General features: G+C 72.9%; 46 protein-coding genes (2 of these 46 running past the window's edge). 28 read left to right on the top strand and 18 right to left on the bottom strand.

The genetic code is table 11. The features are described 5' to 3' along the window. Positions 1-642 carry the beginning of an ATP-binding protein gene (locus tag ACFTZC_RS03695; protein ID WP_382886486.1) on the bottom strand. Its footprint begins 1,176 nt before the window's first position, so 642 of the gene's 1,818 nt are visible here — the first part of the coding sequence; its start codon is at positions 640-642; its stop codon lies off the left edge, out of view. A gap of 316 nt (positions 643-958) precedes the next feature. Here ACFTZC_RS03695 and ACFTZC_RS03690 point away from each other — a divergent pair, with 316 nt between their 5' ends. The 3 genes from ACFTZC_RS03690 to ACFTZC_RS03680 all read left to right on the top strand — a co-directional run bounded on the left by ACFTZC_RS03690 (position 959) and on the right by ACFTZC_RS03680 (position 5,606). Then, complete coding sequence (locus ACFTZC_RS03690) at positions 959-3,964, top strand: FAD-binding and (Fe-S)-binding domain-containing protein (protein WP_382886484.1); 3,006 nt, start codon at positions 959-961, stop codon at positions 3,962-3,964. Between the two features lie 132 nt (positions 3,965-4,096). Continuing rightward, positions 4,097-4,756, top strand: a complete 660-nt coding sequence (locus tag ACFTZC_RS03685; protein ID WP_382886482.1) for a hypothetical protein — start codon at positions 4,097-4,099, stop codon at positions 4,754-4,756. A gap of 226 nt (positions 4,757-4,982) precedes the next feature. Further along, the gene (locus ACFTZC_RS03680) at positions 4,983-5,606 is read left to right on the top strand and encodes a hypothetical protein (protein ID WP_382886480.1); all 624 of its coding nucleotides are present in this window, start codon (positions 4,983-4,985) and stop codon (positions 5,604-5,606) included. Between the two features lie 65 nt (positions 5,607-5,671). Here ACFTZC_RS03680 and ACFTZC_RS03675 read toward each other — a convergent pair whose 3' ends face one another. Further along, on the bottom strand, positions 5,672-6,289 hold the full coding sequence (locus ACFTZC_RS03675; protein ID WP_382886478.1) for a helix-turn-helix domain-containing protein: 618 nt from the start codon (positions 6,287-6,289) through the stop codon (positions 5,672-5,674). 112 nt (positions 6,290-6,401) lie between these two features. Here ACFTZC_RS03675 and ACFTZC_RS03670 point away from each other — a divergent pair, with 112 nt between their 5' ends. From ACFTZC_RS03670 to ACFTZC_RS03655, 4 genes are all read left to right on the top strand, one after another. Then, positions 6,402-7,010, top strand: a complete 609-nt coding sequence (locus ACFTZC_RS03670) for a class I SAM-dependent methyltransferase (RefSeq protein WP_382886476.1) — start codon at positions 6,402-6,404, stop codon at positions 7,008-7,010. A 158-nt stretch (positions 7,011-7,168) separates the two neighbouring features. Then, entirely contained in the window at positions 7,169-8,155 is a 987-nt protein-coding gene (locus ACFTZC_RS03665) for an NAD-dependent epimerase/dehydratase family protein (RefSeq protein WP_382886474.1), read from the top strand. Between the two features lie 10 nt (positions 8,156-8,165). Further along, positions 8,166-8,480, top strand: coding sequence for a hypothetical protein (locus ACFTZC_RS03660; protein WP_382886472.1), 315 nt, complete (start codon positions 8,166-8,168; stop codon positions 8,478-8,480). 210 nt (positions 8,481-8,690) lie between these two features. Next, complete coding sequence (locus ACFTZC_RS03655) at positions 8,691-9,560, top strand: endonuclease/exonuclease/phosphatase family protein (RefSeq protein WP_382886735.1); 870 nt, start codon at positions 8,691-8,693, stop codon at positions 9,558-9,560. Between the two features lie 113 nt (positions 9,561-9,673). On the opposite strand, the gene ACFTZC_RS03650 is transcribed toward ACFTZC_RS03655, so the two are convergent. After that, positions 9,674-11,551 carry a sulfatase gene (locus tag ACFTZC_RS03650; protein ID WP_382886471.1) on the bottom strand — a complete coding sequence of 626 codons (1,878 nt, stop codon included), beginning with the start codon at positions 11,549-11,551 and terminating at the stop codon, positions 9,674-9,676. 146 nt (positions 11,552-11,697) lie between these two features. Continuing rightward, positions 11,698-12,567, bottom strand: a complete 870-nt coding sequence (locus ACFTZC_RS03645) for a LysR family transcriptional regulator (protein WP_382886469.1) — start codon at positions 12,565-12,567, stop codon at positions 11,698-11,700. 199 nt (positions 12,568-12,766) lie between these two features. Between ACFTZC_RS03645 and ACFTZC_RS03640 the strand changes: the two genes are divergently transcribed. The 7 genes from ACFTZC_RS03640 (at position 12,767) to ACFTZC_RS03610 (ending at position 23,277) form a co-directional block, all read left to right on the top strand. Continuing rightward, positions 12,767-13,888, top strand: a complete 1,122-nt coding sequence (locus ACFTZC_RS03640; protein ID WP_382886467.1) for a DMT family transporter — start codon at positions 12,767-12,769, stop codon at positions 13,886-13,888. A 165-nt stretch (positions 13,889-14,053) separates the two neighbouring features. After that, the gene (locus ACFTZC_RS03635; protein WP_382886733.1) at positions 14,054-14,845 is read left to right on the top strand and encodes a TIGR03084 family metal-binding protein; all 792 of its coding nucleotides are present in this window, start codon (positions 14,054-14,056) and stop codon (positions 14,843-14,845) included. Beyond that, positions 14,842-16,725 carry an acyclic terpene utilization AtuA family protein gene (locus ACFTZC_RS03630; RefSeq protein WP_382886465.1) on the top strand — a complete coding sequence of 628 codons (1,884 nt, stop codon included), beginning with the start codon at positions 14,842-14,844 and terminating at the stop codon, positions 16,723-16,725. The genes ACFTZC_RS03635 and ACFTZC_RS03630 overlap by 4 nt, the downstream gene beginning before the upstream one ends. Further along, the gene (locus ACFTZC_RS03625; protein WP_382886463.1) at positions 16,722-18,326 is read left to right on the top strand and encodes an acyl-CoA carboxylase subunit beta; all 1,605 of its coding nucleotides are present in this window, start codon (positions 16,722-16,724) and stop codon (positions 18,324-18,326) included. Before ACFTZC_RS03630 ends, ACFTZC_RS03625 begins: the two co-directional genes overlap by 4 nt. A gap of 55 nt (positions 18,327-18,381) precedes the next feature. Beyond that, positions 18,382-20,403, top strand: coding sequence for a biotin carboxylase N-terminal domain-containing protein (locus ACFTZC_RS03620; protein WP_382886461.1), 2,022 nt, complete (start codon positions 18,382-18,384; stop codon positions 20,401-20,403). Then, positions 20,400-21,623 (top strand): acyl-CoA dehydrogenase family protein, encoded by a 1,224-nt coding sequence (locus tag ACFTZC_RS03615; RefSeq protein WP_382886459.1) that lies wholly within the window; start codon positions 20,400-20,402, stop codon positions 21,621-21,623. The genes ACFTZC_RS03620 and ACFTZC_RS03615 overlap by 4 nt, the downstream gene beginning before the upstream one ends. Before the next feature lie 22 nt (positions 21,624-21,645). Beyond that, positions 21,646-23,277 carry a 4-coumarate--CoA ligase family protein gene (locus ACFTZC_RS03610; protein WP_382886457.1) on the top strand — a complete coding sequence of 544 codons (1,632 nt, stop codon included), beginning with the start codon at positions 21,646-21,648 and terminating at the stop codon, positions 23,275-23,277. Between the two features lie 57 nt (positions 23,278-23,334). Here the strand turns inward: ACFTZC_RS03610 and ACFTZC_RS03605 are convergent, their stop codons facing one another. After that, entirely contained in the window at positions 23,335-24,453 is a 1,119-nt protein-coding gene (locus tag ACFTZC_RS03605) for a citrate synthase 2 (RefSeq protein WP_382886455.1), read from the bottom strand. Between the two features lie 474 nt (positions 24,454-24,927). On the opposite strand from ACFTZC_RS03605, the gene pdxH reads away from it, so the two are divergent. Next, positions 24,928-25,566: a pyridoxamine 5'-phosphate oxidase gene (pdxH, locus tag ACFTZC_RS03600; protein ID WP_382886732.1), complete on the top strand. Its 639-nt coding sequence runs from the start codon at positions 24,928-24,930 to the stop codon at positions 25,564-25,566. Positions 25,567-25,967: 401 nt separating this feature from the next. Beyond that, the gene (locus ACFTZC_RS03595) at positions 25,968-27,548 is read left to right on the top strand and encodes a PAS domain-containing protein (protein WP_382886454.1); all 1,581 of its coding nucleotides are present in this window, start codon (positions 25,968-25,970) and stop codon (positions 27,546-27,548) included. A gap of 93 nt (positions 27,549-27,641) precedes the next feature. Here the strand turns inward: ACFTZC_RS03595 and ACFTZC_RS03590 are convergent, their stop codons facing one another. From ACFTZC_RS03590 to ACFTZC_RS03580, 3 genes are all read right to left on the bottom strand, one after another. Continuing rightward, positions 27,642-29,132 carry a SulP family inorganic anion transporter gene (locus ACFTZC_RS03590; protein WP_382886452.1) on the bottom strand — a complete coding sequence of 497 codons (1,491 nt, stop codon included), beginning with the start codon at positions 29,130-29,132 and terminating at the stop codon, positions 27,642-27,644. A gap of 105 nt (positions 29,133-29,237) precedes the next feature. Next, positions 29,238-29,822 (bottom strand): carbonic anhydrase, encoded by a 585-nt coding sequence (locus tag ACFTZC_RS03585; RefSeq protein ID WP_382886450.1) that lies wholly within the window; start codon positions 29,820-29,822, stop codon positions 29,238-29,240. A gap of 526 nt (positions 29,823-30,348) precedes the next feature. Then, on the bottom strand, positions 30,349-31,104 hold the full coding sequence (locus ACFTZC_RS03580; RefSeq protein WP_382886448.1) for an SIS domain-containing protein: 756 nt from the start codon (positions 31,102-31,104) through the stop codon (positions 30,349-30,351). Between the two features lie 242 nt (positions 31,105-31,346). Here ACFTZC_RS03580 and ACFTZC_RS03575 point away from each other — a divergent pair, with 242 nt between their 5' ends. After that, positions 31,347-32,039, top strand: coding sequence for a metal-dependent transcriptional regulator (locus tag ACFTZC_RS03575; RefSeq protein WP_382886446.1), 693 nt, complete (start codon positions 31,347-31,349; stop codon positions 32,037-32,039). A 768-nt stretch (positions 32,040-32,807) separates the two neighbouring features. Next, positions 32,808-33,680, top strand: a complete 873-nt coding sequence (locus ACFTZC_RS03570) for an alpha/beta fold hydrolase (RefSeq protein WP_382886730.1) — start codon at positions 32,808-32,810, stop codon at positions 33,678-33,680. Positions 33,681-33,773: 93 nt separating this feature from the next. Here the strand turns inward: ACFTZC_RS03570 and ACFTZC_RS03565 are convergent, their stop codons facing one another. The 3 genes from ACFTZC_RS03565 to ACFTZC_RS03555 all read right to left on the bottom strand — a co-directional run bounded on the left by ACFTZC_RS03565 (position 33,774) and on the right by ACFTZC_RS03555 (position 37,230). Then, positions 33,774-35,447 carry a transporter gene (locus tag ACFTZC_RS03565; RefSeq protein ID WP_382886445.1) on the bottom strand — a complete coding sequence of 558 codons (1,674 nt, stop codon included), beginning with the start codon at positions 35,445-35,447 and terminating at the stop codon, positions 33,774-33,776. Further along, entirely contained in the window at positions 35,444-36,370 is a 927-nt protein-coding gene (locus ACFTZC_RS03560) for an ABC transporter ATP-binding protein (RefSeq protein ID WP_382886443.1), read from the bottom strand. Before ACFTZC_RS03560 ends, ACFTZC_RS03565 begins: the two co-directional genes overlap by 4 nt. A gap of 170 nt (positions 36,371-36,540) precedes the next feature. Beyond that, complete coding sequence (locus tag ACFTZC_RS03555; RefSeq protein ID WP_382886728.1) at positions 36,541-37,230, bottom strand: bifunctional DNA primase/polymerase; 690 nt, start codon at positions 37,228-37,230, stop codon at positions 36,541-36,543. Positions 37,231-37,538: 308 nt separating this feature from the next. Here ACFTZC_RS03555 and ACFTZC_RS03550 point away from each other — a divergent pair, with 308 nt between their 5' ends. Both ACFTZC_RS03550 and ACFTZC_RS03545 read left to right on the top strand, forming a co-directional pair. After that, positions 37,539-38,921, top strand: a complete 1,383-nt coding sequence (locus ACFTZC_RS03550) for a transcriptional regulator (RefSeq protein WP_382886441.1) — start codon at positions 37,539-37,541, stop codon at positions 38,919-38,921. 303 nt (positions 38,922-39,224) lie between these two features. Then, positions 39,225-41,123 carry a hypothetical protein gene (locus ACFTZC_RS03545; protein ID WP_382886439.1) on the top strand — a complete coding sequence of 633 codons (1,899 nt, stop codon included), beginning with the start codon at positions 39,225-39,227 and terminating at the stop codon, positions 41,121-41,123. 74 nt (positions 41,124-41,197) lie between these two features. Here ACFTZC_RS03545 and ACFTZC_RS03540 read toward each other — a convergent pair whose 3' ends face one another. Next, positions 41,198-42,529, bottom strand: a complete 1,332-nt coding sequence (locus ACFTZC_RS03540) for an ABC transporter substrate-binding protein (RefSeq protein ID WP_382886437.1) — start codon at positions 42,527-42,529, stop codon at positions 41,198-41,200. Positions 42,530-42,711: 182 nt separating this feature from the next. On the opposite strand from ACFTZC_RS03540, the gene ACFTZC_RS03535 reads away from it, so the two are divergent. Beyond that, positions 42,712-43,149, top strand: a complete 438-nt coding sequence (locus ACFTZC_RS03535) for a hypothetical protein (protein ID WP_382886435.1) — start codon at positions 42,712-42,714, stop codon at positions 43,147-43,149. 46 nt (positions 43,150-43,195) lie between these two features. Further along, positions 43,196-44,128, top strand: coding sequence for a formyltetrahydrofolate deformylase (gene purU, locus ACFTZC_RS03530; protein ID WP_382886433.1), 933 nt, complete (start codon positions 43,196-43,198; stop codon positions 44,126-44,128). 30 nt (positions 44,129-44,158) lie between these two features. Here the strand turns inward: purU and ACFTZC_RS03525 are convergent, their stop codons facing one another. Both ACFTZC_RS03525 and ACFTZC_RS03520 read right to left on the bottom strand, forming a co-directional pair. Then, positions 44,159-45,436: a maleylpyruvate isomerase N-terminal domain-containing protein gene (locus ACFTZC_RS03525; protein ID WP_382886431.1), complete on the bottom strand. Its 1,278-nt coding sequence runs from the start codon at positions 45,434-45,436 to the stop codon at positions 44,159-44,161. Next, the gene (locus ACFTZC_RS03520) at positions 45,433-46,014 is read right to left on the bottom strand and encodes an RNA polymerase sigma factor (protein ID WP_382886429.1); all 582 of its coding nucleotides are present in this window, start codon (positions 46,012-46,014) and stop codon (positions 45,433-45,435) included. The genes ACFTZC_RS03525 and ACFTZC_RS03520 overlap by 4 nt, the downstream gene beginning before the upstream one ends. A 291-nt stretch (positions 46,015-46,305) precedes the next feature. On the opposite strand from ACFTZC_RS03520, the gene ACFTZC_RS03515 reads away from it, so the two are divergent. The 3 genes from ACFTZC_RS03515 (at position 46,306) to ACFTZC_RS03505 (ending at position 48,363) form a co-directional block, all read left to right on the top strand. Further along, positions 46,306-46,680, top strand: coding sequence for an STAS domain-containing protein (locus tag ACFTZC_RS03515; RefSeq protein ID WP_382886726.1), 375 nt, complete (start codon positions 46,306-46,308; stop codon positions 46,678-46,680). Positions 46,681-46,802: 122 nt separating this feature from the next. Beyond that, positions 46,803-47,333 (top strand): EF-hand domain-containing protein, encoded by a 531-nt coding sequence (locus ACFTZC_RS03510; RefSeq protein ID WP_382886427.1) that lies wholly within the window; start codon positions 46,803-46,805, stop codon positions 47,331-47,333. Positions 47,334-47,802: 469 nt separating this feature from the next. Further along, a complete protein-coding gene (locus tag ACFTZC_RS03505; protein ID WP_382886426.1) occupies positions 47,803-48,363 on the top strand; it encodes an ATP-binding protein in 561 nt (186 codons plus the stop codon). Between the two features lie 37 nt (positions 48,364-48,400). On the opposite strand, the gene ACFTZC_RS03500 is transcribed toward ACFTZC_RS03505, so the two are convergent. After that, a complete protein-coding gene (locus tag ACFTZC_RS03500; RefSeq protein WP_382886424.1) occupies positions 48,401-49,504 on the bottom strand; it encodes a GlxA family transcriptional regulator in 1,104 nt (367 codons plus the stop codon). 71 nt (positions 49,505-49,575) lie between these two features. Between ACFTZC_RS03500 and ACFTZC_RS03495 the strand changes: the two genes are divergently transcribed. Next, entirely contained in the window at positions 49,576-50,931 is a 1,356-nt protein-coding gene (locus ACFTZC_RS03495) for an MFS transporter (protein WP_382886422.1), read from the top strand. On the opposite strand, the gene ACFTZC_RS03490 is transcribed toward ACFTZC_RS03495, so the two are convergent. The 3 genes from ACFTZC_RS03490 to ACFTZC_RS03480 all read right to left on the bottom strand — a co-directional run bounded on the left by ACFTZC_RS03490 (position 50,903) and on the right by ACFTZC_RS03480 (position 53,646). After that, the gene (locus ACFTZC_RS03490; protein WP_382886421.1) at positions 50,903-52,117 is read right to left on the bottom strand and encodes a flavin-containing monooxygenase; all 1,215 of its coding nucleotides are present in this window, start codon (positions 52,115-52,117) and stop codon (positions 50,903-50,905) included. The genes ACFTZC_RS03495 and ACFTZC_RS03490 overlap by 29 nt on opposite strands. Before the next feature lie 126 nt (positions 52,118-52,243). Continuing rightward, positions 52,244-52,969: a pyridoxal 5'-phosphate synthase gene (locus tag ACFTZC_RS03485; protein WP_382886419.1), complete on the bottom strand. Its 726-nt coding sequence runs from the start codon at positions 52,967-52,969 to the stop codon at positions 52,244-52,246. Between the two features lie 29 nt (positions 52,970-52,998). After that, on the bottom strand, positions 52,999-53,646 hold the full coding sequence (locus ACFTZC_RS03480; RefSeq protein WP_365810017.1) for a TetR family transcriptional regulator: 648 nt from the start codon (positions 53,644-53,646) through the stop codon (positions 52,999-53,001). A gap of 293 nt (positions 53,647-53,939) precedes the next feature. Between ACFTZC_RS03480 and ACFTZC_RS03475 the strand changes: the two genes are divergently transcribed. Further along, positions 53,940-54,950, top strand: a complete 1,011-nt coding sequence (locus tag ACFTZC_RS03475; protein ID WP_382886417.1) for a VOC family protein — start codon at positions 53,940-53,942, stop codon at positions 54,948-54,950. Positions 54,951-55,191: 241 nt separating this feature from the next. Continuing rightward, on the top strand, positions 55,192-57,398 hold the 5' portion of the coding sequence (locus ACFTZC_RS03470) for a PQQ-binding-like beta-propeller repeat protein (RefSeq protein ID WP_382886415.1). Its footprint extends 286 nt past the window's final position; the window shows 2,207 of its 2,493 coding nt (coding positions 1-2,207); it begins with the start codon at positions 55,192-55,194; the stop codon falls past the right edge of the window.

The following is a 57,398-nucleotide window of genomic DNA, read 5'->3' as shown; positions in this document are numbered from 1 at the left end:
GGCGATCGCGACCTGGCTCGTCGAGTGCAGTCGCACCCGCTGGTAGCCGCTGATCCGGCCCATCGCGCCGCGCAGGATGGACTCCATCACGATCGGCTTCGCCCAACGCCGCCCGGAGCGGGCGCCGGTGAGCACGGCGAGGGAGTCCGCGAGCCGGCCCGCCTGTGCGGTGCGGTGGTCGAGATGGAGCAGATCGCCGAGAACGTCCTCGTCGGTGTGGTGGTGCTCCATCTCGCGCAGGTCCGCGAGCATGCTCGTCGCGAGCGCCTGCATCCGCCCGGCGGCGTTGGCGCAGGCGGAGATGGCGGCGGCGCGGTTGGACTCGCTGCGGGAGGCGGCTTCGGCGCTGCGCCGGGCGTCGGCGACGGCGTGCCGGACGTCCTCGGCGGCCCGCTCGAAGTCGGCGTCGAGCTGTTCGATGCGCGTGTTGAGCAGGGCGTTCCGTTCACGGAGCTGCTCACGGGCCGCCGTGAGGTGTGCGACGGCGGTGACGGCGGCGACGAGCGCCGCGGCGGCGCCCCAGGCGAGGGGGGTTCTGACGGCGTCGGGGGCGTCGGGGGATACGGCCCAGTAGCAGAGGAGGCCGCTGACGGCAGCCGATATCAGCAGGGCCGGGGCGGTGAACCGGAGTGAGCGGCGCAAATTCGGCTACCTCGGAGACGGTGCGGTGGGGGTGGGGGAGGAGTACGGATTGTGGCTGGTTTAGGCGTGTTCCGACAGGTTTTGCGCGGTTCTTGCCTTCATCGTGCTCTCCCCTTGAGCTGACTTCCCCGTGCGGCGCCACCCATGGGGGCGTCCAGGGAACTATCCAGGGCACTACTTAACGTGTTCAAACGGTGGCCACTATATGAGAATTGACGATCAGAATGGGAGCCTCCTGTCTGCTTTCTTCTCTTCAACGGGTGTGGCGGAGAGGGAAACCCCTGATCCGCGACCGTCGCGGGGGCATCCTGGAGGTATGGCCGACCAGGTTGAGCAGCGGGAATCGACAGCAGCGGCGATCCGGACGTCCACCGTCCTCGCGCGGGAGCTGAAATCAGCCATGCGCGGTGAGGTCGACTTCGGGGCCGCCACGCGGGCCCTCATGACCATGGACGCGTCCAACTACCGCCGGGTACCGGTCGGGGTGGTCGCGCCGCGCGACGCGGCGGACGTGGCGGCGGCCCTCGCGGTCTGCCGCGAGCACGGCGTACCGGTGGTGCCACGCGGCGCGGGTACGTCGATCGCCGGGCAGGCCACGGGGGTCGGGGTGGTCCTCGACCTCACCCGCCATCTGCGCTCCGTCGTGTCGGTGGACGCGGCCGCCCGTACGGCGGTCGTCCAGCCCGGCGCCGTCCTGGACGAACTGCGCGCCGCGGCCCGCCCGTACGGCCTGACCTTCGGCCCCGATCCTTCCACGCACAGCCGGTGCACGCTCGGCGGGATGATCGGGAACAACTCCTGCGGATCGCACTCGGTGGCCTGGGGCACCACCGCCGACAACGTCCACGGCCTGTCGGTCCTGACGTACGGGGGCGAGCCGCTGCGCCTGGAGCGAGGCTGGGGCCCCGACAGCCCGGGCGCGGGTCCCACCGGCTTGGGTGCGGGTCCCACCGTCCCCGGCCCCGGCGCGCCCGCCGGGCTGCGCGCGCTGGTGGAGCGGAACCTGGCGCTCCTGCGCACCGGTTTCCCCGCCGCGATGCCCCGCCGCATCTCCGGCTACGCGCTCGACGCGCTGCTCCCGGAGAACGGCACCGACCTCGCCCGCGCCTTCTGCGGCAGCGAGGGATCGCTCGGCGTCGTCACCGAAGCGACCGTACGGCTCGTCGAGGCGCCCGCCGCCCGCGCCCTCGCCGTGCTCGGCTACCCGGACGAGAGCGCCGCGGCGGAGGCCGCCGCCGGGCTCCTCCCGTACGGACCGCTCACCGTCGAGGGCATGGCCGAGGACCTGGTGCGCGGCGGCCACGACCTGCCGCGCGGCGGCGCCTGGCTCTTCGTGGAGACCGGCGGCGCGGCGCCCGCGGAGGCGCGCGCCCGCGCCGAGGAGATCGTGCGCGCGGCCGACGCGCTCGACGCCGCCGTCGTGACCGACCCGGCCGGGCAGCGGGCGCTGTGGCGCGTACGGGAGGACGCCGCCGGCACCGCGACGCGTATGCCGGACGGCAGTGAGGCGTGGCCCGGCTGGGAGGACTGCGCGGTCCCGCCCGCCCGACTCGGGCCGTATCTGCGGGAGTTCAGGGCGCTGCTGACCGAACACGGGCTGCGCGGCACGCCGTACGGGCACTTCGGCGACGGCTGCATCCATGTCCGCATCGACTTCGACCTGTTGGGCGAGGAGGGCGTACGGCGCTTCCGCCGCTTCTCGGAGGAGACCGCGGAACTCGTCGTCGCCCACGGCGGCTCGCTCTCCGGCGAACACGGCGACGGGCTGGCACGCGCGGAGCTGCTGCCGAAGATGTACGGGTCCGAACTGGTCGGTCTTTTCACCGAGTTCAAGGACATCTGGGACCCGGACGGCGGCATGAACCCGGGCGTGCTGGCCCGGCCGGCCCGTCTCGACGCGAACCTGCGCTTCGCCGTGCTGCCCCGCGAACCCGTCGACGTCGCGTTCGGCTATCCGCACGACGGCCCCGACGGCGGGGACTTCTCGGCGGCCGTACGGCGCTGTGTGGGCGTGGCCAAGTGCCGGGTGGCCGGACCGAGTTCGGGCGAGAGCGTGATGTGCCCGTCCTTCCGCGCCACGGGCGAGGAGCAGCACTCGACGCGCGGGCGCGCCCGGCTGCTCCACGAGATGCTCGCGGGCGAGGTGGTGACGGACGGCTGGCGTTCGACGGAGGTACGGGACGCCCTCGATCTCTGCCTGTCCTGCAAAGGCTGCCGCAGCGACTGCCCGGTCGGCGTGGACATGGCCACGTACAAGGCGGAGTTCCTGCACCACCACTACGCGGGCCGGCGCCGCCCCGCGGCCCACTACGCGATGGGGTGGCTGCCGCTGTGGCTCCGGGCGGCGGCACCCTTCGCGCGCGTACTGAACGCGGCGGCGCGGGTACCGGCCCTGGCGGCGCCCGCGAAACGGCTCGGCGGGATCGCCCCCGAGCGGGGGATCCCGGCGCTGGCACCGGAGACCTTCGGCCGCCGGCTGCGCCGCGGGCGGCGGACGGTGTCCCCGGACGCGCCGGGGGGTGGGCCGAAGGCCGTCCTGTGGCCGGACACCTTCACGGAGTATCTGTCGCCGTCGGTCGGCCGGGCGGCGGTACGGGTGCTGGAGGCGGCGGGCGTCGACCTCGTGACACCGGGAGCCGGCTCGCGCGGCAGGCCCTCGCGCGGCAAGGGCTCGCGCGGCAGGGTCTGCTGCGGGCTCACGTACATCTCCACCGGCCAGCTCGACCGGGCCCGTACGGTCCTGCGCCGCACCCTCGGCACGATGGAGCCGCTGCTCGACGCGGGCCTCCCGGTGGTCGTCCTGGAGCCGAGCTGCGCCGCCGCGCTCACCACGGACCTCCCGGAACTCCTCGGCGACGACCCCCGCGCGGCCCGCCTCGCCGGGTCCGTCCGTACCTTCGCCCAGGCGCTGGAGGAGTGCGCCCCGCAGTGGCGTCCACCGCGCCTGGACCGCGCGGTCGCCGGCCAGACCCACTGCCACCAGCACGCGGTCCTGGGCGACGCGGCGGAACGCCGGCTGCGCGAACGCGCGGGCCTGACCGGCGAATTGAGCGGCGGCTGCTGCGGACTCGCGGGCAACTTCGGCTTCGAACGCGGCCACTACGACGTGTCGGTGGCCTGCGCCGAGGACCAACTGCTGCCCGCCGTAAGGGCGGCCGCGGACGGTACGGAGATCCTGGCGGACGGCTTCTCCTGCCGTACGCAGCTGGAACAGCTGAACGGCACCCGGGCGAGGCACCTGGCGGAGGTCCTGGCGGAGGCGCTGGAGGAGGGGCCGGAGCAAGCGCCGGAGCAAGCGTCGGAGGAGGGGCCGGAGGAGTGACCTCGGCGCGGGCCGGGCGCGGCGCCGACGGTTAACGTTGTACGTCAGCGGTTAACGTTGTAAACGAATGATTACGGCGCCGGTCGGGGGCCTGGCGCCGCCTCCTCCTCGACATGCCCTGGAGACCGTCAGGTGAACGCCCCCCGCGAGGTAACCGCAGCCGGGATCGCCCAGCTCCTCCGCGATGTCGACGCGGCCGCCCGGCGGCTGGGGTACGAGGGCCGCGGTGACGTCCTGGACGTCCCCGACATCGCGCGGCAGACCGGCATCGGGCCCGGCCGCGTACGTGAACTCCTCGACGGCGCCGAGCCCGAGCGGCCTCCCCGCGAGAACAAGGCGCGCGAGGCCTTCTACCGCCGGCTGATGAGCCGGCGGCTGGACATGCTCCGCCGGCGTAACCCGGACTTCCCGGACGGTGAGAGCTACCGCGAGATCGGTGACGACGTCGACCTCTCGCACTCACTCATCGGGCACCTGGTCAACGGCAAGCGCAGTTCCCGCCCGGAGTACAGCTCCCCCCTGGAGGCGCGTTACGGCGTGACGCACGGCTTCCTCACCCGGCCGGAGGGCGACGCGCTCACCGGGCACCTGGTCAAGGTCAAGGAGGGTCTGCACGCGGGCGCGGTCCTCGAAGGGCTGCGCGTACTCGGCGGCGAGCAGGCCTCGCCGCGCCGTACCGATGAAGGCGCCCCGTCGCTGGAGGGCCTGGTGGCGGTCGTCGACGCCCTCGTGGCGCGCAAGCGCATTCTGGACCGCAGGGAGCCGAAGGGGCCCGGTGGGGCGCGGATTTAAAGTGCGGGTTCAGTGCGGTATCGCCCCATCTGTGGCTCTGTTCCCGTCTTCCTCTGTAGTCATTTGTTGACAGAGAGACGGATGGTCCATAAGGATCTGGCCACGTCAGCGATTGCCACCGGCACCCCACGGCCAGGCGCGCCATGCTCGCGGCCCGTTCCATACCGGCCGTACGCATTCCGTGAACGCCCCCCGGCGGCCCCCCCATCTACCGCAGGAGCTCGTCTTGCCGTACCACAAGCCCGCGCGCCTCTCCATGGCCGTGTCCGCCGTCCTCCTCGCTGTCACGCTCAGCGCGTGCCAGGGCGACGACGACGGCGCCGGGACCACCGGGCAGCCCGCCCCCTCCTCGAAGGACGCCTCCCCGGCGGCCACCGCGTCGCAGGCCGAGGCCGGCTCCGGCGGTGATGTCGCCACCGGTGAGAGCGTCACCGGGAAGGTCGCGGAGGAAGAAGGCCCGGTCACCTACGAGATCACCGCCGAGAAGGTGGACCTCGGTACGGAGGCCGAGGCCGCCGCGCTGGTCCAGGACAAGGCCGACGCCAAGGGCAAGGTGCTGGCCATCGCCCATGTGAAGTTCACGCACACGTCCGGTCCTGCCATCAGCAGCAGCTCCGACGTGAACGACGGGACGACCATCTGGGCCGACGGGCAGCGCGGCGCGATACTCATCGGCGCGCCCGACGACGCGGCCGGCTGCGAGGACGTCTACGACATCGACAGCTGGAAGGCGGGCGAGAGCCACACCGTGTGCACCTCGTACCTGGTTCCCGCGGCGGCCAAGAACGTAGAGGTCCACTGGTCGGAAGAGGACGGCGAGCCCTACATCTGGACCTTCCCCAACGGCTGACACCTCCCGGTCCGGCGGGGTGCCGCACAGGGGACGGCACCCCGCCCCCCACCTAGGGTCGACAATCAGCCCACGGGCCGGTAGCGGGCCGTGATGTGCACGCGTTCCCCCTGGGGGCCGAGGATGCTGAGGAACTCCACCGGCCGGGCGTCGGCGTTGCCGAACCAGTGCGGGAGATGGGTGTCGAACTCGGCGACCTCACCGCTGCCGAGGACGAGATCCCGATCGCCGAGTACGAGGCGCAGCCGCCCGTCGAGGACGTACAGCCAGTGGTACCCCTCGTGCGAGCGCGGATCCGCTTCGAGACCGGTGGGGCCGGCGGGGAGGATGTGCTTGTACGCCTGGAGCCCGCCGGGTTTGCGGCTCAGCGGGACGACGGTCATGCCGTTACGGGTGAACGGCCGCGGGAGCACCCGGGGGTCGGGGCCGGCCGGGGTGCCGACGAGTTCGTCGAGCGGTACCTGATAGGCTTTGGCCAGCGGTAACAGCAGTTCCAGCCCCGGCCTGCGCTGCCCCGACTCCAGCCGGGACAGGGTGCTGACCGTGATGCCGGTGGTCTCCGACAGGGCGGCCAGGGTGGCTCCGCGGCTGCGCCGCAACGCACGGAGCCGCGGTCCGACCGCGGCCAGCACGGCACCCACGTCGTCCGCATCATCGTCCACGGCACCGCAGTCGTCGCTCATGCGTTCACTGTGCCCGCGCTTTGCGTTTTCCGCGAAAAACTTTGCCGTTTTTCCCGGGGCAGGGGCAGGTTGGTGGCCCGCCACCCATCACGGAGAAGAGGGCGCGAAGGCTATGGACACCGAGTCCTGGGACAAGATGTACCGCGGCCGCGACCGGGTTTTCAGCGGGGCGCCCAACGGGGTGCTGGTCGCCGAGGTCACCGGCATGCCGCCGGGGCAGGCGCTCGACGTGGGCTGCGGCGAGGGCGCCGACGCGCTCTGGCTGGCCCGGCAGGGCTGGCAGGTCACCGCGGTCGACCTCTCCAGGACCGCCCTGGAACGCGCCGCCGCTGAGGCCACGGACGTCGTTGGCCGCGTGGCCTGGGCACGTGCCGACCTCACCGCCACGCCACCCCCGGCCGACGCGTTCGACCTGGTGTCCGCCCAGTACTTCCCGCTCCTGCGCGAACCGGGCCACGCGGCACTACGCGGCCTGCTGGACGCGGTCGCACCCGGCGGCACCCTGCTCTTCGCCACCCACGACCTCGCCGATCTCTCCCCGCACCCGGACCAGGGCTTCGACCCCGGCGCCTATTACCGGCCCGACGACATCGCGGGGCTCCTCGGCCACGACTGGACCGTCCTCATCAACGAATCCCGCCCCCGCACGACTCCGGCCCCCAAGGGCACCGGCCACCGCCGCGACACGGTCCTGCGAGCGCAACGCCCGCGATCCCGCTGAGCCGCGCCTGCGGGGCGGCAGGGGTCAGGGGTAACGGGGGCGGGCCCGGCCAACCACCCGACGCCGGGAGGAACAACCGTGCCGCTGCGTGTCGTTCCGGCTCTGCCGACAGCTAATCCTTCTGGGCGTCCGCCGCTCGCGGTGCTTGGCTGTGGGGCATGGAGATCTTGATTCTGGGTGGAACAGCCTGGGTGGGCCGGGAGTTGTCGCGGGAGGCGCTGCGGCGCGGCCATCGGGTGACGTGCCTCGCGCGCGGCGAGGCCGGCGAAGTCGCGGACGGGGCACGGCTGGTGGCCGCCGACCGGGGTGACCCCTCGGCGTACGAACCGCTGCTGGACCGCGAGTGGGACGCGGTCGTGGAGGTGTCCTGGGAGCCCGGCTTCGTTCGCGGGGCGCTCGACGCGCTGGGGGACAGGGCCGGGCACTGGACGTACGTCTCCTCCGTCAGCGCCTACGCGTCCCACGCCGTGCCGGACGCGGACGAGTCCACGGCCCTGCTCCCTCCGACCGGCCTGAGCGAGGTCGGCAAGGCCACCTACGGTGAGGCGAAGGTGGCCTGCGAGGAGGCGTCGGCGGCTGCTGTGGGCGACCGTCTGCTGATCGCGCGCGCCGGTCTCATCGGTGGTCCCGGCGACCACAGCGGACGCACCGGCTACTGGGTGGCCCGCGCCGCGCGTGATCCGCACGGGCCGATGCTGGTGCCCGGCACGCCGGACATGCCGACGCAGGCGATCGACGTGCGGGACCTCACCGCCTGGCTGCTCGACAGCGCCGAGTCGGGCGGCACGGGCACCTATGACGCCGTCGGCCCGGTCGTCCCCTTCGGGGAGTGGATCGAGCTGTCACGGCAGATCGGCGGGCACACCGGCCCGGTGGTCACCGCCGACTCGGACTGGCTGCTCGCGAACGACGTCGACGAGTACGCGGGAATCGATTCGCTGCCGCTGTGGCTGGTCGAGCCCGGCTGGGAGGGGTGGCAGGCCCGGAGCGGGGCGGCGGCGCGCGCGGCGGGGCTCCGCAATCGGCCCCCGGCGGAGCTGCTGGCCGACACGTTGCGCTGGGAGCGCGCGGAGGGACTCGACCGGGAGCGGCGGGCCGGGCTGAGTGCCCGGCGTGAGCGGGAACTGCTCGACGCTCTCGGCTGACGGTTCGCCCGTGGCCGCTCGCGGCGTGGTGTGCGCCAAGAACGACCGCCGGACGAGGGTGCTCCGGACCTTCTGCCAGATCTACTGGCTGGAGCTGCTGCGCCACGCGGGCGTGGAGGAGGACCGGCTCACGCAAGAGCAGTTCGTCACGGCCGACCGCCTCACCGACGGGGACGGCGTGATCTCACGGCAGGAGTTCGTCCGCGCGGTGCGTGAGCACTTCCTCTCGAACGACCCGGAGGCGCCCGGCAGCCTTCTCCGGTGTCACCGAGTGGGTCCGTCGCTCGCCGCGGTCGAAACTGATCGGCCCGGCCGCTCGTCTTGAGTGACGAGGCCAAGTGGACGGGACGTCATGGTGGAGCAGGTACGGGCAGACATGCGGGCAGACAGCGGTGCGCGGGCGCCGGAGACGGTGTCGCCGGTGAAGGCGGTGTTCCGGCGTGTGGCGGGGCGTGGGGAGGGTGGCGGCGAGGAGCGGTCCGCCTGGGCGCGGGGGCGGGTGGTCGCCGGGTTGGCGGTGGTGACGGCCGGGCTGATGGTGTTCCACCGGGCGGTGCCCAACTCCGTGGGCCGGCTGGGGAGTCTGCTGGAGGCGTTCCTGCCGTGGCTCGGCCTGGTGGTCCCGGTCCTGCTCGGCCTCGCGCTGCTGCGCCGTTCCGCTCTCGCGCTGGTGGCGCTGCTGCTGCCGGTGGCGGCCTGGACGTACCTCTTCGGCGGGTTGCTGCTGCCCGCCCCCGGGCCGGGGCCGCGCGACCTGGTCGTGGTGCAGCACAACGTCAGCGACGAGAACGCCGATCCGGAGGGCACGGCCCGTGCGCTGGCCGCGGCCGGGCCCGATCTGATCGCGCTGGAGGAGCTGGTGCCCCCGGCGCTGGAGGTCTACGAGAGGACGCTCGCCGCGGAGTACCCCCACCACGCGGTCCAGGGCACCGTCGGGCTCTGGTCGAAGCATCCGCTGACCGAGGCGGGGCTGCTGGACATCAGCCCCCAGGGGATCGGGGAGGGGTGGCGGCGGGGGCTGCGGGCCGTGGTCCGTACGCCGCACGGCGAGGTCGCGGCGTACGTCGCCCACCTGCCCTCGATACGTATCCGGGCGACCGGCCTCGCGTCCGCCTGGCGCGACGAGAGCGCGGGTCTGCTGGGGAAGGAGATCGCCGGGGAGAAGGTGGCGGCGGTGATCCTGCTGGGTGATCTCAACAGCACGGTCGACGACCGTGGGCTGGCCCCGGTGACCTCCCGGATGAACGTGGCCGAACGGGGCATGGCCTTCAGCTTCCCCACGGCCTTCCCGCTGGCCCGGATCGACCAGGTCATGGTCCGCGGCGGAACGGTCGGCCATATACGTACCCTGCCGGCGACCGGCAGCGACCACTTGCCGGTCGCCGCCCGGGTCACCCTGGACTGACGGGGGCAGGGGGTCACGGGGGCAGGGGTCAGGGTCAGGGGGCAGGGGGTCAAGGTGTCAGGGGGTACAGGGGGTACAGGGGGTGCTGACGGGGGCTCAGGGGGACGGGGGCGTCATTCCTTTGTGCGCCCGTCGGCCTCGGCTGTACGGCCACCCGCCTCGGCGCTGCCCGCCTGGGGACCGTACGCCGTCAGGAAGCGGTCCCTGAAGGTGTCCATCCGCCAGACCGGGGCGTCCGGGCCCGGCTTCAGGCCGTCCTGCCAGCCCCAGTCGGAGACCCGGTCCAGGACCTTCGGGTCGCGGGCGACGATCGAGATCGGGACGTCGCGGCCCGCGCCGGGGCCCGTGACGGTCGCGTTGGGCTGGTGGTCGCCGAGGAAGACCAGGACGGTGTCGTCGGTGCCGTACTTCTCCACGTACGAGATGAGGCTGCTCAGCGAGTACTCGATCGCCCGGCGGTACTCGTTGCGCAGCTTCTCGGGGTCGGCCAGCACCTCCGTGGGGTTCGTGCCCTCCTTCTTGATGCCGTGGTAGACGGAGCCGTCCCCAATCTCGTCCCAGCCGACCATCTTCGGGATGGGCGACCAGGGGTTGTGGCTGGAGGCGAGGACGATCTCCGTCATCAGCGGCTCGCGGTCCTTCTTGCCGTGCTCCAGGCGCTCGTACGCGTCCAGGCTGTACTGGTCGGGTACGGGCGACCAGCTGAACTTCGGGCCCTTGTAGCCGATGTCCCGCGAGTCGTAGATGTTGTCGAGGCCGAAGTACTTCCCCTCCGGCCAGGAGCGGGTGACGCCCGGCATGATGCCCACCGTCCGCCAGTCTCCCGTGCGTCCGAAGGCGCCGGTGAGGGTGAGGCGGTCGCTCGACGTGGCGCTGCGGTAGCGCTGCTGGTTCTTGATCCACATGCCGGACATGAAGGTGGAGTGCGCGAGCCAGCTCCCGGCGCCCGCCACCGGCGAGGTGAGCCAGCCGCTCTCGGAGGCGAACCCGGCCGCCTTGAGCCGTTCCGTACCGTCGTCGAGCACCTCGCCGACCTGCGGTGCCATCGCCGGGTCCTCGATCGCGCTGCGGCCGTAGCTCTCGATGAACGTGAAGATGACGTCCTTGCCGCGCAGCGCCGTCAGCAACTGGTCGGGCGGGGTGTCGCGGAAGTGGTCGACGGCGGCCTCCTTGGCGAACTGCTTGCCGTCCTTCAGGCCGGCGCTCACCAGGTCGGCGTGGGTCCGTACGAGATCGGCCGCGCTCCTGGACGTGACGGGCACCCCGGCGACCTGGACGCCGAGCGCCGTGCAGGTCACCCACACCGTCCCGAACAGCAGCGTGGTACGGGTCGTTTGGCCGCTGTGGCGGACCATGAGGCCGGCCAGCCGTACGACCGCCAGCGTGATCAGGACGACCACGGCGAAGGTGAGGATCACGATCCCGATCACGGCGGCGATCGCGCCGGCGCGGCCGAGCGTGTCCCGGAGGAAGGACTCGGCGTCGTCGAACAGGATCCAGTCGAGCACCAGGTCGAACGGCCGGTCCAGGACCGTGTAGAAGCCCAGGTCGAGGAATTTGAGAAGGGTCAGCAGGCCGAGGCCCGCGCCCGCGACGGCTGCCGCCACCCGGCCCGCCCTGGGCGGCAGGACGAGCAGCACGGCGGCGCCGATGATCACCTCCCCCGGCAGGTGCGCGAAGGCTTCGGGGGTGATGAGGGAGGCTTCGTTCGGGAGGAGGAGGGCGACGAAGACCAGCACGGCGGCCAGCCCGGTGAGCGTCCAGGACCCGGCTCTGACCAGGGACGGGTGCCGGTCCCGCAGGCCGACCGGTGTCGGGGGCGGAGTGGGGGTCGGTGCGTCCGGCCGTTCCGGTGCGTCGGGTGCGCCCTCCGGGGCGTCCGGTACGCCCGCCGGAGCGTCAGGTGTGTCCGCTGCGTGCCCCGGGGCCGGCTCCGGAGCCTTCGGTTTGTCCGTGTTCAGCAGCCGACGAGCGCGCGTCCAGAGCGACAACCTGAAGGTCCTTCCGTGCGAAACCCCTTGTGGCACGGCGGACCGGACCCGTCGGGCCGGGACCGCCGCCAGACTGTACGGACCGGCGGCGGTTTCGGTTCAATCGTCCACGTGCCCGGTGGGGTGCGGTGCGGGGCGCCGTGCGGTTACGTGTCCGCCGCCAGCTCGCGCGCCAGTGCCACCAGATCGTGGATCGCCGGGTGCGGGGCCGCCGCCCGCCACGCCAGGAAGAGCTGGAGCGGCGGCGCGTCCGGCAGCGGGCGGTAGGCGACCCCGTGGTGCGGGTGCACGGCCGCCGTCGAGGTGCCCGTGACGCCGACGCCCCGGCCCGCCGCGATCGCCGTCAGCCAGTCGTCGGTGTTGCCGACCGTGAGCGTGCTCGTCGGACCCGTCCTCCCCGGCCACAGCGCCGGGGTCGTCGTGCCGGAGACCGTGTTCACGATCACCGTCTCGGACGCCAGCTCCGCCAGCGTCAGCGAGGCGCGGGCGGCGAGCGGACCGTCGGCGGGGACCGCCGCCGTCCGGGCCTCGGTGAACAGCGCTTCCGCGACCAGCCCCGGAGTCCGGGCCCCCGCCTGCCCCGGCCCGCGCAGCAGCGCCGCGTCGACCTCTCCCCGGGCGAGTCCCGCCGTGCGGTCGTCGATCCTGAGCAGTTCGAGCGGTGCCTCCGGGTGTTCCCGCTGCCAGCGGCGCAGCAGGGGCGTGGTGTACGCGCCGAAGGCCGACCAGGCGTGGCCGAGCCGCAGCGGCCGGTGGCCCAGCCGGCCGGTGTCGAGCGCCTCGTCGAACGCGGTGACCGCGGCCGCCGCCCTGGCGCGGAAGGCGCGGCCCTCGGCGGTGAGGGCGAGATGGTGGGTGGAGCGCTCCACGAGCCGCACGCCGAGCTGCTTCTCCAGTGCCGCGAGGGTGCGGGAGACGACGGGCTGGGTGAGATGGAGCCGGGCCGCGGCCCTGGTCATGCTGGACTCATCGGCGATGGCGAGGAAGCAGCGGAGATGACGCAGCTCGATGCTCATGCTTCTGGAGCATAACCCCAGCCCACTTTGCATTTCCCGGGGTGGGGACGGCGGCCGTAGCGTCAGGGGGCGGGACGAGGACGAGCGAGCCGCCGGAGTGCAGTATCTTGGATTGAACGTCCATCATGTTGGACTGTCGTATGCGTTGAGTGTCCGTTTGACGTTTCCGTGTCGTGGAGACCGAGGGGAGGAAGTTGTGGTGGAGGAGTCGCGTACCGCCGCCGTGGGTGCCGCCGTACCGGTGCCCGAAGCCGTCGCCGCGGGAACTGCCGCAGGAGTTGCCGCAGGAGCTGCCGGACAAGTTGCCGGACGAGTTGACGGTCGGGTCGGAGCCGAGGGTGCCGGCGCGGTCGGTTCCGGTGCGGCGGGTTCCGGTGCGGCGGCACCCGGGTCCCGGCGGCAGCCCCTCGGGCCCGTCGCCCTCGTCGTCGCGGGCGGGCTCTCCGTGCAGGTCGGGGCGGCCGTCGCCGTCCTGCTGATGCCCCGCACCGGCGCCGTCGGCATCGTCACGCTGCGGCTCGGGCTCGCCGCGCTCGTCATGCTCGCCGTGTGCCGGCCGAAGCTGCGCGGGCACTCGCGCACCGACTGGGGGACCGTCCTCGTCTTCGGCGCCACTCTCGCCGCGATGAACGGCCTCTTCTACCAGGCCCTCGAACGTATCCCGCTCGGCGTCGCCGTCACCCTCGAAGTCCTCGGCCCGCTCACCCTCTCGGTGATCGTCTCCCGGCGGCTGGTCAACCTGCTGTGGGCGGTGCTCGCGCTCGCCGGGGTGGTGCTGCTCAGCGGGGGCGGCTTCGACCGGATCGACCTCCTCGGTGTCGCGTACGCGCTCGGCGCGGGCGTCATGTGGGCGACGTACATCGTCTTCAGCGCGCGCACCGGCCGGCGCTTCCCGCAGGCGGACGGGCTGGCCCTGGCGATGGCGGTCGGGGCGCTGCTCATCCTGCCGCTGGGCGTCCTGGAGTCGGGGGCGAAGCTGCTGGAGCTGTCCACGCTGGGGCTGGCCCTGGTGGTGGCGCTCATGTCGTCCGTCCTGCCGTACACCCTCGAACTGATCGCGCTGCGGCGGATGCCCGCGCCCACCTTCTCCGTGCTGATGAGCCTGGAGCCGGGCGTCGCGGCGGCCTGCGGGTTCCTCATCCTGGACCAGGCGCTCTCCGCGCTCGACGCGCTGGCGATCGTGCTGGTCATCGTGGCGAGCATGGGGGCCGTACGGACCCAGGTGGGGGAGCGGGCGCGGAAGCGGGCCCGCACCGGGGCACGGGAAGGCAGGACGCCGGGGAAGGCAAGGCGCTGGGGGAGCAAGGCGCCGGGGGAGTAGGCGCAGGGAGACAAGACGCCGGCGGAGCAGGCGCCGAGGGAGCAGGCGCCGGGGAGCAAGGCGTCGACGAGCAAGCGTGCTTGCTTGTCAATTCGGGTGCTGCCATGCTCCGGGGCACGCACATCGCCGTGCCCCGAGGGGAGCGCATCCGTGTCCGACGCCGCAGTGTCCGACGCCGCCGCCGTGTTCGGGGACCTGAGCGTCGAGAGCGATGAACTCGACCTGCTGGTAAGTGGGTTGAGTGAGCCGGAGTGGGCCGTGGCCACCCCTGCCCCCGGCTGGAGCATCGCCCACCAGATCGCCCATCTCGGCTGGACCGACCGGGTGGCGCTGCTCGCCGTGACCGACCCCGCCGCCTTCGCCGGGGAGGCGGAGAAGGCCGTCACGGCCCCCGCCACCTTCGTGGACGACGGCGCTCGGGCCGGGGCCGCGCTGCCGGCCTCCGTACTCCTCGCCCGGTGGCGTGACGGCCGCGAGCGGCTGCGGCGGGCCCTTGACGAGGCGCCGGCCGGTGCGCGTTTCCCCTGGTACGGGCCGCCGATGAGCGCCCCCTCGATGGCGACGGCGCGGCTGATGGAGACCTGGGCGCACGGCCAGGACATCGCGGACGCGCTCGGGGTGACGCGTGCGCCGACCGCGCGGCTGCGACACATTGCCAGGATCGGCGTACGGGCCCGCGACTACGCCTTCCTGGTACGCGGGGAACAGCCGCCCGCCGAGCAGTTCCGCGTCGAACTCACCGGCCCTGGTGGGGAGTTGTGGGCGTACGGACCCGAGGGGGCGGGCCAGTACGTGACCGGGCCCGCGCTCGACTTCTGTCTGCTGGTGACCCAGCGGGCCCATCGCGCGGATCTCGCCGTACGGGCCGAGGGGGCCGACGCCGGGCGGTGGCTGGACATCGCGCAGGCGTTCGCCGGGCCACCGGGGGCGGGGCGGGCGCCGGAGGGCTCGGAGTGAGCGGCGGCGGTACGGCCGGGCCCGGTGACGGCCTGCCCCGTACCGATGTGCTGCGGATCGGGAACGCCTCCGGCTTCTACGGCGACCGCTTCGACGCCCTGCGCGAGATGCTCACCGGCGGGCCTCTTGACGTCGTGACCGGCGACTGTCTCGCCGAACTGACCATGCTCATCCTGGGCCGGGACCGCCTGAAGGACCCGCGCACGGGGTACGCGAAGACGTTCCTCCGGCAGCTGGAGGAGGGGCTCGGGCTCGCCCACGAGCGGGGCGTCCGGATCGTCACCAACGCGGGCGGGCTCAACCCGGCCGGACTGGCCGACGCCGTACGGGAGTTGGCCGACCGGGTGGGAGTGCCCGTACGGGTGGCCCATGTCGAGGGCGACGACCTGCTGCGACGCCGGAAGTGGGGCGACGGCGTCCTCACCGCCAATGCCTATCTCGGCGGCGCCGGGATCGCGGCCTGTCTGCGGGCCGGCGCCGATGTCGTCGTCACCGGGCGGGTCACGGACGCGGCGCTCGTGACGGGGCCCGCCGCCGCGCACTTCGGCTGGGACGAGGCGGTCGCCCCCGACTCCGGTCCCGACCTCGACGCGCTCGCCGGTGCGGTCGTCGCCGGGCATGTGCTGGAGTGCGGCACCCAGGCGACCGGCGGGAACTACTCCTTCTTCGCCCGGCACGACGTGCGCCGTCCCGGCTTCCCCCTCGCCGAGATCCACGCCGACGGCTCGGCGGTCATCACCAAGCACGACGGTACGGGCGGGGTCGTGGACCTCGGCACCGTCACCGCACAGCTGCTCTACGAGAGCGGGGGCGCCCGGTATCCGGGCCCGGACGTGACCGCCCGGCTCGACACCGTACGGCTCCACCAGGACGGCCCCGACCGGGTGCGAATCACCGGCGTACGCGGCGAACCGCCGCCCCCGGGGCTCAAGGTCGGGCTCAACCGGATCGGCGGCTGGCGCAACGAGGTCGTCTTCGTCCTCACCGGTCTCGATGTCGAGGCCAAGGCCCGCCTCGTCCGGGCCCAGGTGGAGGACGCACTCGACGGGCCGGCCCCGAGGCGCCGCCCGGCGGAGGTCCGCTGGGAGCTGTCCCGTACGGACCGGCCGGACGCCGCCACCGAGGAGACCGCGAGCGCGCTGCTCCGGCTCGTCGTGCGCGACAGCGACCCGGAGACGGTGGGGCGGGCGGTCACCGGCGCGGCGGTCGAGCTGGCCCTCGGCAGCTACCCGGGCTTCCATGTGACGGCCCCGCCGGGCAAGGGCGCGCCGTACGGGGTCTTCGAGGCGGCCTACATCGACGCGGGCGAGGTGACACAGGTGGCCGTACTGCCGGACGGGACCCGGTGGCCCGTCCCACCTCCCTTACGTACGGCCGGGATGGACGCCGTGCCGCCCGCACTGCCGTCCCCCGGACTTCCGCCGCCGCTGCCCGCCGGGCTCCCCACCCGCCGCGCCCCTCTCGGAGCCGTCGCGGGCGCCCGCAGCGGCGACAAGGGCGGGGACGCCAACGTCGGGCTCTGGACGGAGAGCGAGGCCGCGTGGCGGTGGCTGGCGCATGAGCTGACGGTGGAACGGCTCTGCCAACTCCTCCCCGAGGTGGCCGGGTTGCGTGTCGAGCGACACCTCCTTCCGCGCCTCCGCGCCGTCAACTTCACCGTCCGGGGGCTGCTCGGCGAGGGGGTCGCCGCGCAGGCCAGGTTCGATCCCCAGGCGAAGGCGCTGGGGGAGTGGCTGCGCTCGCGCCATCTCGACATCCCGGTGTCGCTGCTCCCGGACGCTCCTCAGCCCACCGACGGAACCGACCGAACGGACGGAACTGACGGAGTCCACGGAACCGACGGAATCCATCGAACCGACGCACCGGAGGCCCCGCAGTGACCGTGCTCCCCTCCACCCTCGACGTCACCTCCGCCGACTACGCCGCCCACCGCGCCGCCATGCTCACCAAGCTCGCGCAGCTCGACGCCGAGCACGCCAAGGCCCTCGCCGGCGGCGGCCCGAAGTACACCGCCCGTCACCGCGAGCGCGGCAAGCTGCTCGCCCGGGAGCGGATCGAGCTGCTGCTCGACCCCGACACCCCGTTCCTGGAGCTCTCCCCGCTCGCCGCCTGGGGCAGTGATCACCCGGTCGGCGCGTCCATGGTCACCGGGGTCGGGGTGGTCGAGGGCGTCGAGTGTGTGATCACCGCCAACGATCCGACCGTACGCGGCGGTTCGTCCAACCCGTGGACCCTGCGCAAGGCCCTGCGCGCCAACGAGATCGCGTACGCCAACCGCCTTCCCCTCATCAGCCTCGTCGAGTCCGGCGGCGCCGATCTCCCCTCCCAGAAGGAGATCTTCATCCCCGGCGGCGCGCTCTTCCGCGATCTCACCCGGCTCTCCGCCGCCGGGATCCCGACCGTCGCCGTCGTCTTCGGCAACTCGACGGCGGGCGGCGCGTACGTGCCGGGGATGTCCGACCACACCGTCATGATCGAGGAGCGGTCGAAGGTCTTCCTCGGCGGGCCGCCGCTGGTGAAGATGGCCACGGGCGAGGAGAGCGACGACGAGTCCCTGGGCGGGGCGGCGATGCATGCCCGTACGTCCGGACTGGCCGACCACTTCGCGCGCGACGAACCCGACGCGCTCCGGCAGGCCCGGCGTATCGTCGCGCGCCTCAACTGGCGCAAGGCGCACGCCGATCCGGCACCGGACTCCGTGGAGCCGCCCGCGTACGACGAGGACGAACTCCTCGGCATCGTCCCGGGCGACCTGAAGATTCCCTTCGATCCGCACGAGGTGATCGCCCGGATCGTGGACGGCTCCGGCTTCGACGCGTTCAAGCCGCTGTACGGGCCCAGCCTGGTGACCGGCTGGGCCAGGCTGCACGGCTATCCGGTCGGGATCCTCGCCAACGCGCAGGGCGTGCTGTTCTCCGCCGAGTCGCAGAAGGCCGCGCAGTTCATCCAGCTCGCCAACCAGCGTGACATCCCCCTCGTCTTCCTGCACAACACCACCGGCTACATGGTCGGCAAGGAGTACGAGCAGGGCGGCATCATCAAGCACGGCGCGATGATGATCAACGCGGTGGCGAACTCGAAGGTCCCGCATCTCTCGGTCCTGATGGGCGCGTCGTACGGCGCCGGGCACTACGGCATGTGCGGCCGGGCGTACGACCCGCGTTTCCTCTTCGCCTGGCCGAGCGCCAAGTCCGCCGTCATGGGCCCGCAGCAGCTCGCCGGCGTCCTGTCGATCGTGGCGCGCGCCTCGGCCGCCGCGAAGGGGCAGGTGTACGACGAGGAGGGGGACGCGGCGCTGCGCGCCATGGTGGAGCGGCAGATCGAGTCCGAGTCGCTGCCCGTCTTCCTCTCGGGGCGGCTGTACGACGACGGTGTCATCGACCCGCGCGACACCCGCACGGTCCTCGGGCTGTGCCTGTCCGCCGTGCACAGCGCCCCGGTCGAGGGCGTGCGCGGCGGTTTCGGCGTCTTCCGGATGTGACCGGGTGTGAGGCGAACGGGACGGGGTGAGGGGGACGAGAGATGAGGGAGAGACGATGATCGGTGCTGTACTGGTGGCGAACCGGGGCGAGATCGCCTGCCGCGTCTTCCGCACCTGCCGGGAGCTGGGGATCACCACGGTCGCCGTGCACTCGGACGCCGACGCGGGCGCGCTGCACGTACGCGGTGCCGACCTGGCCGTACGGTTGCCGGGGACCGCGCCCGCCGACACCTATCTGCGCGGCGATCTGCTGGTGCGTGCGGCGCTCGCGGCGGGTGCGGACGCGGTCCATCCCGGGTACGGATTCCTCGCCGAGAACGCGGAGTTCGCGCGGGCCGTCCTCGATGCCGGGCTGGTGTGGATCGGGCCGCCCCCGGAGGCGATCGAGGCGATGGCGTCGAAGACCCGGGCGAAGAAGCTGATGGCTGCGGCCGGCGTGCCGCTGCTCGCGCCCGTCGACCCGGCCGCCGCCACCGGGGCGGATCTGCCGCTGCTGCTGAAGGCGGCTGCGGGCGGCGGCGGCCGGGGCATGCGGATCGTGCGCGAACTCGGCGACATGGAAGGGGAAGTGCGGGCGGCGTCGGCGGAGGCGCGGGCCGCGTTCGGGGACGGCGAGGTCTTCGCCGAGCCCTATGTGACCGGTGGCCGCCATGTGGAGGTGCAGATACTCGCCGACGCGCACGGCACGGTATGGGCGCTCGGCACCCGTGACTGCTCGCTGCAGCGCCGCCACCAGAAGGTGATCGAGGAGTCTCCGGCGCCCGCGCTGCCCGACGCGCTCCGTACGGAGCTGGCCGGGGCGGCCGTCGCCGCGGCCCGCGCGGTCGGCTACCGGGGCGCGGGCACGGTCGAGTTCCTGATCTCGGCCGACGGCCGCCCGTACTTCCTGGAGATGAACACCCGCCTCCAGGTCGAACACCCCGTCACGGAAGAGGTGTTCGGCCTGGACCTGGTCGCCCTGCAACTCTCCGTCGCGGAGGGCACGCCCCTTCCGCCGGAGCCGCCGGCCGCGCGCGGGCACGCGGTGGAGGCGCGCCTCTACGCCGAGGACCCGGCGGACGGCTGGGCCCCCCGGGCGGGCCGGCTGCACCTGCTGGAGGTGCCGGGGGCCGGGGCGGGGGCGGGGGACCCCGGGGGCGCGCGGGGCGACGCGCCCCGGCTGCGCGTCGACGCCGGATACGCCGGGGGCGACACCATCGGTGTCCATTACGACGCACTCATCGCCAAGGTCATCGCCTGGGCGCCCACCCGGGCCGCCGCCCTGCGCCGTCTCGGGGACGCGCTGCGCCGCGCCCGGGTGCACGGCCCCGACACCAACAGGGCTGTGCTCGTACGGTCGTTGGAGCATCCGGAGGTCCTGGCGGGGCGGCTCGACACCGGCTTCTACGACCGCCATCTGGCCGCCCTGACCGCCCCCGCTCCGGGCCCCGGTGAGCGGCACGCGGCTGTCGCCGCCGCGCTCGCCGACGCCGCTGCCCGGTCCCTGGGCGGGGCTGTCCCGGCCCGCCTCGGCGGCTGGCGGAACGTACCGTCGGCGCCGCAGACCAAGACGTACGGCGTGCACGAGGTCCGCTACCGGGCGACCCGCGACGGCTTCGTGGTCGAAACTCCTGCGGAGAGCGACGAAGGGGCCGTGGAGGAGGACGGGGCGGCCGGCGCCGTACGGGTCACGTCCGTCTCGCCCTCCCGCGTCGGTCTCGAAACCGGCGGCGTCGTCACGCACTTCGATGTCGCCGCGTACGGCGACGAGGTCCACGTCGACTCCGCCACCGGTTCGTACCGGCTGCTCGCGCGGCCCCGGTTCGCCGACCCGACCCGGGGCGCCGAGCCGGGCTCACTGCTCGCGCCCCTGCCCGGGACCGTCGTCCGGGTCGCGGAGGGGCTGGCCGAGGGGGTACGGGTCAGCGCCGGGCAGCCGGTCGTCTGGCTGGAGGCGATGAAGATGGAGCACCGCGTCGTCGCGCCCGCCTCCGGCACGCTCACCGAACTGCTCGCCGTCCCCGGCCGCCAGGTCGAGGTCGGCGCACTGCTCGCCGTCGTCACCGCCACCGACGCACCGGAGGAAGATCCCTCATGAGCGGCACCCCGGACCGTACCGCTACTCGTACGAATACCCGTACGGGCTTCCTGACCGAGAGCGAGGAGCACACCGCGCTCCGCGCCGCCGTCGCCGCCCTCGGCCGCCGCCACGGACGCGGCTACGACCGCGAGACCCTGTGGCGCGAGGCCGGCAAACTCGGCTACCTCGGGGTGAACCTGCCCGAGGAGTACGGCGGCGGAGGCGGCGGCATCACCGAACTCTCCCTGGTGATGGAGGAGTTGGCAGCGGCCGGCTGCCCGCTCCTGCTGATGATCGTGTCACCCGCCATCTGCGGCACGGTGATCGCCCGCTTCGGTACGGACGACCAGAAGCGGCAGTGGCTGCCCGGCCTCGCCGACGGCTCCCGCACCATGGCCTTCGGCATCACCGAGCCCGACGCCGGTTCCAACTCCCACCGGATCACGACCACGGCGCGCCGGGACCCGGACGGCGACGGCTGGATCCTGACCGGCCGCAAGGTCTTCGTCTCCGGCGTCGACCTCGCGGACGCCACGCTCATCGTCGGGCGGACCGGGAAGACCGGGAACGCCGGGAACTCCGGATCCGGCGGGGCGGGCGGGGCCGGCGGCGGGCTCAAGCCCTGCCTCTTCATCGTCCCGCGCGACGCCGAAGGCTTCGGCCGTACCCCCATAGACATGGAACTCCACTCCGCCGAGAAGCAGTTCGAGCTGGTACTCGACGACGTACGGCTCCCGGCCGACGCGCTCGTCGGCGACGAGGACGCCGGGCTGCGCCAGCTCTTCGCCGGGCTCAACCCCGAGCGTGTGATGACCGCCGCGTACGCGCTCGGCATCGGGCGGTACGCGCTCGGCCGGGCCGTCGAGTACGCGAAGACCCGGCAGGTCTGGAAGGCGCCCATCGGCGCGCACCAGGCCATCGCGCACCCCCTCGCGCAGGCCCACATCGAGATCGAGCTGGCCGAACTGATGCTGCGCAAGGCGGCGTTCCTCTACGACGCGGGCGACGACACCGGTGCGGGCGAGGCCGCCAACATGGCCAAGTACGCCGCCGGGGAAGCGTGTGTGCGCGCCGTGGACCAGGCCGTGCACACCCTCGGCGGCAACGGCCTCACCCGTGAGTACGGACTCGCCTCACTCGTCACCGCCGCCCGCGTGGCCCGGATCGCGCCCGTCAGCCGCGAAATGATTCTGAATTACGTGTCCCACCAGTCCCTGGGTCTCCCCAAGTCGTACTGAGTCGGAGCGGAGGGGGATCACCATGGAGTTCGACAGTTCGGACGGGTCCGGCGGGAGCCGTGTGTTCCGCAGTGAGTACGCGGACGTCCCGGCCGTGGAGCTGCCCATCCACGAGGCGGTGCTCGGCCGTGCCGCCGCGTACGGCGACACCGTAGCCCTCGTCGACGGGACGAACGGCACGGCCACCACCTACGCCCAACTCGACCGGGCGCACCGGCGGATCGCCGCCGCGTTCGCCGACGCGGGGGTGCGCAAGGGCGATGTCCTCGCCCTGCACAGCCCCAACACCGTCGCGTACCCGGCGGTGTTCCACGCGGCGACCCGCGCCGGGGCGTCCGTCACCACCGTCCACCCGCTCGCCACCCCCGAAGAACTCGCCGCGCAACTGCGCGACGCCGCGGCCCGGTGGGTCGTCACCGTCTCGCCGCTGCTCGAAGTGGCCCGCAGGGCGGCCGAGCTGGTCGGCGGGATCGAGGAGATCTTCGTCTGCGACCGGGCGCAGGGGCACCGCTCGGTCCTCGATCTGGCCCGGTCGGCCGCGCCGGTGCCCGAGATCGCCATCGATCCCGGCGAGGACGTCGCGGCGCTCCCGTACTCCTCGGGCACCACCGGTGTCCCGAAGGGCGTCATGCTCACGCACCGCTCGATGGCGACCAACCTGGCGCAGCTCGAACCCGTCATGGCGATGAAGCCCGGCGACCGGATTCTCGCGGTGCTGCCCTTTTTCCACATCTACGGGCTCACCGCGCTGATGAACGCGCCGCTGCGGCACGGCGCGACCGTCGTCGTCCTGCCCCGCTTCGACCTCGCCCAGTTTCTCGCGGCCGTCGAGAAGCACCGCATCACCGGGCTGTACGTGGCGCCGCCCATCGTGCTCGCCCTGGCCAAGCACCCGGCCGTCGCGCGGTACGACCTCTCCTCGCTCGACTACGTCCTGAGCGCCGCCGCGCCGCTGGACGCGCGGCTCGCCGCCGCCTGTTCCGAGCGGCTCGGCCTGTCGTGCGTACGGCAGGCGTACGGCCTGACGGAGCTGTCGCCCGGCACCCATGTCGTCCCGCTCACCGCCGAGCACCCGCCGCCCGGCGCGGTCGGCAAGCTGCTGCCCAGCACCGAGATGCGCGTGGTCGCCCTGGACGACCCGGAGCGCGACGCCGCCCCCGGCGCCGAGGGCGAGATCCTGCTGCGCGGTCCGCAGGTGATGAAGGGCTACCTGGGCCGCCCCGAGGCCACGGCCGGGATGATCGATCCGGCGGGCTGGGTGCACACCGGCGATGTCGGGCGGGTGGACGGGGAAGGCTGGCTCTTCGTGGTCGACCGGGTGAAGGAGCTGATCAAGTACAAGGGTTTCCAGGTCGCCCCGGCGGAGCTGGAGGCACTGCTGCTCACCCACGACGCCATCGCGGACGCGGCGGTGATCGGGGTGTACGAGGACGACGGCAACGAGGTGCCGAAGGCGTTCGTCGTGCGCCGGTCGGGCGCGGAGGAGCTGACCGGGGCCGAGGTGATGACGTTCGTCGCCGAGCGCGTCGCCCCGTACAAGAAGGTCCGCCGGGTCGAGTTCGTCGGCGGCGTGCCCCGCGCGGCCTCCGGCAAGATCCTCCGGCGGGAGCTGCGGGACCGGGAGGCACGGGACCGGGCGAGGGAGAACACCTGACGCCCGCCCCTGCCCACGCCCCCGCCCGCCCCGTCCGGCCTCGCACCATGCCCTGGGTCAGGCGATGCGCTCGACGTCGTCGAATCCCTCGATCTCCCGGGGGCTCCGCGTGCCCGGTCCCACGTACCGCGCCGAAGGGCGGACCAGCCGTCCCGTCCGCTTCTGCTCCAGGATGTGCGCGGACCAGCCCGCGGTCCTGGCGCAGGTGAACATCGACGTGAACATGTGTGCGGGGACCTCCGCGAAGTCCAGCACGATCGCCGCCCAGAACTCGACGTTCGTCGCCAGCACCCGGTCGGGCCGGCGCGCGTGCAGCTCCTCCAGCGCCGCCTTCTCCAGCGCCTCCGCCACCTCGAACCGCGGCGCCGCCAGCTCCCGCGCCGTACGCCGCAGCACGCGGGCCCGCGGGTCCTCGGCCCGGTAGACCCGGTGGCCGAAGCCCATCAGCCGCTCGCCCTGGTCGAGGGTCCGCTTGACGTACGCCGTCGCGTCGCCCGTGCGCTCGATCTCCTCGATCATGCCGAGGACGCGCGAGGGCGCGCCCCCGTGGAGCGGCCCGGACATCGCGCCGACGGCGCCCGAGAGCGCGGCGGCGACATCGGCGCCGGTGGAGGCGATGACGCGGGCGGTGAAGGTGGAGGCGTTCATGCCGTGCTCGGCGGCCGACGTCCAGTAGGCGTCGACGGCCTTGACGTGCCGGGGGTCCGGCTCGCCGCGCCAGCGGATCATGAAGCGCTCGACGACCGAGTGAGCCTTGTCGATCTCGCGCTGCGGGACCATGGGGCGCCCCTGGCCGCGCGCCGACTGGGCCACGTACGAGAGCGCCATCACGGCGGCGCGCGCCAGATTGTCGCGGGCCGTGCGCTCGTCGATGTCGAGGAGCGGCTTCAGGCCCCACACGGGCGCGAGCATCGCCAGCGCGGACTGGACGTCGACGCGGATGTCACCGGAGTGGACCGGGATCGGGAAGGGCTCGGCGGGCGGCAGGCCGGGGTTGAACGCCCCGTCGACCAGCAGCCCCCAGACGTTGCCGAAGGAGACCTGCCCGACGAGATCCTCGATGTCGACGCCCCGGTAGCGCAGGGAGCCGCCTTCCTTGTCCGGTTCGGCGATCTCCGTCTCGAACGCGACGACGCCTTCGAGTCCGGGGACGAAGGAAGTGTCGAAGTCGGACATCGGGCGGCTCCTCGCGTTGTGTGCGGCGTTTGCGTGTCTGCGCGTCTGCGTGTCTGTACGTGACGGGTCGTGACGTGATGCGTGCGTGCACGCGTGCGGCTGTACGCGGCATTGTCTCCGCGTCTCCGCGGCGTACGGTCCCGGTGCGCGATGTTACGCATCGTGACGTGTGGGGCGTGATGTGTGAGAAGACCACAGTGGCGTGGCCGACCTGTCCCCAGATTTTGGCGGGTTTCGACGGTACGGAAAGACGCGGCGGTGCGTGATAACCGGCACACTGCCAGTTTTTGTCCCCCGAGGATTGGCGGTCCTCCGTGCGGGGCAAACTCGGCCCTGCGGCAGGATGATCCCGTGCCTCACGAGACCCCGGAACCCTCCGCCGCCCCTGCGGATTCGACGCGCCGCGCCGATGCGACGCCTCCCGCAGATCCCACCGCTCCCGCGGATTCCGTCGCCCCCGCGGACCCCGCCGCGATGCGCGAGCACTACCGCGGCACCCCGCTGCTGGACACGGACCTCGCCGCCACGCCCATGGACCAGTTCGCCCGCTGGTTCGAGGAGGCCGCGTCCTGCGCCTTCCACGAGCCGAACGCGATGGTGGTCTCCACGGCCACCCCCGAGGGCCGCCCGTCCTCGCGGATGGTGCTGCTGAAGGCGTACGACGACCGCGGCTTCGTCTTCTTCACGAACTACACCTCGCGCAAGGGCCAGGAGATCGCGGCCAACCGCCAGGTCTCGCTGCTCTTCCCCTGGCATCCGCTGGCCCGCCAGATCATCGTCACCGGTACGGCGGCCCGCACCGGCCGCGACGAGACGGCCGCGTACTTCCGCACCCGCCCGCACGGCTCCCAGCTCGGTGCCTGGGCCAGCGACCAGTCCACCCCGATCGGCTCCCGCGCCGACCTGCTCCAGCGGTACGAGGCGCTGGCGGCCCGCTATCCGGAGGGCGAGCAGGTTCCGGTGCCGCCGCACTGGGGCGGGTTCCGGGTCACGCCGGAGGCGGTCGAGTTCTGGCAGGGCCACGAGAACCGGCTCCACGACCGGCTGCGTTACGTCCGCGGCGAGGGCCCGGACGGCCGGCCCGGGTGGCGGGTCGAGCGGCTCTGTCCGTAGCGGCGGCCCGGAAAGCCCCGGGAACAGCAGAACCCCGCAGGCTCGGGTTCCTCCGAGGAGGAGCCGGCCGGACGTACCGGCGAGCCTGCGGGGCGGTGACTGCTGTGGATTGGGCCGGCGCTTCACCGGCTCCGCACTGAGTGCGACGTCGGGCTGTCAGCCCGCAGCCACCTCACGAGTCCGGAAAGAAATCACTTCCGAATCACCTCCTTTCAGTGTGTTCCACACTCTAGGAAGGCGGCCGTCCCGGCTCAACCCATTTAACGGATCACTTTCGCGGCCGGTCGCGGCGACGATTTCGGGGAACGATGTGTGAGGTGGGCCACTTTCGAGTTGAATGATCGTAGGTGCGGCAGCAGAGTCAGCAGCACAGGCGGAGATGTCCCGCAGGGGGTGCCAGCGTGAGTGCTTCTCGGAGTGAGACCACCAATCCTGCCGGGCCGGACGAGCCGGAGTCCGATGCCGGGTCGGACACCGGTCCGGGCCCCGGGGCGGAGGTGCCCGGCCGCGACGGGCCGGGGTCCGATCTGCTCGCGGCGCTCCTCGACGGGATGGACGCGGCGCTCTGCGCGTTCGACGCGGGCGGCGTGATCACGCACTGGAACCGCGAGGCCGAGCGGATACTCGGCTGGTCCGCCGAGGAGGCCGTCGGACGGCACGGCTTCGCCGGGTGGGCCGTACGGACCGCCGACGCGGACGAGGTCCAGGCGCGGCTGATGGCCGTGATGGACGGCCCGGACCGGCAGGTGGACGAGTTCGCGCTGCTGCGCAAGGACGGCGGCCGGGTCCTGATCCGTACGCAGTCGTCCGCGGTGCGCGGCACGGACGGCAAGCCCGCCGGGGTGTACAGCGCCTTCAGCGAGGTCCATGACCAGGTCGATTTCGAACGGTCCGTCGCGCTCAGCGAGGCGCTCTTCGAGGACGCGTCCTGGGGTGTCGTCCTCGTCGACGTCGATCTGCGGCCGACGGTCGTCAATCTCCAGGCGGCGCGGCTGCTCGGCACCGGGCGCACCTCCGTCCTGGGACGGCCGCTGGGCGAGCTGATCACCCAGGGCGTCGAGGAGCTGGAATCCGCGCTCCACCACGTGCTGTCGGAGGGCGCTCCGTCCGCCGTCGCCGAGCTGTGGATGACGGTCCGCACACCGGACGGCGAGCGGCGGCGCTGCTGGCGGTGCGGCTTCCTGCGGCTGGCGTCACCGCTGGCGGAAGAACCGGTTCCGCTGGGTGTGGGCTGGATGTTCCAGGACGTGACCGACATGAAGCTGGCCGTGCAGGACGCGGACCGGCTGCGGTTCCGCGGCAGCCAGCTGCACCGCGCGGGCCGGGCGGCGGCCGAGTGCGAGGACCCGATGGAGGCGGCGACGGTCTATCTGGACTTCGCGCTCGCGGGCTTCGCCGACCATGCCCTGATCGACCTGGTGGCGGAGGGACGCGGCTCCGGGGGACTCGCTTCCGGCACGCCGGGACCCGTACGGCTGGTCCGTACGGTCGCGACGCCCGCCGGGGGCGCCTCGGGGCCGAGCACACAGACCGGGTCCGGCTTCATACCGGTGCGGTACGGGGCCGGGCATCCGGCGCTCCAGGCGATGGACCGGACCGGCTCGGTCCGGGCGAGCGCCCCGACGGGCACGGGCGGGACGGCGGGCGCGAACACCGGCGGGAACAGAGGTGGGAACGCGGGCGGGAGCAGAGGGGGGAACGCGGGCGGGAGCAGGGGCGGGAACGGCGGCGCGAACGACGCGGCGCGGCAGCCGGTGCCCGCGCCCGCGTGGGCGTCGTCCCGGCAGTGGCCGGAGGACTCCGTCCACGCCCTGTGCACGGTGCTGCGCAGCCGGGGCAGGTCGCTGGGCGTGGTGACCTTCCTCAGGGGCGCGAGCCGCGCCGCCTTCGAACGCCCGGACGCGGTCTTCGCGGAGGACGTGACCGTACGGATAGCCGCCTGCCTGGACCTCTCGGCCCTGCTGCCGGACGCGGACGACTGAGCGAGCGGACGCGCTGAGCACGCACGCCTGAGCACGCACGCCTGAGCGGGCAGGGCCGTACGCGTACGCCCCTGCCCGCTCGTGACCGTACGCCTACGGTCGGGACGCCTCCGTGGCCGTCGGGGGCAGCATCCTGACCGGTTCGGTCTCCGCGTCGTTGTGCCGCAGTGCCCAGTTCTCCAGGGCGATACGGCACGCGTGGTCGACATGGCGCAGATCCGAGAGGTCCAGCTCGATCGGCCGGTCCTTCGGCAGGGCTTCGAGCTGCTCCATGATCCGGGGCAGCCGCAGGAACGTCGCGTTCCCCGTGACCGACACCACCAGCCGGCCGCCGGTGAGCTCCCGCACGTCCACATGGAGGTGCGAGATCTCCCACGCGGTCTTGACCACGGCGAGCAGCAGCCCCAGCACCACGCCCTCGAAGAGGTTGGTGACCAGGACCGCGATCGCCGTGATGGCCAGGATCACGGCCTCGCCGCGGTGTTCCCGCCACAGCGGGGCCAGCTCCCGTACGGGCACGAGCTTGCACCCCGCGTGGACCAGGACGCCCGCGAGCGCGGCCAGCGGGATCACGCCGATCGCCGCGGGCAGCAGCGCCGCGAAGAGCAGCAGCCACACGCCGTGCAGGACCCGGGAGAGCGATGTACGCGCCCCCGCCTGGACATTGGCGGCGCTGCGCACGATGACGGCGGTCATGGGCAGCGCGCCGAGCGCGCCGCAGATCGTGTTGCCGACGCCTTGGGCCATCAGCTCCTTGTTGTAGTCGGTGCGCGGTCCGTCGTGCATACGGTCGACGGCGGCGGCGCTGAAGAGGCTCTCCGCCGAGGCGATGAGAGTGAAGGCGAGGACGGTGCCGAGCGCGGCGACCCCCGCGAGCTGCCCGAAGTCGTCCAGCCCGGGCGGGCTGATGGACTCCAGCAGACCCTGCACCTCGACCTTCGCGATCGGCAGGTCCAGCAGCAGGGTCACGCCGGTGGCGAGCGCCACGGCGGCCAGCGGTCCCGGCACCACGCGGACCTTCGCGGGGAGCTTGGGCCACAGGACGAGGACGGCGACCGTACCGGCGCCGACCAGGAACGCGGTCAGCGCCGTACCGTTCGTGAAGATCTCGCCGACCAGTCCGGGCAGGCCGGTGAGCTTGGGGATGCCGCCGGACGGCTGGGCGGTGTCGGCCATGGCGTACACCTGGCCCAGGACCAGCACCAGGCCGATGCCGGCCAGCATGCCCTGCACCACGGCGACGGAGATGGCCCGGAACCAGCGGCCGAGGCCGAAGGCCCCGAGCGCGAGCTGGAGCAGCCCGGAGACGAGGACGATGGCGCCGAGCACGCCCAGACCGAAGTCCTGGACGGCTTGGTAGACGAGGACGGTGAGTCCGGCGGCGGGGCCGCTCACCTGGAGCGAGCTGCCGGGCAGGACGCCCACGACGATGCCGCCGACGATGCCGGTGACCAGGCCGAGTTCGGCGGGCACCCCGGAGGCGACGGCGACACCGACGCACAGGGGCAGGGCGACGAGGAAGACGACGAGTGACGCGAGGATGTCGCGCCTGAGGACCTCACGGTCCTTCAAGAGGCTGAACATGAGGGTGTCCTAGCTGTGAGACGGGGCGGGCTACGCGGTGCGGCCCGGGAACGACGGCTCAGCCACGGCCGGTTGCCGTGGCTGAGGTCGTGCCCTGGGCCGTGCTCACAGCGGTCTGAACGCCCCGCCCAGCTCCGGCCGGTGGCTGCTCACCGCGCCGGTGTCCACCTCGTAGTACCAGGCGTGCAGCGAGAGCTGCCCGTCGGCGAGCCGCTCGCGGACGGCGGGGTAGCCCCGCAGGGTGTCGAGCTGCGCCGCGGCGTGGTGCTGCACGCAGTGGGCGAGGCCCTGTTCGGACGGCAGCTCGCCCCCGCCCAGGTCCAGCCAGCCGCGCACGGCGGGGACGGCGGACAGGTCGTCGCCCCGCACCAGGGCGCCGACCGCACCGCAGTGCGAGTGCCCGCAGACGACGATGTCGCGGACGCCGAGCACGCGCAGCGCGTACTCGATGGTCGCGGCCTCGCCGCTGGGCCGCCCTTCGTCGTACCGGGGGACGATGTTGCCCGCCGTACGCAGCTCGAACAGCTCACCCGGGCGGGCTCCGGTGATGAGGGACGGGATGACTCGGGAATCCGAGCAGGTGATGAAGAGTGCTTCGGGCGACTGCCCCGCGGCGAGTTCACGGAACTCGTCGGGGCGTTCCGCCACCCGCACGGAAAATGAACGGGCGTGATCGATGAGTGACTTCATGATGGCCTGCCTCCTGCACCCCCGGTCTTCTCTTGCCGGGGCGCGGTGTGGTCGGGTCAGTGGGGGGTGTAGCGAGATGAAGAGCCGCCGGGTCAGGCGGCGTGGATTCCGCGTCTGAGGGCGAACGCGTGGTTCGGTCGGAATCTCACTGCTGGCCCTCTCCTTCGGTCGGTACGCGGAACACGTTGCTACGCGGCAACGCGGTGCCGGTTCCCATGATGAGGCATGGCAACCTCCACTACTTTGCCTGAACATTACCTCTAGGTGAAAGATCAAAATTCCGCCAAGTGCGCCTTTCGTGACGCAAAGTGGCGGTTCTGGATCAGGTGTGCGAGCAAAGTCACTCGGGGTGATTCCCGCAGGCCCCGGCATTCACAGGAGGCTCCCCGGTTATTCGATCGCACGGTCGAAGAGGCGTTGCATTGGTGACGCGGAGCCACCCGGGCGCGTCCCGGCGATAGTTTCGGGAATGTGTCGCGCGCCCGCGAGGGCGGTCATGGGACGGTCAAGGGGCGGTCAAGGGCGGTCAGTGGCGGTAGAAGATCCGGTCCCGGTTCTCGGTCATCACCCGGCCGTTCCACTCGGTGCCGCCGTCGACGTTGCCCGACCGCAGCAGCGGCGGCTCGATGCCGCGCCCGGCGAGTTCCGTGGCGGCCGTCGCCATCACCGCCTGCATCAGGGCGCTGGTGACGACCGTGGAGGCGGGCGCGAACGGCGCCTCGATGCCGGGGGCCGTCAGCTCCGCGTCGCCGACCGCGATCCCGCTGTCGAGGACGATGTCGCAGTGGTCCTTGAGGAACGTCCCGGTGCGGTGCCGGGAGCGGGTCTCCGTCGCGTACGCCACGGACGTCACCCCGATCACCGTCAGCCCCAGGGCCCGCGCGTTCAGGGCCATCTCCACGGGCAGCGCGTTCCGCCCCGAGAGGGAGACGATGACCAGCAGGTCCCCGGCGGCGGCGGGACTGGAGTCGAGCACGGCGCCCGCGAGGCCCTCGACCCGCTCCAGCGCCGAGCCGAGGGGGGCGGGCATCACGTCCACGCCGACGACGCCGGGCACGGTGAGCAGGTTCATGGTGGCGAAGCCGCCGGCCCGGTAGACGACGTCCTGGGCGGCGAGCGAGGAGTGCCCGGCGCCGAACGCGAAGAGCCGGCCCCCGGCGGCGACGGTGTCGGCGACCGCCGTGCCCGCGGCGGCGACAGTGGCGGACTGTTTCTCCCGTACCCGCTGGAGCAGGCCGATCGCCGCGTCGAAGAACTGATCGGCAGGCGTGCTCTCGCTCATCGGGTGACCTTCCGGGAGTGGGCCAGGGGGCGGGGGAATGTCTGTGCCGCCGATCACGTTGAGGTCTGGACCATTGCTCTGTCAATACCGCTGCCGGCCGCCGCGACGGGCCCGGTGCCGCCCGGCCCGCGGCCGGTGCGGGCAAGCGCGTCAAGGGTGGTGCTCTCCGGCGAGGCACGCTTGTCGGTGGTATGCGTCAGAATTGGGTCAGGGCCAGCGCACGATTTATTCGAGGGGCACGAATGTCCGGACTGATCGACACGACGGAGATGTATCTCCGCACCATCCTTGAACTCGAAGAGGAAGGCGTGGTCCCGATGCGCGCCCGGATCGCGGAGCGGCTCGATCAGAGCGGCCCGACGGTCAGCCAGACCGTGGCGCGCATGGAGCGCGACGGACTGGTGCAGGTCGCGGGCGACCGGCATCTGGAACTCACGGAAGAAGGGCGCAGGCTGGCGACACGGGTCATGCGCAAGCACCGGCTCGCGGAATGCCTCCTGGTCGATGTGATCGGCCTGGAGTGGGAGCAGGTGCACGCGGAGGCGTGCCGCTGGGAGCACGTGATGAGCGAGGCGGTGGAGCGGCGGGTGCTGGAGCTGCTGCGCCACCCGACGGAGTCGCCGTACGGGAACCCGATCCCGGGCCTGGAGGAGCTGGGCGAGAAGGCCGAGGCCGACCCCTTCCTCGACGCGGGGATGGTGAGCCTGGCGGAGCTGGACCCGGGCACCGAGGGCAAGACGGTCGTCGTACGGCGGATCGGGGAGCCGATCCAGACGGACGCCCAGCTCATGTACACGCTGCGGCGCGCGGGTGTGCAGCCCGGCTCCGTGGTGAGTGTGACGGAGTCGGCGGGTGGGGTACTGGTAGGAAGCAGTGGCGAGGCGGCGGAGCTGGAGTCCGAGGTGGCGTCGCACGTCTTCGTCGCCAAGCGCTGAGACCGGGCGCATCGGTCGGGGCCCGGCCATAGGTACGTACGTCACCGGGTGGGGCCGGCGAGACCGGTGACGTCGGTAGTCACGCGTGACACGGGTGCGACAGGTGGGGCGCGACGGGCAGGACGAGCGTGACGGGCGGGGCCGGGCTGTCTCCGGTACGGCCCGGACGGTCGGTGGTACGGGTGCCTGCGGTGCCCGGGGGGTGAGCCGCGGCGGGCGTGGGGACGTCCGCGGCGGCAGGGAGGGAGCGGCTGATGCGTGGCGTGATGTGTGCGTACGGCGATGAGGCCCGACGGTGTCCCGCCACGCCCGGAGCCGTACGCGGGCCGCGCTTTGGCGCCGTACGCGAGCCGCGCTCCGGCGCTGTATGCGAACCGGGCTCCCGTGCCGTACGTGGGTCGGGCCCCGGCGCTGTACGCGAACCGGGCCCCGGCGCCTTGCGGCACCGGAGCCCGGCCGCCCCCACGCCGACCCGGAGCCCCGAGCTCCCAGGGTCGTCCCCTTCGGACCGTCATCCCCGAGCGGCCCGCCTCCCGGAGAAGATCTCCCCTGAGGGCCGCCCGGCAATCCTGGACCGTGGTCACTCGAACGAGCGGTGTTGGGCGCGAAAACCGCGCGTTCGAATAAAGGTTCGATAGCCTGGTGTGGCTGGTGCGGTGGGAGTCCGGGATGTGGCACGGGCCCGGTCCCCGCACCCGCGAGCAGGACTGTGCAGGACTCCGCAGGACCGTGAGCGAGACCGTGAGACCGAAGGGGGTGCCGGGACGCATGGTGCGGCGCATCGATGTGACCGGAGCGGACGGCGTACGTCTCGCTGCCTGGGAGTTCGCCGACCCGCCCGAGGCCGAGCCGGAGGCGCGTGGGCCGGGGGACAGCTCGGCGGTCCTGCTGCTGCACGGCCTGATGGGCCGCGCCTCGCACTGGGACGCCACGGCGCGCTGGCTCGCCGCCCGGCACCGGGCGGTCGCGTTCGACCAGCGGGGCCACGGCCTGAGCGAGAAGCCGCCGGAGGGGCCGTTCACGCGCGAGGCGTACGTCGCGGACGCGGAGGCCGTGATCGAGCAGCTGGAGCTCGCCCCCGTCACGCTCATAGGCCACTCGATGGGCGCGCTCACGGCCTGGCAGCTCGCCGCCGCGCGCCCGGATCTCGTTCGCGCCCTGGTCATCTGCGACATGCGGGCCTCGGCGCTGGGCGCCGCGTCGCAGCGGGAGTGGGGCGACTGGTTCCGCGCCTGGCCGGTCCCATTTGCTTCGCTCGCGGACGTACGGAAGTGGTTCGGCGAGGAAGACCCCTGGGCCGAGCGCCCCACGCCGGCCCGGGGCGAGTTCTTCGCGGAGGTCATGGCCGAGCGCCCGGACGGCTGGCACCCGGTCTTCTCGCGCCGCCAGATGATGACGTCCCGCGAGACCTGGGTCCATGACGCGCACTGGGAGGAGCTGGCCCAGGTCCAGTGCCCCACGCTGGTGGTCCGGGGACTCGACGGCGAACTGGGCAGGGCGGAGGCCCACGAAATGGTCCGGGTGCTCCCGAGGGGCGAGTACGCGGAGGTGCTCGACGCGGGCCACTTCGTCCACTACGACCAGCCCGAAGCGTGGCGAGCGGCGATCGAACCGTTCCTGGAGGGCGTCCTGACGGGGTGACCGGGGACGGGCGACCGGCCGCCGGAACCGGTCGAACCGCCCGGGGACGGGCCGGGCGGGGGCGGATACCAAGAGCGCGGCCCCGCCTGCCCCTCAGCCCTTGCTGACCGCCGTCAGGATCTCCGGCAGGCGCCTCGCCGTCTGCGGGGCCGCCAGGCGGAGTCCGCCGAGGGCGATGAGGGCTCCGTACGCCGTGCCCACGGGCAGCAGGAGCCATGAGCGGTCGGCCAGGTTCGAGACGTGGAGCCAGATCGTCAGGGCGAGCACCGGTGCGCAGAGCAGGGCCGCGCCGAGCATGCCGCCGAAGATGGAGATCCAGGCGAGTCCCGCCTGGCCCGGGGCGACGTTCTTGTAGCCGCTGTCCTGCGGGATCGAGTAGGGGAAGCGCGCCGACGCCACCGCGCCCGTCGCCAGCATCGCGCCGAGCAGCGCGAAGGAGAGGCCGAGCGCCTCCGGCAGGGCGCCCCAGTTGCCCAGCACGGCCGCCGTGGCGACGGTGACCAGTGCCGAGTACGGCAGCGTGACCACCAGCAGGGCCAGCGCCCGCGCCCGCAGCTCCAGATAGGCGTCGCGCGTCGAGGAGATCGTCAGCGCGACCATCCAGAACGCCGAGGTGTCCTGGCCGAACTGGTTGTACATCTGGATGCCGAGCATGCCGGCCGCGAAGCACGCGAAGTAGATCGTGCCCCTGCCCTGGAGCGCGTTGAACAGCGGCACGATCAGGCCGATCGCCAGCGAGGTCGCCCACGCCGCCTTCGTCTTCGGGTCGCGCCACACGTACCGCAGGCTGCGCTTCATCACCGTGGCCGTACGTCCCTCCGGGAACAGCCCGGCCAGTACCCGCCCCGGGCCCCGGGTCGCCGTCGCCTCCTTGCGGCCCGGCTGTCCGGCGCCCAGCGTCGAGCCGTCCGGGGCCGTCATCAGCTTCGTCAGCGACCGCTGCCACGCGTACAGCAGCGCGGCGAGCGCGCCCGCCGACAGCAGCAGTTGCGCGGCGGCCCGTCCGTACGCGCCCTCGCTCACCGAGCCGACCGCGCCGAGCGCCGACGCGGGCGGCAGCCACCGGACGGCGCCCGCCACCGGGTCGAGCGCCCCGAGGCCGCCCGCGTCGCCCAGCCGCTGCGCGGCGAAGTTGACGAACTGGACGCCGACGGCGATCACCAGACCGCTGAGCACCGCCAGGTCGCGGCCCTTGCGCGAGGTCAGCAGCCGGATGTTGGCCGCCGCGACGGCGCGCGCGAGTGCGACGCACACCAGCAGCGCCAGCGGTACGGCGAGGACCGAGACGGCCACCGCGCCCGCGCCGTGCGCCGTCGCGATCGCCGAGCCGGTGAGCAGGCAGAGCGTGAACAGCGGCCCGATCCCCACCAGGGACGCCACCAGCAGCGCCCGTACCAGGGGGCTCGGCCGCAACGGCAGCATCACCAGCCGCGTCGGGTCCAGGGTCTCGTCACCGCTCGGGAAGAACAGCGGCATCACCGCCCAGCCCAGGGCGAGCACGGCGGTCAGCAGCACCACCACCGTGTCCGCGTGGGCGGTGTCGCGCAGCAGGACCAGGCCGAGGAACTGCGCCGCCGCGAGCAGCAGCACCACGACCACGGAGGCGATGTACGCGGCGGTCCTGCCGGACGACTGGCGCAGCCCGTTGCGCAGCAGGGCGAGCTTGAGCCGCACGAACACGGGGGTGAGCGCGGGCGCCGGCGCCACGCCGCCTGTCACGCCGCTCGGTACGCCGCCCGCCGTGGCCCCGGCCGGGGCGCCGCTCATCGCGTACCGCCCAGCCAGTCGAGGTGGTCCCCGCCGCCGTCGTGCCCCCGCGCGCCGACGAGTTCGAGGAAGGCGCTCTGGAGGGACGGCGCGTCGCCCCGTACCTCCGCGAGGGTGCCGTGCGCGCGGATGCGGCCCGCCGCCATCACCGCGACCCAGTCGCAGAGCGACTCGACCAGCTCCATGACGTGGCTGGAGAAGACGACGGTGGCGCCCGAGGCGGTGTAGCGCTCCAGGACGCCCCGGATCGTCTGCGCGGAGACCGGGTCGACGCCCTCGAACGGCTCGTCCAGGAAGAGGACTTGGGGGTTGTGGAGCAGCGCCGCCGCCAGCCCGATCTTCTTGCGCATGCCGGTCGAGTAGTCGACGACGAGCTTGTGCTGGGCGCCCGCGAGGTCGAGCACGTCGAGGAGCTGGGTGGCCCGCTTGTCGACCTCGGGTCCGGGCAGTCCGCGCAAGCGGCCGTTGTAGCCGAGGAGTTCGCGCCCGGAGAGCCGTTCGAAGAGCCGCAGTCCCTCCGGCAGTACGCCGATCCGTGCTTTGACCTCGGCCGGGTCCCGCCAGACGTCGTGTCCGGCGACCACGACCCGGCCCCGGTCCGGGCGGAGCAGGCCGGTGATCATGGAGAGGGTGGTGGTCTTGCCCGCGCCGTTCGGCCCGACCAGTCCGATGAACTGGCCTGCGGGCAGCTCCAGATCGATGCCCGCGACGGCGATCTGTTCGCCGAAGCGCTTCCACAGCCCCTCGACCCGCACGGCCGCCCCCGCGACGGTCTCGGTCGGCGTCCCTACGACCGCTCCGGCCGCTTCCGCCGCTCCAGTCCCCGCCGTCGCTTCGGCGCCCGCGATCGCTCCGGTTCCCGCCGCCGCTTCGGTCCGGGGCCCTGTGATCGCCTCCGCTTCTCCTGGTGCTCGGTCCGGCATGACGCACGACCCTTCCGTGTCCCGTTGATCCCCGATGCCCCTGATATCCCGATCAGAAGTACGGGGACCACCCTACGTAAGCCGCCCACATCTACCCAGGCCGCGCACGCTCACCCCTTACCCGAGCCCCTTACCCGAGCCCTTACCCGTGCCCCTTACGCTGTCCGCCGCTACCCCTGCTTCCGCGCCCGTACCGCCGCCGCGTCCTGGCCGCACGCGTACGCCAGCGGGCTGATCAGCTCCGCGACATCCGGCAGCCAGCGGTTCGCCTGCGTCGGTCTGCGGGCCCACTGCACCGCGCCCCTGCCGCCCACCCGGGTCGGCGGCGCCGCCACGTACTGCCCCTCGCCGCGCACGATCAGGTCCACCGACTCCGGGTCCCACCCCAGGTTCCGTACGAGGGTGTCCGCCTTCGCCGCCGCTCCCGTCAGGACGAAGAAGACCATCCGCCGGTCCGGGGTGCAGGTCACCGGCCCCAGCGCCAGCGACATCCGCTCCATCCTGGCCAGCGCCAGGAAGCCCGCCGACTCCGACACCTCCAGCGCGTCGAAGGCCCGCCCCGTCGGCAGCAGCACCGACGCCCCCGGCTGCTTCGACCACAGCCTGCGCACCGCCGCCGGACTGCCCGTCGCCAGCCCCGCCCAGCCGGGGCCCGTCGCGTGCGCCCCCGGCGCGGCGCACCCCGCCCGCTCGCAGGAGCACCGTTCACCGCCGGGCACCGGCACCAGCCGGGTGCCGGGGAACACGTCCCAGTGCCGCTCGTCCGCGTACCGCACCGCGCTGTCGAGCAGCAGGTCGCCCCGCTGCCCGGGGACCCGGGCGCCGCCCGTCACTCCAATGGTCTCTTCCACGCAGAGCACAACTCCCGCCACCAGCACGGGTTACGGGCGCGGGGCGGCGCGCCGTACCCCTCGATCCCGCACATGGGGCGCATCGATGCAAGTACGGGGGCGCGCGGGAAGGGGTGGAGCGGTACGCGGGTAACCACCCCCGGGGGTCGGACACCATAGGGGCAGCGGGGGGCCGCACACGACCGTTGGCCGGTCGTGGTCACGGGGGTTTCCGGAAAGACCTAGATTATTTGCGTTATTGCCGAACATGCGCATTCTCCGCATATTTGCCGGGCAGTGTTCACAGAGTTGATCACTGCGGCCACAGGGGGTATCCATTGGCAGCCAGGCCACTCGTCGCGCGTCAGCCGAACGAACGGCTCCAGGCGCTCATCCAGGAAGCCGGGTGCTCCAACGCCGGGCTCGCGCGGCGCGTCAACATGGTGGGAGCGGAGCGCGGGCTCGACCTGCGCTACGACAAGACGTCGGTGGCCCGGTGGCTGCGCGGCCAGCAGCCGCGCGGCCGGGCGCCGGGCATCATCGCCGAGGCGCTGGGCCGCAAGCTGGGCCGTACGGTCACGATCGACGAGATCGGTATGGCCAACGGGAAGAACCTCGCCTCGGGGGTCGGCCTCCAGTTCTCGCCGACCGTCATGGGGGCGATCGAGCAGGTCTGTGAGCTGTGGCGCAGCGACGTCGGGCGCCGTGACTTCCTCTCCGGCTCGGCCGTCGCCTCCTCGGCGCTCGTCGAGCCCAGCAGAGACTGGCTGATCACCGGCGCGGACTCCACGGTCGCGCGCAACACCGGTGCCCGGGTGGGGGATTCGGACGTCGAGGCGGTACGGGCGATGACCCGCGCGCTCATCGAGCTGGACCACCGCTTCGGCAGCGGCCATGTCCGGCCGGTGGTCGTCCACTACCTGAACAGCGTGGTGGCCGGGCTGCTCGCCGGCTCGTACCGGGAGACGGTCGGCCGCCGGCTCTTCGCCGCGGTGTCCCGGCTCACCGAACTGGCCGGGTACATGGCGGTCGACACCGGCCAGCCGGGGCTCGCCCAGCGCTACTACATCCAGGCGCTGCGCCTCGCCCAGGCGGCCGGGGACCGGGGGTACGGGGGGTACGTCCTGGCCGCGTCGATGAGCCATCTCGCCGCCCAGCTCGGAAACCCGCGTGAGATCGCCCAGTTGGCGCGAGCGGCGCAGGAGGGGACGCGCGGTCAGGTGTCGCCGCGCGCGCAGGCGATGTTCCACGCGGCGGAGGCGCGCGGCCACGCGCTGATGGGGGACACCCGTACCTGCGAGACCGCGGCGGGCCGGGCGATCACGGCGCTGGAGCACACGGACGAGGGCGCGGGGGAGGACCCGGAGTGGATCGAGCACTTCGACCACGCCTATCTCTCCGACGAACTGGCGCACTGCTACCGCGATCTGGGCCGCCCGGACGCGGCGGCCCGGCACGCGGAAGCGGCGCTGGAGGGCCATCCGGAGTCCCGCGCGCGGCGCCGGGCGATCGGCCTCGTCCTGCTGGCGACGGCGCAGGTCCAGCAGCGTGAGGTGGAGCAGGCCTGCCAGACCGGCACGCGCGCGGTGGAGTTGCTGGGGACGCTGCGCTCCAGCCGGGGGGCGGAGTATCTGGAGGACCTCCAGCAGCGGCTGGAGCCGTACGGGGACGAGCCCGCGGTACGGGAGTTCGGGGCGCGGCTGGAGATCCAGGCGGCCTGAGACCGCCGGCCCGGGCGTACGGGTTGCGTGGGGATGTCGTGAGGGCGCGGTGTGGACACCGTGCCCTCGGTCAATTGAGGTGGAGCGTCCGCGACTTCACGCCTTCTACCAGCGTCTTCGCAGGCCGGGGTGTTACCTGCCCGACATCGGCCCGACGCGCGTGTTCGAAGGCGCGATTCACCCGGTAGCGTGAACCGATGATTCGGTAGGCCAGACGTTCCACACGTAGGAGTCCCGGTGACGCACAGCGGACAAGGGGATGAGCCGCAGTATCCCGCCGCTCGGACCGCGCACGAAGGCGTCGTGCTGCCCAGTGACGGCAGCGCGCCCCTGATCCCCGGCTCGGTCGACCGGACGCCGCCCGGCCCGGCTGTCGGGGGTCCGTCCGTGCTGCCGCCGACCGGCCCGCCGCCGCCCGGCCCGGTTGTCGGGGGTCCGTCCGTGCTGCCGCCGACCGGCCCGCAGCAGCCGGGCGCCCAGGAGTGGGGGCTGCCGCCGCAGCAGGCGTACGGGCAGGATCCGGGCGCCCCGCATGCGCCCTACGGAGCGCAGGGCACCCCGCAGGGCCCGGCGCAGGGGTACGGGGCGCCCGCGGGGGCGCCGCCGTACGACCAGCCCTACCAGCCGGGGTATCCGCAGGCCGGCCCCCAGGGCGGCCAGGGAGCCTACGGGGCGTACGGCGGGCCGGAGCCCACGCCGTCGTACGGGACGCAGGGGGGCGCTCCGTACGGCACGCCGCAGACCCCGCCGCAGCCGTACGGGCAGCCCGTACCGCAGTCCCAGGGGCAGCCGCTGCCCCAGCCGCACGGGGAGCCGCAGCCGTACGGGAATCCCCAGCAGCCCCAGCAGCCCCAGCAGCCGCCGCACCTCCAGCAGCCCCCGTCGTCTCCGCAGTACGGCGAGCCGCTGCCTCAGGCGCAGCCGCAGCCGCACTCCGGGACCCAGGGCGGTTACGGGCAGCCGATGCCGCTGCCCGCCGAGACGCCGGCGCCCGCACCCGGCAGCGCGGACGCCACGCAGTACCTGCCGCCCGTCTCCGCCGTGCCCGGCGGGCCCGCGGGGGGCATGGGGGATTCGGACGCCACCCAGTTCATCCCGTTCGTTCCTCCCGTCCCGTCAGCCGCCCCCGCCTCGCAGGGGCCCGGGGTGCTGCCGCCCGAGGCCCGGGACAACGCGGCCGACGCGACCCAGTTCCTGCCGCCCGTCGCGGCGGCGCCGGGTTCGGACTCGGAGGCGACGCAGTTCATCGCCCCCGTCCCCGCGGCGGCCCCGGCCCCCTCCCCGTACGGTGTACGGCCCGGCGCCCCCGGTGACCGCCCGCCGCCCGCGGAGTTCGACAACCTCTTCCGCGCGGACGGTCAGGGCGCCCCCGAGTCCACCCAGAAGATGCCCCGCATCGAGACCCAGGCGCCGCCCGTCGGCGGCCGGCGGGCCGCCCGGGGCGGCGGGCCCGGCAAACAGCCGCAGCCGCAACCTCAGACCCAGGCCCAGGCCAGGCCTCAGGCCCCGTTCCCGTCGCAGTCGCAGTCGCACGCGGACCACGGCGGCGGTGGTGGTGGCCGCCGCAAGTCCTCGCGGGCCCCGCTGATCGCCGCCGTCACCGCCGGCATCGTCGTGCTCGGGCTGGGCGCGGGCGCGCTGATGAGCGGCGGGGGCGACGACACGTCCAAGGACGAGAGCAAGACGGTGGCGGCGACGACCTCGCCCGAGGCCACCGGGTCGTCGGAGGCCCCGGCGCCCCCGGACCCCGTGAAGACCCAGGCGGAGGAGCTCGACAAGCTGCTCGCGGACAGCAGCAGCAGCCGCCAGACGGTGATCAACGCCGTCAACTCCATCAGGTCCTGCGACAACCTCGACCAGGCCGCCACCGATCTGCACGGCGCCGCCGAGCAGCGCCGGGGCCTGGTGACCCGGCTGGACGCGCTGACCGTGGACAAGCTGCCGCAGCACGGTGAACTGACGTCATCCCTCACCGACGCGTGGGAGGCGTCCGCCTCCGCCGACGACCACTACGCGGAGTGGGCCAAGCAGGTGGGGAAGAAGAAGGGGTGCAAGGACGGCCAGGCGCGGGTGACCTCCGAGCGTTCCAAGGGCGACCGCGCGAGCGGCGAGGCCACGGCCGCGAAGCAGAAGGCGTCGGGCCTGTGGAACAGCATCGCGACGGAGTACGACCTGACGAAGCGCCCCCCGACGCAGCTCTGACGACGAGCACGCCCGGCCGGGGGACCGTCCCCGGCCGGGGAGTCGTCCCCGTACGGGGACCCGTGCCCGTACCGTTACCGGTGCGATTCCCCCAGCAGCGTCTCGCCCACGCTGACGAATCCCTTCCGCTGGCTCACCAGACGCCCCTGCCGCACCACCTGGAACGTCACGTCCCCGTTGATGATCCGGGGGAAGTTCGGCGTCCCGAGCATGTCCTCGTACCGCCAGCGCAGGGTCGGTGTGAGGCCGCCGGTGTTCACCTCCAGGCCCCGGTCCAGGGTGTCCGTGATCCGGCCGGTGGTGATCTCGTCCGCGCCGATCGACTCAACGACCTTCTTCAGCACGGTGTACGCGATCCACGTGGTCTGCGCCCCCGGGTCCGCCGGGTCGATGTCGTTGTCGCCGAAGGCGTACTTGTCGATCACGCCGCGCATCTCCGCCCACGCCGGGTCGTTCGCCACCGGGTACCAGCCCGTGAAGTACGCGTTCTCGAAGATCCCGTCCTTGCCGCCCGTACGGTCGACGAGCGACTGGTCGACGCTGCCCAGCACCGAGGAGACCCGCACGTTCCGGCCGTCGTCGGGGAGCCTGCGGTAGGAGTCGAAGAAGGTCTCCGTACGGTCGCCGAGCACCGCCGTGACACAGCCGCCGTCCCCGGCGCGTTCGCGCGCCGTCCTGGCCTGCCGGGTGTAGTCGGTGGCGTCCTCCGCCGCGCGGACGTCGGAGACGGACCCGCGACCGCCCTCGGCGAGCCCGGCGTCCATCAGCTCGGGCAGGTCGTCGCCGGCGATCGTGTCGGGCCGTACCAGCGCCGTCCGGTCGCAGTTGCGCGCGACCTGCTTGCCGCTGCCCGCGAGGAGCGTGGCCACCCCGCCGTTGACGGGGTAGGAGAGGAAGCTCGTGAACTCCTCCTCGCTGATGCCGTATCCGCCGATGTACGGGATGCCCGCGGCCTCCAGCGGCGCCATGAACTCGCGGCCGAACTGGCTGTACGAGCCGACGACGGCGACGGCCTTCTCCTTCACGGCCCGGCGGGCGCACTCGGCCGCGCCGGCCGAGTCGTTGCGTTCGTTGCAGGTCAGGACGCGCAGCTCGTGGCCGTCGATGCCGCCGGAGGCGTTGACCCAGCCCGCGTACGCCCGCGCCATGGCCGGCATACCGGGCAGATTGGTGGCGTTGCTGCCGATCGGCGCCCAGGTCATGACGGTGACCGGCGCCCGGGAGCCGCCGGGGTCCCCGGGCAGCACACCGCAGCCGGAGAGGAGGGTGGCGAGCGCGAGCAGCACACCGCCCCTCGTGCCGCGCGTGCTTCCCGTGCCGCCCCTACTTCTCGTGCTTCTCGAACAGAGATGTCGCGCGCCGGACTGGAAGGGGCGGAGGGAGGAGAAACGTCGCCGACCGGTCATAGCCATGCACACTGCCGCGCCACGGGTAATTGCGGAGTGAGCACGAGTCAACGGTGGGTGACGCAGAGGTGAATAGCAGGGGCCCTGGGTGACATCGCCCGGCGGACCGTAAAGTCGGTGATGTGCAGCAAGGTTCCGAGAACTCTTCCCGTCGTGCCCGTCGCTCCCCCACCATGGGCGGCATGCCGCTCAACGACATGCCGTGGTGGCGCTGGCGCAGCAATGTGCGCTCGGCGCTGCACATGCTTTCCGATCCCGTCTTCCACCAGGAGTACTGGCTGGCCGGCCGCGAGGGGTACGGGGACGTCACCGACGCCGTGTACCGGCTGGTCGAGGACACCTGGCTGGACAACTGGTCCGCCGAGAAGTACGTCGGGACCATATTGCGCGACTCCGGCGAGGCCGCGCTCGTCGACGTCGCCGTGCTGCGGGTGCTGCGCATCATGCACCAGGTCGGTGCTGACGCGCCCGTCTCCGCCTATCTGGACCACCACGGCTGGCCCGAGGCGGTCCGCGCGGCCCGCGAGGCGCACGTACGGCTGGCGGCGGGCGACGGGGACGACCCGGACGCCCTGCCGCAGACCCTGGACGTGCTGCGCATCATGACGCGCTCCGGCTGAGCGGGTACGGCTGAGCAGGTATGGCGATGTGGGATCCTTTGTGGTCATGAGTACCGCCGCGCAGCCACCCGCCTCGCCTGCCCCGTCCGGCCGCACCGACCGCCGGGACGGCACCGACGGCCGGGACGGCACCGACCAGTACGTGCTGACGCTGTCCTGCCCGGACAAGCAGGGCATCGTGCACGCCGTGTCGAGCTACCTCTTCATGACCGGCTGCAACATCGAGGACAGCCAGCAGTTCGGGGACCACGACACCGGGCTCTTCTTCATGCGGGTGCACTTCTCGGCGGAGGCGCCGGCGACCGTGGAGAAACTGCGGGCGAGCTTCGCCGCGATCGGGGACTCCTTCCGGATGGAGTGGGCGATCCACCGCCCCGAGGAGAAGATGCGGATCCTGCTCATGGTCAGCAGGTTCGGCCACTGCCTCAACGACCTGCTCTTCCGGGCGTCCACCGGCGCGCTCCCGGTGGAGATCGCGGCCGTCGTCTCGAACCACACGGACTTCGCCGAGCTGGCCGCCTCGTACGACATCCCGTTCCACCACATCCCGGTGACGAGGGACACGAAGGCGGCGGCGGAGGCGGAGCTGCTGGAGCTGGTCCGGGCCGAGGAGGTGGAGCTGGTCGTCCTCGCCCGCTACATGCAGGTCATCTCCGACGACCTGTGCAAGCAGCTCAACGGCCGGATCATCAACATCCACCACTCCTTCCTGCCGAGCTTCAAGGGCGCGAAGCCGTACCACCAGGCGCACGCGCGGGGCGTGAAGCTGATCGGCGCGACGGCGCACTACGTGACCGCCGACCTCGACGAGGGCCCGATCATCGAGCAGGAGGTCGAGCGCGTCGGCCACCAGGTCACACCGGAGCAGCTCGTGGCGATCGGCCGGGACGTGGAGTGCCAGGCGCTGGCGCGCGCGGTGAAGTGGCACGCGGAGCACCGGATCCTGCTGAACGGCCACCGCACGGTCGTCTTCGCCTGAGTTCCGGCGCAGGGCGGCAGTGGCCCGTGCTCAGAGACGGCTCATCGCCGCCGCCGCGAACAGCACGTCCCTGATCGCCTCGCGGTCGCCGTCCTGCCCGGCCGCCGCGTCCTCCGGCGAGACGCGCCCGGCCACCACCTGGCAGAACTCGACGGCGTCGAGCGCGACCTGGCCCACGGACAGCTCCCGGCAGCCGACCGCCGCCGGGGAGTCCAGCGGGATGTACCAGTCCCCGCCGCCCGCGCCCTCGACCAGCAGATGCAGCGACCGGCCGGGCGAGCCCGCCGCCACGAGCTGCTGCGCCGGGCCGGCCAGCCCCGCCCGGCGGCGCAGCGCGAGGGCGCCCGGGAGCAGCCGCGCGCCGAGATCGATCATCGAGTGGAGATGGGGCCCGCTCGGCGGCCGGTACGGATAGGCCACCGCCTCCGCGATGTCCGTGCCGTGGATCCAGCACTCGAAGGCGCGCTCCAGCAGCGCGTCGCGCAGCGGCAGGGCGAATTCCCCGTACGTCACGGAGAGTTCGGCCACGCCCCGGCCGGCGAAGGAGACCGTACGGATCAGGGCGTGGCTCTGCTCGCGCCAGGGTTCGTGGAGCGCGCGGGTGGGCGGCGGTGCGGCGGAGCGCCAGAAGGTCTCCGTACGGTCGGTCGGGTCGACGGGCGCGTCCTGGCCGACCGGGTCGTCGAGGCCGAGGGCGGCCGCGACCACGCCGTCCACGGTCATGAGGTGGCCCATGACCCCGGCGACCGTCGTCTTGCGGAAGGTGGTCCGGTCGTCCGCGAACCACTGGAGGCGTACGGGCGCGTGCCAGTCCTGGGAGCCGATGTCGCGCAGCAGCGCGTCGAGCCGGGCGGTCTCGGCGTCGTACGGGGCGGCCCAGCCGGGCACCGGGACGCGGGCGGGGCGGCGGCCGAGGCACTCCTCCAGCACGCGGGAGCGCAGCCGCGGGTCGAGGTCCAGGTTCCCCTCGGCGTGCAGCAGCCCGACGGCGTCGCGCAGCCGCAGCGCCTCACCGGCGCAGGGCGCGCACTCGGTGAGGTGGTCCTCGACGAGCCCGGTCTCGGCGGCCGAGCAGGCGGAGAGCGCCCAGGCGCCGAGGAGCGACTTCAGTACCTTGTGGCTGAGCCGGGGCGGTTCGGGGGCGGGTTCGGGCGCGGACTCCGGCACGAGCTGGGGTTCCGGTTCCGGTTCCGGTTCCGGCGGGTCGAGGTCGTCGCCCGCCGCCCGCGGGCCGGGTATCCGGAGGAAGAGCGGCGGTTCGTCGGGTTCGCGGCCGTCGTGGGAGCCGCCGTCCAGCGGGCCGGTCACAGCGAGCGTCCGTTTCCCGGCGGCGGGAGGTCGTCCCCGGCCCGGCTGTTGGCGGTGGAGAGCAGTTGCAGACCCAGCCGCAGCCGGCGGCGTGCCTCGTCCTCCGTGACGCCCAGGTCCTCCGCCGTCTGGCGGCAGTCCCGGCGCTGGAAGTACGCCAGCTGCAACGCGCTGAGCAGCGGCTTCGGCATCGACCTGACGATGTAGTCCGCCCGGGCCGCCGCCGAGGCCCGGCGGATCTTCTGCTCCAGCTCCTCCGGGGAGCCCTCGCCGCGCGCCTCGAACGCCTCACGCTCCGTCTCGCGGAGCTGCCGTACGGCGAGTTCCTGTGTGACGTTCGCCACCCAGGAGCGCAGGGAGCCCTGCCGGGGATCATAAGTGTCCGGGTTCTCCCAGACATGACCGAATACGTCGCGGGTGACGCGGTCCGCGGCCTGGTCGTCGTCCAGTACGCGGTGGGCGAGGCTGTGCACGAGGGACGCGTACCGGTCGTAGAGCTCACCGAGCGCCGCCGCCTCACCCCGCGCGAGCCGCTGCTGCATCCTGCGGTCCCAGCGGGGCGGTGTGTTCTTCGCCATCCGACCCCCAGCCCTGTTCCTCTGGCTCTCGTGGTTCCCCGTGCCCGTCCGCTCCGCCTCTTTGTCCGTCCCCGCCACCGGCTTCCGCCACCATGATGCCGAAGTCCGGGCCGCGAGGGGCTCGACCGTCCCATCGAATGTAGTGGGCACCACGGGCAGCGCACGCCCCTTTGAGGTAAGTGCGCCCTTACCGCGCCCTGCGACGTTTCGGCTCGTGGCGAAGGGGCAGGCGCGGTCGGGAAGCAATACTTCCGGATCGTCCCATCCGTCGAGGAGAAGGGCATGAGACGCGTGACGCTCAAGGTGAACGAGTCCGACCGGGGTGCGTGGACCGTGCTGCACATCACCGGCGAGCTGGACATCGTGACCTCGCCCGAGGTCCGTCAGCGGGTCCATGACGCGGTGGCCGAGGGACAGCACGCACTGGTGCTCGATCTCTCGCAGGTGTTCTTCTGCGATTCCAGCGGTGTCGGCGTCCTGATCGCCTCCCGCAGGCTGCTCCACTCCTGCCGGGGAAGCCTCCGTCTCATCCTGCCCGCGCGGGGTTCGGAGGAGGGCTCGCACGTCAACCGCGTTCTCGCGGCGCTGGGTGTACGCCGGCTCTTCGAGGTCTTTCCCGATGTGCCGAGCGCCGTCGACGTCGACGCGCAGCCGCTGTCGGCGTAGTGGTGCCGGTGCTCCTCGGCGTGGCCCCCGTACCCTTCCGCGCCCGCGTCAACTGCGCTTTCTCCGTACGGCTTCCGGGCAAGCGGGCACACGGCGCCCCTCGGTCGTCGTACGCTCCCGGCATGGACAGCGCAGAATACGAGGGCAAGATCGCCTCCAGGTTCGCGGCATTCGACCAGGACGGCAGCGGTTACATCGACCGGGAGGACTTCAGCGGGGCCGCGGCGGCGCTGCTCGCCGAGTTCGGCACGACCGCCCGCTCGGACAAGGGGCAGGCGCTCTACAGCGGGGCCGAGGCGTTCTGGCAGGGGATGGCCGGGATCGCGGACGTCGACGGTGATCAGCGGGTCAGCCGCCAGGAGTTCGTCACCGGCGCGGTGAAGCGGCTGCGTGACAACCCGGAGCGGTTCGCGGAGATCGCCCGGCCGTTCCTGAGCGCGGCGATCGCGGTCGCGGGCGGGGCCGGCGCGGCATCCGGCGACGGCCGCACCGTGACCCCGGCGGCGGCCGAGCGGGCGCTGCGGGTGCTGGGCGTCGAGCCCGAGGCGGCGGTGCGGGTCGCCCGCGAACTGGACGCGGACGGCGACGGGCGGATCGGCGAGGCGGAGATCCTCAAGGGGTTCGCCGCGTACTACGTGACGCCGGAACCCTGATCGGCCCGGGGCGCGCCCGGATCCGACCGTACGAAAGCGTTGGCCTCAGCCCTCTGATGCGTCACCGTGCGTGGTGGGAGGGCGGCCGGCGCGGTCGATACCGGGTTGTGTCCTTACGGTTCGCCGTCACGCGCCGGAGTCGTGACCCGGCTCCGGTACGCTCCCTCGGGTGCGAGAGGTAGAGAGGCGCGAAGCGCGCGGTGATGCCGTTACGGCGGCGCCCGCGTCGGGCGTGTGCGCCGCTGGGGCGCCGCGAGTGCGCCGTGCGCGCCGGTGTTCGACTCCCCTCGGCGTGCGTCGCACAGTATGCACCACGCCTACTCCTTCGCGCTGGAATATGCCCGAAGCGCTTGTTGTGGTGACTGTACGTCAACCATGCTGTCTCGCAAGGGAATCACGTTGGGTGATCTCGTCGAGAACCCTGTCGAGGCGCGAGGCGATGTGTCCGCCGGTTCGGATGGTGTGAGCGGTGCAGGTGCTTCAGGTTCAGTTGGAGATCGGGCCCGACCCCGCGGAGGTGGGGCGGGCTCGCAGATGGGCCAGATCCAGGCTCGTCGGTTCGGGCATGGGGGATGACGAGCCGGTCGCGGAGACGCTGATCCTGCTCATCTCCGAGCTGGTCACGAACGCCGTGGTGCACACCGGCTGCCCTGCCGTGCTGCGGATGCTCTTCGGCTCGGGTGCGGCGGAGGCGGGCACCGTCCGGGTGGAGGTCGCCGACATCAGCGCCTGCCCGCCGCGCCCCCGCCACGCGGCCGGTGAGGACACCAACGGCCGTGGCCTGGAACTGGTCGACGGCCTCGCCGACCGGTGGGGGTGGCAGCCGGAGGGCGCGGGCAAGCGGATCTGGTGTGAGGTGGACCGGGGCGCGCCGGACACCGCCGAGGACTCCCCGGGCAGGTCGCAGGCGTCGGGCGCACCGAGCGCCCACGGCCCGGTCCCGGGCCCCGGCACCGGTGGTTACGGCGCCGCCGCGGGGTACGGCCCGGCGCCGTACCAGCCGTCGTACGGCATCGCGCGCCCGGCGTAGCGCGACCGGTCGGCGGGGCGCGGTCGGCCGGCGTGGGTCACCGCCGGTCGCCGGCCATGGCGCCGGAGCCGGAGCCGGTGGCGGAGCCGGAGCCGGTGGCGGATCCGGAGCCGGTGGCGGCGCCCGCCCGGAACGTACGCCGGTACACCGTCGGCGGGACGCCCAGCGCCGCCTGGAGATGCTGCCGCATCGACTGCGCCGTACCGAACCCGGAGTCCCGCGCCACCTGATCGACCGACAGGTCGGTCGACTCCAGCAGATGACGCGCCCGTTCGATCCGCTGCCGCACCAGCCACTGCCCGGGGCTGACGCCCGCCTCCTCGCGGAACCGGCGGGTGAACGTCCGTACGGACATGGACTCCCGCTCGGCCATGTCCCGTAGCTGGATGGGCTCGTGGAGGCGGCTGAGCGCCCAGGCGCGCGCCGCGGTCGTGGTCGCCGCCTGTGGTTCGGGGACGGGCCGCCGGATGTACTGCGCCTGACCGCCGTCCCGGTGCGGCGGGACGACCGTACGGCGCGCGACCTCGCCCGCGACCGCCGTGCCGTGGTCGCGGCGCACGATGTGCAGGCAGAGGTCGATCCCGGCGGCGACCCCGGCCGAGGTGAGGATGTCCCCGTCGTCGATGAACAGCACGTCGGGGTCGACCGCGACGCGCGGGAACAGCCGCTGGAAGTGGGCGGCGGACGACCAGTGGGTGGTGGCGGGCCGCCCGTCGAGGAGCCCGGCGGCGGCCAGGACGTAACCGCCGGTGCAGATCGAGACCATGCGGGTGCCCGGCCGGATGTGGGCGAGGGCGGCGGCGAGTTCCTCGGTGAGGACACCGTCCGTGTGGACGGGGCCGAGCTCGTACGACGCCGGTACGACGACGGTGTCGGCGGTGGCGAGCGCCTCGGGCCCGTGCTCGACGACGATCGAGAAGTCGGCATCGGTGGATACGGGCCCCGGCGCCCCGGCGGTGCAGGTCACGACCTCGTACAGCGGCTCCTTCGCGGCACCGCGGGCGCGGCCGAAGATCCGCTGCGGGATGCCCAGCTCGAAAGGGATCACGCCGGGGAGGGCGAGCACGGCGACGCGGTGAGCTGGGTGCGCCGGGTCAGCCGGATCCCTGTGGTGCGGGCGGTGCGGCGGTGGGTGAGGCATGGCCCGATCCTAGCGAAGGGTGTCCATCCGGCCACTCGTACGACCGGATCCCGCATCGGATGCTGTCCGACGTGACACAGTCAACGGACCTCACCCCGGACGACGCGAAGGGCACCCCCGCACCCCTCTCCGTCCCCGTCCCTGTCCCCGTCCCCACCCTCACCCCTGCCCCTGCTCCGCGCGCGCCGGGGCGGATCCACCGGGCGTGGTTCGTCGCCGCCGTCACCTTCGTGACGATCGTCGGCGCCGCCGCCTTCGCCTCGCTCCCCGGTCTGCTGATCGAACCGCTGCACACGGAGTTCGACTGGTCACGCGGCACGATCGGCTTCGCGGTCTCCGTCAACCTGGCGCTGTACGGGCTGACCGCGCCGTTCGCCGCGGCCCTGATGGACCGCTTCGGGATACGGAAGGTCGTCGCCGTCGCGCTGACCATGATCTCGGCGGGCGCGGTGCTGACGGTCTGGATGACCGCCACCTGGCAACTGGTGATGTACTGGGGCGTTCTGGTCGGCCTGGGCAGCGGTTCGATGGCGCTGGCCTTCGCGGCGACGGTGACCAACCGCTGGTTCGTGGCCCGGCGCGGTCTGGTCACCGGCATCCTGACGGCCGCGGGCGCCTCCGGGCAGCTGGTCTTCCTGCCGCTGCTGTCCTGGCTGGTCGAGGCGCACGGCTGGCGCCCGGCCGCCGTCACCGTCTCGCTGACCGCGCTCGCCGTGGTCCCGTTCGTCTGGCTGCTGCTGCGCGACCACCCGGCGGACGTGGGCCTGTCCGCCTACGGAGCCCCGGAGTTCACCCCGAAGCCCGCACCGGTGCGGGGCGCCGCGCGGCGGGCGCTGTCGGTGCTGGCGTCGGCGGCGCGCACCGGGCCGTTCTGGCTGCTCGCCGGTACGTTCGCGATCTGCGGCGCCTCGACCAACGGCCTGGTCAAGACCCATTTCGTACCGGCCGCGCACGACCACGGCATGCCGATCACGGCCGCCGCGTCGCTGCTCGCGGTGATCGGTGTCTTCGACGTCGTCGGCACGATCGCCTCCGGCTGGTTCACCGACCGCTACGAGGCGCGCCGCCTGCTCGCGGTCTACTACGCGCTGCGCGGCGTCTCGCTGCTCTTCCTGCCGATGCTGCTGGCGCCGGCCGTCCATCCCCCGATGCTGTTCTTCATCGTGTTCTACGGCCTGGACTGGGTTGCCACGGTCCCGCCGACGATCGCCCTGTGCCGGGAGCACTACGGCGAGGACAGCGCGATCGTCTTCGGCTGGGTCCTCGCCTCGCACCAGGTCGGGGCGGCGGTCGTCGCCTTCGCGGGCGGCGTGACGCGGGACGTCTTCGGCTCGTACGACGTGATCTGGTACGCCTCGGGCGCGCTGTGCGCGGTGGCGGCGCTGATGGCGCTGGTGATCAGGCGCGGACGGACGGCGGCGGCGTAGCGCCCTTCCGCCGATTCCGGGCGCGGTTCCTGCGGGCGATCGCCGTCCCGATCCGGTGCGCGTCGAGGGCCAGCTCGCGCAAGCTGCCGCTGATGGGGTTGGTGAAGCCGGTGAAGTACAGGCCGGGCGCCTGCTTCGGGGTCCGGCGGCCGTGCGTCACCGGACGGCCCCGCGCGTCCAGCACGCCCAGATGGCCCACCAGGCCCTCCAGGGCGCGGTGGTAGCCGGTCGCGGCGATGACGGCCTCGGGGGTGATCCGCGCGCCGTCCGCCAGGACGATCCCGTTCCCGTCGAAGGACTCCACCGCCGCCACCGGCTCGACTCTCCCCTTCCGTACGGCCTTGATCAGGCCCACGTCCTGCACCGGGATCGCGCCCTCGCGTACCCGTGAGTAGAGCCCCGTGTCCGGGCGCGGCAGCCCCTGCGCGGCCAGGTCGGGGACGGCGACCCGGGCCAGGACGGCGGCCGCCGCGTCGACCAGCCGGGTCGGCAGCCGGCGCACCAGGATCCCGGTCAGCTGGGCGGGCCAGCCCAGCGTGGAGCGGCGCAGGATGTGCGGAACGGTCCTGATGGCGAGGCGTACGCGCGCCGCGCCGCCCTCGGCGAGGTCGACGGCTATCTCCGCGCCCGTGTTGCCGACGCCGACGACCAGGACGTCCTTCCCGGCGTACGGCCCGGCGTTGCGGTACGCGGCGGCGTGCAGCAACACCCCGCCGCCCTCCTCGTACGCCTCCCGGCCCGGCCAGGAGGGCACGCGGGGCGTGTGGTTGAACCCGGTGGCCACGACGACCGCACGCCCCGTCAGCTCCCGCCCGCCCGTGGCGCGCAGCAGCCAGCCGGCGCCGTCGGGGGAGCGGTCGATCCGGGTGACCTCCACGCCGGTGACGATCTCCAGCTTGTGGTGGGCCGCGTACACGTCCAGGTACCGCACCACATCGGCGCGCGCCACCCAACGCCCGAACGAGCGCGGCATCTTGAGCCCCGGCAGCCCGGACCGGGCCCGCGTGGTGTGCAGCCGCAGCCGCTCGTAGTGGCCGCGCCAGGACGCCCCGACGGCCCCCGACTTCTCCAGGACGACCGCCCGTACGCCCTGTTGACGCAGGACGGCGGCGACGGCGAGCCCGCCCGGGCCGCCTCCGACGACGTACACAGGTCGTTCATCGGCGAGCTCGAAATCTGCACACATGAAGCCTGAGCGTAATGGCCGCCCCACTTGTTGGGTGCCGGTCAAGAAGGAAACCGATTGCGAATCGATCACGCCCGCCGTACGGCAACCGACCACCCGCCGGAGGTGCGCATCGCGGGGAGGGTGTCAGGGCCAGAGGAGTTCGCGTACCCAGGCGGACTCGCGTACCGATGGGCCGGGTGGGGGGCTCGCGGGGTGGCGGTAGCGGAGGCGTACGTGGCGGCGGTTTTCCTCGCCCTGGAAGAACTCCACCTCGTCCGGGACGAGGATGTACGCCGTCCAGGTGGGCGCCTCGGTGGACGGGGCGCGGCGGGCCTGTTCCCAGGCCGTTCGGCTCGCTTCCGCCAGTTCCTCCGGCGAGGCGAGTACCTCGCTCTGGCGGCCCACCAGGGCCGAGGCGAGCGCGCCCGTCGAGCGGGCGTGGAGGTCGGCGCTGCTCGCCCGCGGGGGCGCGGTCCGCACCGGGCCTCTGAGGCGTACGGCCCTGGCCTGCGTGGGCCAGTAGAAACCGAGGGCGGCCTCGGGGTGCGCCGCGAGGTGGCGGCCCTTGCGGCTGGTGGCGTGGGAGGCGAAGTGCCAGCCGTGGTCGTCGGCGTCGTGCAGCATCAGCGTCCGTACGTCCGGACGGCCCTGCTCGTCGGTGGTCGCGAGCGTCATCGTGTGCGGCTCGGGCTGGTGCGCGGCCACCGCCTGCGTGAACCACCGGTGGAAGAGTGTCAGCGGGTCGTCGGGCGCCGTGGCCGGGTCGAAGTCGGGCAGTGGGGCGCCGCCCGTGTCCCAGACGCGCTGGGCGTGCAGGAGGGCGCGGAAGGATTCCTGGGGGCGGTCGTGACCGGTGTCGGTGCCGTCCATGGGGTGGTTCGCCGGATCGTTTCGGCGCGCTACTTCGTGGGCTTCTTGCCGGTCATGCCGAGGTGGACCAACAGGGCGAGATTGGGCTTCAGTTCGGCCTGCTTCACGCCCCAGCTCTGGAAGCCCTTCTGGTGCGAGGCCACCGAGGCGAGCATGACGACCAGCGAGCCGGCCACCGCCGCCGGGCTGACGTCCTTGTCGACGCGGCCCTTGGACTGGAGCTCGGACACGGACTCCGTCAGGGAGTTGGTCACCGAGTTGAGGATCTTCAGGCGGATCTTGTTGAACCGCTTGTCGCCCTCCGCCGCGCCCAGGTCCACCACCCGGAGGATCGCGTCGTGTTTGCGCCAGAAATCGAGGAACCCCTCGACAAGCTCCTCCGACGTCTGCCACCCGGCCTTGCCGATCCAGGAGCGGCCGGAGACCAGCCCGGTCAACCCGGTGCCTTCCTTGGCCATTTCCTCGGCGATTTCGAGGACCGCGCCCTCGACGTCCGGGAAGTACTGGTAGAACGTCGCGGGTGAAGTGCCCGCTCTGCGGGCGACGTCGATGACTTTCACGTCCCGGTACGGCGAGGAGCTGAGCATCTCGCCGAGACAGTCGAGCAGCTTCTGCCGCGTCGCCTGTCCGCGTCGACCAGCCACGCGGCCGTCGACGGTGCGCACTTGTCCTGTCATGCCGTCAGCTTACCGAGGGGTGATCGGAGCGCGATTTGGCCGAGTGCAAATGGGGAACCGGCCATCTCCCGCACGGGACCGCGAGGGCCGGTCCCCAGGTTGTGCACAGGATTAGTGTTATCAACAGCCTGTGGACAACTTCGGTGGATAACTCGGGGTGGCGACGGCTTCACCCTGGGATAATGAACCAATTGTTCGATTTCATCCGCTGCGATTCCGGCCAACCCGCATTAGCTTTGCTGTGACGGGCGCCACATGCCGACGTCGCTTGTGCACAGGGAAGGATCCGGTCCATGGCCGCATTCGCGGAGGGCACGCCGTGCTGGGTGGATGTGTCGCTCCCCGATCTGGAGGCGGGCAAGCGCTTCTACGGGGAGCTGTTCGGCTGGACCTTCGGCCGGGCCGCCGGGGCGGAGCGCGGGCACTACACGGAGGCGTTCAGCGACGGGAAGCGGGTCGCGGGGCTGGTCGCCAAGCGGGACGGCAGGATGCCCACCGTCTGGGGCGTCTACTTCGCCACCGCCGACGCCGTCGCGCTCAGCCGGCGGATCAGGGAGGCGGGCGGCCAGCTCGTCCGGGAGCCGGTGGCGGTGGGGCGGTCCGGTGTCATGGCCCAGGCGGCGGATCCGGCCGGCGCGGTCTTCGGGCTCTGGCAGGCGGGTGACGAGGCGGGGTTCGAGAAGAAGGGCCTGCCGGGATCCTTCTGCTGGACGGAGGTCTACACGAGGGACAAGGCGCGGGTGGACCCCTTCTACGAGAGCGTCTTCGGCTTCCGGGGCGTGGATGTCCCTGGTGCGGATGTCCCTGCGGACGTGCCCGGTGCGGACGTGTCCGGCGGCGGGGACTCCGGCGTCGATTTCCGCATGTGGTTCCCGGCGGACGCGGCACCGGGGGCGGCGGGCGCGGCACCGGGCGCGGCGGGCGCCGTGGGCGGGCGCAGCGTGATCACGGACGCCTTCCCCGCGGAGCTGCCCGGCCACTTCCTGAGCTATTTCTCCGTGGCCGACTGCGACAGGACCTCGGGCACGGCGGTCCGGCTCGGCGGCCGGATCACCGCGCCGCCCTTCGACATCGCGTCCGGGCGGATGGCGGTCCTGGTGGACAACCAGGGCGCGTCCTTCGCCGTACTGGAGGAGCGGACGGCGGAAGAGACGGCAGAAACGGAAGCGGCGGAAGCGCCGAACGCGCCGAACGCGCCGGAGGCGCCCCTGACGGAATCCGCTCCGGAATCCGTATCAGAGTCCGAGTCCGGATCGGAGCCCGAGTCCGGCAGAAAACGGCGGCTGGGCTGGAAACGGACTTAGGGTCTGTAGGCCCTAGGGTTTGTCCGTCGCGGAGCCTGGGCCGTGACGGGGACTGCGACCGGCGATGCGGGGGACAATCCCCGGTAGGCGGGCGTCGCGGCGGTGGAGATGTGGGTGGTTGTCCGGATCGGGATGAGACACCCCGATCCGCCCCCGGGTTCGCAACCGCCGCCTCCGGCAGGAAGAATCAGGGCGCACGGGGGCCGTACCTTTGTGGCCCGTACGGGGAGGTGGCAGGCAAGTGGAGCAGCTGACGCAGCACGACCCGAGGCGTATCGGCCCTTTCGAGGTGCTGGGGCGGCTCGGGGCCGGCGGCATGGGGCTGGTCTATCTCGCTCGATCGGCGTCCGGTCGCCGTGTGGCGATCAAGACCGTTCGTACCGAACTCGCCGAGGACCAGCTCTTCCGGGTCCGCTTCACGCGCGAGGTGGAGGCGGCCCGCGCCGTCAGCGGCTTCTACACGGCCGCCGTGGTGGACGCCGATCCACGGGCCGCCGTGCCCTGGCTGGCCACGGCGTACGTACCCGCGCCCTCGCTGGAAGAAATAGTGAATGAGTGCGGTCCGATGCCGGCCCAGGCGGTGCGCTGGCTGGCCGCCGGGATCGCGGAGGCCCTCCAGTCGATCCACGGCGCCAGTCTCGTCCACCGCGACCTGAAGCCGTCGAACGTGCTGGTGGTCGAGGACGGCCCCCGGGTCATCGACTTCGGGATCGCCTCCGGTGTCTCCAACACCCGGCTGACCATGACGAACGTGGCGGTCGGCACGCCCGCGTACATGTCGCCCGAGCAGGCCAGGGACTCCCGCAGCGTGACCGGGGCCAGCGACATCTTCTCCCTCGGCTCCACCCTCGTCTTCGCCGCCACCGGACACGCCCCCTTCCACGGGGCGAACCCGGTCGAGACGGTCTTCATGCTGCTGCGCGAGGGCCCGGATCTGGAGGGGCTGCCGGACGAGCTGAGGCCGCTCATCGAGTCCTGTATGCAGATGGACGCCGGGCTGCGGCCCTCGCCCGCCGACCTCCAGGCGCAGCTCGCCCCGCATCTCTTCGCCTCGGGCAGTGACGACAGCGGTACGGCCTCGGCCTGGCTGCCGGATTCCGCCACCGCGATGATCGAGCACCGCCGCAACGGCGGCCGGGTCACCGCGGTAGCGCGGCCCGCGGCCCCTCCCGTACCGCCGCAGCCCCAGCACCGGCCGCCGCGGCCCGCGCAGGCGCCCGACTGGGACGCCGCGTGGCGCCCCGACGGCGCCGGCCGGGCGAGCCAGGGCGGCGGACCCGGTGGTGCGCACGCCGCCGCCCAGGCCGCCGCCCAGGGCGCCGTGCCCGGCGGGCAGCACGCGCGTCCCGTGGGGCCGGGCGCCGCCCTGTCCGCCGCCGCGGCGTCCGCCAGCCCCGTCCGGCTGCCGGGCGCGCCGGTCCCGATCGGCCCCGGGCCGCGCGTCGCGGAGACGCACGCCGTCGCGGACGCGGGCCCCGCCACCGGCTGGATCCGCCCGCCCGCCGGGCTGACCGGCGCGGAGCCCCCGCACGCTGCGCCGCATCCGCACGTACCGCCGCTGCCCGTGCCCACCCAGCCGCCCGACGTGCCGGGGGAGGCCCAGCGCTGGCGGCCCTGGCGGTTCCGGATGTCCAACGACGTCTGGGGGACCCCGGTCGTCGACGGGGAGCTGCTCTACGTCACGTCCTTCGAGGTCCACGCGCTGGACGTGGCCAGCGGGCGCCGCCAGTTCAAGACCCGGGACGTGGCCTGGGCGATGGCGGTGGCAGGCGGCCGGATCCACGCCTCGGACGGTCCGACGCTCTACGCGCTCGACGGCACCAGCGGCGCGGAGCACTGGCGCCTCCAGACCACCTCCTGGGTGTACTCCCTCAAGGTCGACCGCGGCACGGTCGTCACCGGCACCCGCGGCGGCGGTGTCCAGGCGTGGGAGGCGTCCAGCGGCGAGCGGCTGTGGGAGATCGCGGGCGCCCAGACGGACTTCGAGACCCCGGAGTCGGGCCCCACCATCGTCGACGGCACGGTCTTCGTCTGGAAGGACGCGCGGCTCCAGGCGCTGGACGCGCGCTCGGGCACGGAGCTGTGGTCGTACCCCATCGGTGACGCGGCCTCCTGCGGCGGCGTACCCGTACGGGTGAGCCCCGCCTCCGACGGCCATCTCTACGTCGCGGCGGGCACCCGCGTGCTCTCCATCGACCTCGCCACCGGCCATGTCCGCTGGCACTTCGAGGCGCCCGCCGTCTTCCTCTCCCCGCCCGCCTTCGCGCCGGGCCCGGCCGTCACGGGCGGCGGCGTCTACCTCGCCGACTACCTGGGCACGGTGTACGCGCTCGACGCGACCACCGGCAAGGACCGCTGGCGCATCGCGACCGAGTCCCGGCAGTCGATCGAGCCGGTCCTGGTCGCCGACGGCAACGTCCATGTGGGCAGCGGCAGCGCGCTGTACAC

The organism is Streptomyces sp. NPDC056987, assembly GCF_042673865.1.
Taxonomy (GTDB): domain Bacteria; phylum Actinomycetota; class Actinomycetes; order Streptomycetales; family Streptomycetaceae; genus Streptomyces.
The sequence above is the reverse complement of the archived record's forward strand: the minus strand, read 5'-3'. Positions and strand labels throughout refer to the sequence as shown.

What these genes read in the sequence shown, in the direction of transcription:
- ACFTZC_RS03665 (WP_382886474.1), top strand. Translation starts at nt 7,169, where the DNA reads ATGGAGATCTTGATTCTGGGTGGAACAGCCTGGGTGGGCCGGGAGTTG.
- ACFTZC_RS03690 (WP_382886484.1), top strand. Translation starts at nt 959, where the DNA reads ATGGCCGACCAGGTTGAGCAGCGGGAATCGACAGCAGCGGCGATCCGG.
- ACFTZC_RS03615 (WP_382886459.1), top strand. Translation starts at nt 20,400, where the DNA reads ATGAGCGGCACCCCGGACCGTACCGCTACTCGTACGAATACCCGTACG.
- ACFTZC_RS03580 (WP_382886448.1), bottom strand. Translation starts at nt 31,104, where the DNA reads ATGAGCGAGAGCACGCCTGCCGATCAGTTCTTCGACGCGGCGATCGGC.
- ACFTZC_RS03655 (WP_382886735.1), top strand. Translation starts at nt 8,691, where the DNA reads ATGGTGTTCCACCGGGCGGTGCCCAACTCCGTGGGCCGGCTGGGGAGT.
- ACFTZC_RS03570 (WP_382886730.1), top strand. Translation starts at nt 32,808, where the DNA reads ATGGTGCGGCGCATCGATGTGACCGGAGCGGACGGCGTACGTCTCGCT.
- ACFTZC_RS03535 (WP_382886435.1), top strand. Translation starts at nt 42,712, where the DNA reads ATGCCGCTCAACGACATGCCGTGGTGGCGCTGGCGCAGCAATGTGCGC.
- ACFTZC_RS03645 (WP_382886469.1), bottom strand. Translation starts at nt 12,567, where the DNA reads ATGAGCATCGAGCTGCGTCATCTCCGCTGCTTCCTCGCCATCGCCGAT.
- ACFTZC_RS03605 (WP_382886455.1), bottom strand. Translation starts at nt 24,453, where the DNA reads ATGTCCGACTTCGACACTTCCTTCGTCCCCGGACTCGAAGGCGTCGTC.
- ACFTZC_RS03480 (WP_365810017.1), bottom strand. Translation starts at nt 53,646, where the DNA reads ATGACAGGACAAGTGCGCACCGTCGACGGCCGCGTGGCTGGTCGACGC.
- ACFTZC_RS03475 (WP_382886417.1), top strand. Translation starts at nt 53,940, where the DNA reads ATGGCCGCATTCGCGGAGGGCACGCCGTGCTGGGTGGATGTGTCGCTC.
- ACFTZC_RS03540 (WP_382886437.1), bottom strand. Translation starts at nt 42,529, where the DNA reads ATGACCGGTCGGCGACGTTTCTCCTCCCTCCGCCCCTTCCAGTCCGGC.
- pdxH (WP_382886732.1), top strand. Translation starts at nt 24,928, where the DNA reads ATGCGCGAGCACTACCGCGGCACCCCGCTGCTGGACACGGACCTCGCC.
- ACFTZC_RS03500 (WP_382886424.1), bottom strand. Translation starts at nt 49,504, where the DNA reads ATGCCTCACCCACCGCCGCACCGCCCGCACCACAGGGATCCGGCTGAC.
- ACFTZC_RS03520 (WP_382886429.1), bottom strand. Translation starts at nt 46,014, where the DNA reads ATGGCGAAGAACACACCGCCCCGCTGGGACCGCAGGATGCAGCAGCGG.
- ACFTZC_RS03675 (WP_382886478.1), bottom strand. Translation starts at nt 6,289, where the DNA reads ATGAGCGACGACTGCGGTGCCGTGGACGATGATGCGGACGACGTGGGT.
- ACFTZC_RS03560 (WP_382886443.1), bottom strand. Translation starts at nt 36,370, where the DNA reads ATGCCGGACCGAGCACCAGGAGAAGCGGAGGCGATCACAGGGCCCCGG.
- ACFTZC_RS03565 (WP_382886445.1), bottom strand. Translation starts at nt 35,447, where the DNA reads ATGAGCGGCGCCCCGGCCGGGGCCACGGCGGGCGGCGTACCGAGCGGC.
- ACFTZC_RS03490 (WP_382886421.1), bottom strand. Translation starts at nt 52,117, where the DNA reads ATGTGTGCAGATTTCGAGCTCGCCGATGAACGACCTGTGTACGTCGTC.
- ACFTZC_RS03585 (WP_382886450.1), bottom strand. Translation starts at nt 29,822, where the DNA reads ATGAAGTCACTCATCGATCACGCCCGTTCATTTTCCGTGCGGGTGGCG.
- purU (WP_382886433.1), top strand. Translation starts at nt 43,196, where the DNA reads ATGAGTACCGCCGCGCAGCCACCCGCCTCGCCTGCCCCGTCCGGCCGC.
- ACFTZC_RS03485 (WP_382886419.1), bottom strand. Translation starts at nt 52,969, where the DNA reads ATGGACGGCACCGACACCGGTCACGACCGCCCCCAGGAATCCTTCCGC.
- ACFTZC_RS03620 (WP_382886461.1), top strand. Translation starts at nt 18,382, where the DNA reads ATGATCGGTGCTGTACTGGTGGCGAACCGGGGCGAGATCGCCTGCCGC.
- ACFTZC_RS03610 (WP_382886457.1), top strand. Translation starts at nt 21,646, where the DNA reads ATGGAGTTCGACAGTTCGGACGGGTCCGGCGGGAGCCGTGTGTTCCGC.
- ACFTZC_RS03575 (WP_382886446.1), top strand. Translation starts at nt 31,347, where the DNA reads ATGTCCGGACTGATCGACACGACGGAGATGTATCTCCGCACCATCCTT.
- ACFTZC_RS03590 (WP_382886452.1), bottom strand. Translation starts at nt 29,132, where the DNA reads ATGTTCAGCCTCTTGAAGGACCGTGAGGTCCTCAGGCGCGACATCCTC.
- ACFTZC_RS03510 (WP_382886427.1), top strand. Translation starts at nt 46,803, where the DNA reads ATGGACAGCGCAGAATACGAGGGCAAGATCGCCTCCAGGTTCGCGGCA.
- ACFTZC_RS03670 (WP_382886476.1), top strand. Translation starts at nt 6,402, where the DNA reads ATGGACACCGAGTCCTGGGACAAGATGTACCGCGGCCGCGACCGGGTT.